This window comes from Flavobacterium sp. (genome assembly GCF_030146175.1).
In the GTDB taxonomy this organism is placed as follows: domain Bacteria; phylum Bacteroidota; class Bacteroidia; order Flavobacteriales; family Flavobacteriaceae; genus Flavobacterium.
Genome location: NZ_JASLCE010000010.1, coordinates 1 through 45,128, shown reverse-complemented (window position 1 = coordinate 45,128; position 45,128 = coordinate 1). Strand labels below are relative to the sequence as shown.

General features: G+C 39.7%; 47 protein-coding genes and 1 tRNA gene. 26 read left to right on the top strand and 22 right to left on the bottom strand.

Annotated elements, in window-relative coordinates; translation table 11 throughout:
• The 4 genes from Q1R07_RS01150 to Q1R07_RS01135 all read left to right on the top strand — a co-directional run.
• Nucleotides 1–1,139: S1 RNA-binding domain-containing protein (locus Q1R07_RS01150; RefSeq protein WP_300485119.1), on the top strand; the 1,139-nt coding region annotated here is incomplete at its 5' end.
• Between the two features lie 160 nt (nt 1,140–1,299).
• Nucleotides 1,300–1,866 carry a fasciclin domain-containing protein gene (locus Q1R07_RS01145; RefSeq protein WP_300485117.1) on the top strand — a complete coding sequence of 189 codons (567 nt, stop codon included), beginning with the start codon at nt 1,300–1,302 and terminating at the stop codon, nt 1,864–1,866.
• 246 nt (nt 1,867–2,112) lie between these two features.
• A complete protein-coding gene (locus Q1R07_RS01140; protein ID WP_300485115.1) occupies nt 2,113–2,499 on the top strand; it encodes a hypothetical protein in 387 nt (128 codons plus the stop codon).
• Nucleotides 2,500–2,508: 9 nt separating this feature from the next.
• Nucleotides 2,509–2,967, top strand: a complete 459-nt coding sequence (locus Q1R07_RS01135; RefSeq protein WP_300485114.1) for an HAD domain-containing protein — start codon at nt 2,509–2,511, stop codon at nt 2,965–2,967.
• Nucleotides 2,968–3,027: 60 nt separating this feature from the next.
• Here Q1R07_RS01135 and pheT read toward each other — a convergent pair whose 3' ends face one another.
• On the bottom strand, nt 3,028–5,454 hold the full coding sequence (gene pheT, locus Q1R07_RS01130; RefSeq protein WP_300485112.1) for a phenylalanine--tRNA ligase subunit beta: 2,427 nt from the start codon (nt 5,452–5,454) through the stop codon (nt 3,028–3,030).
• A 252-nt stretch (nt 5,455–5,706) separates the two neighbouring features.
• Here pheT and Q1R07_RS01125 point away from each other — a divergent pair, with 252 nt between their 5' ends.
• Nucleotides 5,707–7,212, top strand: coding sequence for an aldehyde dehydrogenase family protein (locus tag Q1R07_RS01125; protein WP_300485111.1), 1,506 nt, complete (start codon nt 5,707–5,709; stop codon nt 7,210–7,212).
• Nucleotides 7,213–7,295: 83 nt separating this feature from the next.
• Nucleotides 7,296–7,673 (top strand): DUF779 domain-containing protein, encoded by a 378-nt coding sequence (locus Q1R07_RS01120; protein WP_300485108.1) that lies wholly within the window; start codon nt 7,296–7,298, stop codon nt 7,671–7,673.
• Here the strand turns inward: Q1R07_RS01120 and Q1R07_RS01115 are convergent, their stop codons facing one another.
• The 3 genes from Q1R07_RS01115 to recG all read right to left on the bottom strand — a co-directional run bounded on the left by Q1R07_RS01115 (nt 7,674) and on the right by recG (nt 11,724).
• A complete protein-coding gene (locus Q1R07_RS01115; protein ID WP_300485105.1) occupies nt 7,674–8,591 on the bottom strand; it encodes an AraC family transcriptional regulator N-terminal domain-containing protein in 918 nt (305 codons plus the stop codon).
• Between the two features lie 107 nt (nt 8,592–8,698).
• On the bottom strand, nt 8,699–9,562 hold the full coding sequence (locus Q1R07_RS01110) for a bestrophin family ion channel (protein ID WP_300485104.1): 864 nt from the start codon (nt 9,560–9,562) through the stop codon (nt 8,699–8,701).
• A 59-nt stretch (nt 9,563–9,621) separates the two neighbouring features.
• Nucleotides 9,622–11,724 carry an ATP-dependent DNA helicase RecG gene (gene recG, locus Q1R07_RS01105; RefSeq protein ID WP_300485103.1) on the bottom strand — a complete coding sequence of 701 codons (2,103 nt, stop codon included), beginning with the start codon at nt 11,722–11,724 and terminating at the stop codon, nt 9,622–9,624.
• A gap of 289 nt (nt 11,725–12,013) precedes the next feature.
• Between recG and Q1R07_RS01100 the strand changes: the two genes are divergently transcribed.
• Genes Q1R07_RS01100 through Q1R07_RS01090 form a run of 3 tightly spaced genes read left to right on the top strand, consistent with a single transcriptional unit; the run spans nt 12,014 to nt 13,149 of the window.
• Nucleotides 12,014–12,361 (top strand): hypothetical protein, encoded by a 348-nt coding sequence (locus Q1R07_RS01100; RefSeq protein ID WP_300485101.1) that lies wholly within the window; start codon nt 12,014–12,016, stop codon nt 12,359–12,361.
• A gap of 20 nt (nt 12,362–12,381) precedes the next feature.
• A complete protein-coding gene (locus tag Q1R07_RS01095) occupies nt 12,382–12,822 on the top strand; it encodes a hypothetical protein (RefSeq protein ID WP_300485099.1) in 441 nt (146 codons plus the stop codon).
• A gap of 48 nt (nt 12,823–12,870) precedes the next feature.
• Nucleotides 12,871–13,149 (top strand): hypothetical protein, encoded by a 279-nt coding sequence (locus tag Q1R07_RS01090; protein WP_300485098.1) that lies wholly within the window; start codon nt 12,871–12,873, stop codon nt 13,147–13,149.
• 122 nt (nt 13,150–13,271) lie between these two features.
• On the opposite strand, the gene Q1R07_RS01085 is transcribed toward Q1R07_RS01090, so the two are convergent.
• From Q1R07_RS01085 to Q1R07_RS01075, 3 genes are read right to left on the bottom strand one after another with little or no spacing between them, the layout of a single operon-like run.
• Nucleotides 13,272–13,964: an aspartyl/asparaginyl beta-hydroxylase domain-containing protein gene (locus Q1R07_RS01085; protein WP_300485097.1), complete on the bottom strand. Its 693-nt coding sequence runs from the start codon at nt 13,962–13,964 to the stop codon at nt 13,272–13,274.
• 3 nt (nt 13,965–13,967) lie between these two features.
• Nucleotides 13,968–14,483 (bottom strand): hypothetical protein, encoded by a 516-nt coding sequence (locus tag Q1R07_RS01080; protein WP_300485095.1) that lies wholly within the window; start codon nt 14,481–14,483, stop codon nt 13,968–13,970.
• A 32-nt stretch (nt 14,484–14,515) separates the two neighbouring features.
• Nucleotides 14,516–15,262 carry a diphthine--ammonia ligase gene (locus Q1R07_RS01075; RefSeq protein WP_300485093.1) on the bottom strand — a complete coding sequence of 249 codons (747 nt, stop codon included), beginning with the start codon at nt 15,260–15,262 and terminating at the stop codon, nt 14,516–14,518.
• A 90-nt stretch (nt 15,263–15,352) separates the two neighbouring features.
• Here Q1R07_RS01075 and Q1R07_RS01070 point away from each other — a divergent pair, with 90 nt between their 5' ends.
• Nucleotides 15,353–17,422: a M1 family metallopeptidase gene (locus Q1R07_RS01070; protein WP_300485091.1), complete on the top strand. Its 2,070-nt coding sequence runs from the start codon at nt 15,353–15,355 to the stop codon at nt 17,420–17,422.
• Nucleotides 17,423–17,582: 160 nt separating this feature from the next.
• On the top strand, nt 17,583–19,337 hold the full coding sequence (locus tag Q1R07_RS01065; protein WP_300485089.1) for a carboxypeptidase-like regulatory domain-containing protein: 1,755 nt from the start codon (nt 17,583–17,585) through the stop codon (nt 19,335–19,337).
• 79 nt (nt 19,338–19,416) lie between these two features.
• Here the strand turns inward: Q1R07_RS01065 and Q1R07_RS01060 are convergent, their stop codons facing one another.
• The gene (locus tag Q1R07_RS01060; protein WP_300485087.1) at nt 19,417–19,932 is read right to left on the bottom strand and encodes a hypothetical protein; all 516 of its coding nucleotides are present in this window, start codon (nt 19,930–19,932) and stop codon (nt 19,417–19,419) included.
• Nucleotides 19,933–20,087: 155 nt separating this feature from the next.
• On the opposite strand from Q1R07_RS01060, the gene Q1R07_RS01055 reads away from it, so the two are divergent.
• The gene (locus tag Q1R07_RS01055) at nt 20,088–22,427 is read left to right on the top strand and encodes a UvrD-helicase domain-containing protein (protein WP_300485084.1); all 2,340 of its coding nucleotides are present in this window, start codon (nt 20,088–20,090) and stop codon (nt 22,425–22,427) included.
• Between the two features lie 29 nt (nt 22,428–22,456).
• Nucleotides 22,457–23,077, top strand: a complete 621-nt coding sequence (locus Q1R07_RS01050) for an L-threonylcarbamoyladenylate synthase (RefSeq protein WP_300485082.1) — start codon at nt 22,457–22,459, stop codon at nt 23,075–23,077.
• A 202-nt stretch (nt 23,078–23,279) separates the two neighbouring features.
• Here Q1R07_RS01050 and Q1R07_RS01045 read toward each other — a convergent pair whose 3' ends face one another.
• The 3 genes from Q1R07_RS01045 to Q1R07_RS01035 all read right to left on the bottom strand — a co-directional run bounded on the left by Q1R07_RS01045 (nt 23,280) and on the right by Q1R07_RS01035 (nt 25,655).
• Entirely contained in the window at nt 23,280–24,119 is an 840-nt protein-coding gene (locus Q1R07_RS01045; RefSeq protein ID WP_300485080.1) for an OmpA family protein, read from the bottom strand.
• A gap of 77 nt (nt 24,120–24,196) precedes the next feature.
• Nucleotides 24,197–25,192: a glycosyltransferase family 2 protein gene (locus tag Q1R07_RS01040; RefSeq protein WP_300485078.1), complete on the bottom strand. Its 996-nt coding sequence runs from the start codon at nt 25,190–25,192 to the stop codon at nt 24,197–24,199.
• A gap of 13 nt (nt 25,193–25,205) precedes the next feature.
• Nucleotides 25,206–25,655 (bottom strand): type I restriction enzyme HsdR N-terminal domain-containing protein, encoded by a 450-nt coding sequence (locus Q1R07_RS01035; protein WP_136401296.1) that lies wholly within the window; start codon nt 25,653–25,655, stop codon nt 25,206–25,208.
• A gap of 55 nt (nt 25,656–25,710) precedes the next feature.
• On the opposite strand from Q1R07_RS01035, the gene holA reads away from it, so the two are divergent.
• Nucleotides 25,711–26,715, top strand: coding sequence for a DNA polymerase III subunit delta (gene holA / locus Q1R07_RS01030; protein WP_300485076.1), 1,005 nt, complete (start codon nt 25,711–25,713; stop codon nt 26,713–26,715).
• A 61-nt stretch (nt 26,716–26,776) separates the two neighbouring features.
• A complete protein-coding gene (locus Q1R07_RS01025) occupies nt 26,777–26,959 on the top strand; it encodes a CAL67264 family membrane protein (RefSeq protein ID WP_136401298.1) in 183 nt (60 codons plus the stop codon).
• 145 nt (nt 26,960–27,104) lie between these two features.
• On the opposite strand, the gene Q1R07_RS01020 is transcribed toward Q1R07_RS01025, so the two are convergent.
• From Q1R07_RS01020 to Q1R07_RS01005, 4 genes are read right to left on the bottom strand one after another with little or no spacing between them, the layout of a single operon-like run.
• The gene (locus Q1R07_RS01020; protein ID WP_300485073.1) at nt 27,105–27,485 is read right to left on the bottom strand and encodes a VOC family protein; all 381 of its coding nucleotides are present in this window, start codon (nt 27,483–27,485) and stop codon (nt 27,105–27,107) included.
• 57 nt (nt 27,486–27,542) lie between these two features.
• A complete protein-coding gene (locus Q1R07_RS01015) occupies nt 27,543–29,225 on the bottom strand; it encodes a CocE/NonD family hydrolase (RefSeq protein WP_300485071.1) in 1,683 nt (560 codons plus the stop codon).
• A 33-nt stretch (nt 29,226–29,258) separates the two neighbouring features.
• The gene (locus tag Q1R07_RS01010) at nt 29,259–30,425 is read right to left on the bottom strand and encodes a hypothetical protein (protein ID WP_300485069.1); all 1,167 of its coding nucleotides are present in this window, start codon (nt 30,423–30,425) and stop codon (nt 29,259–29,261) included.
• A 7-nt stretch (nt 30,426–30,432) separates the two neighbouring features.
• The gene (locus Q1R07_RS01005) at nt 30,433–31,113 is read right to left on the bottom strand and encodes a GNAT family N-acetyltransferase (RefSeq protein WP_300485066.1); all 681 of its coding nucleotides are present in this window, start codon (nt 31,111–31,113) and stop codon (nt 30,433–30,435) included.
• 267 nt (nt 31,114–31,380) lie between these two features.
• Here Q1R07_RS01005 and Q1R07_RS01000 point away from each other — a divergent pair, with 267 nt between their 5' ends.
• On the top strand, nt 31,381–31,968 hold the full coding sequence (locus tag Q1R07_RS01000; protein WP_300485065.1) for a hypothetical protein: 588 nt from the start codon (nt 31,381–31,383) through the stop codon (nt 31,966–31,968).
• 44 nt (nt 31,969–32,012) lie between these two features.
• On the opposite strand, the gene Q1R07_RS00995 is transcribed toward Q1R07_RS01000, so the two are convergent.
• Nucleotides 32,013–33,461 (bottom strand): PLP-dependent aminotransferase family protein, encoded by a 1,449-nt coding sequence (locus tag Q1R07_RS00995; protein WP_300485063.1) that lies wholly within the window; start codon nt 33,459–33,461, stop codon nt 32,013–32,015.
• Between the two features lie 90 nt (nt 33,462–33,551).
• On the opposite strand from Q1R07_RS00995, the gene Q1R07_RS00990 reads away from it, so the two are divergent.
• The 3 genes from Q1R07_RS00990 (at nt 33,552) to Q1R07_RS00980 (ending at nt 34,878) form a co-directional block, all read left to right on the top strand.
• Entirely contained in the window at nt 33,552–33,998 is a 447-nt protein-coding gene (locus Q1R07_RS00990; protein WP_300485061.1) for a GNAT family N-acetyltransferase, read from the top strand.
• Between the two features lie 47 nt (nt 33,999–34,045).
• Nucleotides 34,046–34,116 (top strand) — tRNA-Cys (locus Q1R07_RS00985).
• A 30-nt stretch (nt 34,117–34,146) separates the two neighbouring features.
• The gene (locus Q1R07_RS00980; RefSeq protein WP_300485060.1) at nt 34,147–34,878 is read left to right on the top strand and encodes a YggS family pyridoxal phosphate-dependent enzyme; all 732 of its coding nucleotides are present in this window, start codon (nt 34,147–34,149) and stop codon (nt 34,876–34,878) included.
• A gap of 38 nt (nt 34,879–34,916) precedes the next feature.
• Here Q1R07_RS00980 and Q1R07_RS00975 read toward each other — a convergent pair whose 3' ends face one another.
• Entirely contained in the window at nt 34,917–35,393 is a 477-nt protein-coding gene (locus Q1R07_RS00975; protein WP_300485058.1) for a cupin domain-containing protein, read from the bottom strand.
• Nucleotides 35,394–35,479: 86 nt separating this feature from the next.
• On the opposite strand from Q1R07_RS00975, the gene Q1R07_RS00970 reads away from it, so the two are divergent.
• From Q1R07_RS00970 to Q1R07_RS00955, 4 genes are all read left to right on the top strand, one after another.
• Nucleotides 35,480–35,851, top strand: coding sequence for a helix-turn-helix domain-containing protein (locus Q1R07_RS00970; RefSeq protein ID WP_300485056.1), 372 nt, complete (start codon nt 35,480–35,482; stop codon nt 35,849–35,851).
• A 136-nt stretch (nt 35,852–35,987) separates the two neighbouring features.
• Nucleotides 35,988–36,479 (top strand): GNAT family N-acetyltransferase, encoded by a 492-nt coding sequence (locus Q1R07_RS00965; protein ID WP_300485054.1) that lies wholly within the window; start codon nt 35,988–35,990, stop codon nt 36,477–36,479.
• Nucleotides 36,480–36,481: 2 nt separating this feature from the next.
• Nucleotides 36,482–36,982, top strand: coding sequence for a MarR family transcriptional regulator (locus Q1R07_RS00960; RefSeq protein WP_300485052.1), 501 nt, complete (start codon nt 36,482–36,484; stop codon nt 36,980–36,982).
• Nucleotides 36,983–37,006: 24 nt separating this feature from the next.
• Complete coding sequence (locus Q1R07_RS00955; protein WP_366526326.1) at nt 37,007–37,399, top strand: DUF1398 family protein; 393 nt, start codon at nt 37,007–37,009, stop codon at nt 37,397–37,399.
• Here Q1R07_RS00955 and Q1R07_RS00950 read toward each other — a convergent pair.
• Nucleotides 37,396–38,148 (bottom strand): LuxR C-terminal-related transcriptional regulator, encoded by a 753-nt coding sequence (locus tag Q1R07_RS00950; RefSeq protein ID WP_300485050.1) that lies wholly within the window; start codon nt 38,146–38,148, stop codon nt 37,396–37,398. The two genes, Q1R07_RS00955 and Q1R07_RS00950, sit on opposite strands and share 4 nt — an antisense overlap.
• 289 nt (nt 38,149–38,437) lie before the next feature.
• Between Q1R07_RS00950 and Q1R07_RS00945 the strand changes: the two genes are divergently transcribed.
• The 3 genes from Q1R07_RS00945 to ettA all read left to right on the top strand — a co-directional run bounded on the left by Q1R07_RS00945 (nt 38,438) and on the right by ettA (nt 41,515).
• Nucleotides 38,438–38,800 (top strand): hypothetical protein, encoded by a 363-nt coding sequence (locus Q1R07_RS00945; protein WP_300485048.1) that lies wholly within the window; start codon nt 38,438–38,440, stop codon nt 38,798–38,800.
• A 72-nt stretch (nt 38,801–38,872) separates the two neighbouring features.
• Entirely contained in the window at nt 38,873–39,625 is a 753-nt protein-coding gene (locus Q1R07_RS00940; RefSeq protein WP_300485046.1) for an SDR family oxidoreductase, read from the top strand.
• A gap of 195 nt (nt 39,626–39,820) precedes the next feature.
• Complete coding sequence (gene ettA / locus Q1R07_RS00935; RefSeq protein ID WP_300485045.1) at nt 39,821–41,515, top strand: energy-dependent translational throttle protein EttA; 1,695 nt, start codon at nt 39,821–39,823, stop codon at nt 41,513–41,515.
• Nucleotides 41,516–41,530: 15 nt separating this feature from the next.
• On the opposite strand, the gene Q1R07_RS00930 is transcribed toward ettA, so the two are convergent.
• The 4 genes from Q1R07_RS00930 to Q1R07_RS00915 form a co-directional block, all read right to left on the bottom strand.
• Nucleotides 41,531–42,193 carry a methyltransferase domain-containing protein gene (locus Q1R07_RS00930; protein WP_300485043.1) on the bottom strand — a complete coding sequence of 221 codons (663 nt, stop codon included), beginning with the start codon at nt 42,191–42,193 and terminating at the stop codon, nt 41,531–41,533.
• Nucleotides 42,194–42,338: 145 nt separating this feature from the next.
• Complete coding sequence (locus Q1R07_RS00925) at nt 42,339–44,330, bottom strand: heavy metal translocating P-type ATPase (RefSeq protein ID WP_300485041.1); 1,992 nt, start codon at nt 44,328–44,330, stop codon at nt 42,339–42,341.
• A 37-nt stretch (nt 44,331–44,367) separates the two neighbouring features.
• Nucleotides 44,368–44,703, bottom strand: coding sequence for a cation transporter (locus Q1R07_RS00920; RefSeq protein WP_300485039.1), 336 nt, complete (start codon nt 44,701–44,703; stop codon nt 44,368–44,370).
• A 17-nt stretch (nt 44,704–44,720) separates the two neighbouring features.
• On the bottom strand, nt 44,721–45,128 hold a 408-nt coding region (locus Q1R07_RS00915), incomplete at its 5' end, for a methyltransferase (RefSeq protein ID WP_300485037.1).

The following is a 45,128-nucleotide window of genomic DNA, read 5'->3' as shown; positions in this document are numbered from 1 at the left end:
AAATTATCGGTCAGTTAGAAAAAGGACAGGTGTTAGAAGGAGTTGTGAAAAACATCACTTCTTACGGTGTATTCATTGACTTAGGAGGTGTAGATGGATTAATCCACATCACTGACTTATCTTGGAGCCGTATCAACCACCCAAGTGAAGTATTGGAATTAGACCAGAAATTAAACGTTGTAATCCTTGATTTCGATGATGAGAAAACAAGAATTCAATTAGGTTTAAAACAATTAAACGCACACCCATGGGACGCTTTAAATCCAAACTTACAAGTTGGAGATAAAGTAAAAGGTAAAGTAGTTGTAATCGCTGATTACGGTGCATTTATCGAAGTTGCAGAAGGTGTTGAAGGTTTAATCCACGTTTCTGAAATGTCTTGGTCTACACACTTACGTTCGGCTCAGGACTTCGTAAAAGTTGGAGATGAGGTAGAAGCTGTAATCCTTACATTAGACAGAGAAGACAGAAAAATGTCTTTAGGTATCAAACAATTATCGCAAGATCCTTGGACTGATATTACTTCTAAATACCCTGTAGGTTCTAAACACACAGGAATCGTTAGAAACTTCACTAACTTCGGTATTTTCGTAGAGTTAGAAGAAGGAATCGACGGATTAGTATATATCTCTGACCTTTCTTGGACTAAGAAAATCAAACACCCATCTGAATTTGTTAACGTAGGTGATAAATTAGATGTAGTAGTATTAGAATTGGATGTTGAAGGACGTAAATTATCTTTAGGTCACAAACAAACAACTGCTAATCCTTGGGATCAGTATGAGGATGCTTTCGCTGTTGGAACAATCCACAACGGAACAATCTCTGAAATCGTTGACAAAGGAGCTACTGTAGAATTCGGTGATGATATCGTTGCTTTCATTCCTACACGTCACTTAGAAAAAGAAGACGGAAAGAAATTGAAAAAAGGTGATGTAGCTGATTTCAAAGTAATTGAATTCAACAAAGAATTCAAAAGAGTAGTAGCCTCTCACACTGCTATCTTCCGTGAAGAAGAAGAGAAAAATGTGAAAACTGCTGAAGCGACTATGACATCAACTAATAATGCTGAAAAAACAACATTAGGAGATATCGATGCATTAGCTGAATTAAAAGCTAAAATGGAAAAAGGAGAGTAATCCCTTATCTAAATAATACTTTTAAAAGTCCCGAGTAATCGGGACTTTTTTTGTTTTACTGCATTTGAAAAAAAAGTAGTTTAAGTTTTTTTTATCTTTTTTAAAACCATAGTTATAAAAGTTCCGTAAATGAGAATATAAACAATTAAAAAAATCATTTATGAAAACTTCAAAAATTTTATCCGTAGCTTTTGTGGCTTGCGCATTATTCTTCGGAACAGCATCTTTTGCACAAAAAGAAAAAACCGTAACCGTAGGAGGTGCTCCGATGTATCCTTCTAAAAATATCATCGAAAATGCAGTAAACTCAAAAGATCATACCACTTTGGTAGCGGCTGTAAAAGCGGCCGGATTAGTGGAAACATTAGAATCAAAAGGCCCTTTTACGGTATTTGCTCCCACCAATGCGGCTTTTGCCAAATTACCGAAAGGAACCGTGGAAACACTTTTAAAACCTGAAAATAAAAAACAGCTGCAAACCATTCTAACGTATCACGTAGTGGCGGGAAAAATGAATGCAGTTGATATTGATAAAGCGATTAAAGCCGGAAAAGGAAAAGCCACACTTAAAACTGTTAGCGGCGGAAGCTTAACTGCCTGGATGAAAGGAAAAGATCTGTATATAACCGATGAAAATGGTAAAAGTGCGAAAGTAACTATTGCCGATGTAAATCAATCGAATGGAGTTATCCATGTTGTAGATGCGGTTTTATTACCGAAATCATAATAATTTCTGTTGCAAATTAATGTTGCCCTGATTCGCTTTTATATATAAAAGCATCCTCCAGAAATTGAAAGTCCCGATTTATTCGGGACTTTCTTATTTTGGATTGGAAATAAAAATAGCTGAATTGGGATTGAAATGTCTTGTTTTGGTGGTGATTGTTTAGTAGGTAATGGACTTGACTTCAATAATTTATTTGTAAATTAGTGTATCTGTGCCCATAAAATAAGTTTTCGCCAAAAGAGGAGTATGAATTGTCAGAAAAATGAAGAACTTGATATTTTTGCAGTAAAAGCGTTTATACAGAATTCATGTCATGAATATGTTACAACACATCAGGTCGTATGCTTTGCTATAATTAAGCGTATCTACCGAAGGGTTTTGGTAGGATATCGGTTTGGATCGATTAAAGTGAACAACGGAGCGTTGATAACCGATGGAAATCACCGTTATATTGCTTATAAATTAGCCGGTATTGGAATAGATACTATCAAATCCGGTTGTTCTTTTTCAGATATAAGGCGGTCATTTAAAGATATAAAAATCGATACAAAAGAAGATTGGGATTACAATTGTCCGTATAACAGGAAGTATTGTGATGATGATTTTCTTTCCGATTTTGAAAAAATAATATAGAATATTAAAATGAAAATTTTTCTAGACATCGACGGGGTAATGGTACATGCGAATCCGCAAAGAAAAGTGGATATGGCACAGGATGGTTTTTATCAATTCAATACAATAGCGGTTGCGATATTAAATGAGATTATCGGTAAAGTAAATAAAGTAGAATTGATTTTATCGACGTCGCATCGCTTTCGTTTTCCCGTTTTAGAATGGATAGAAATCTTTAAAAGAAGAAAGATATATGCCGATACGATTTCTATTTTAGATATTCCGCAGGAAGAAAGATTTTCAAGAAAAACCGAGATTGTGAATTGGATGAATAAATGTAAGTATAGTCCGGAAGAAGTTCTTATTATTGACGATGACAAATCGTTAAACGGATTACCTCAGAATTTAAAAGAAAGACTATTACTCACCAATCCTTATATCGGTTTAAATAGCGCCAGTTACAGTGATTTGGACAGAATTCTAAAATAAATACCAAGCTATAAATAAAAAGTCCCGAATAAATCGGGACTTTCATTGTATTGGTAGTTCTTATCGCAAAGTAGCACCCAATTCCTTTTCGAAATTGGCTTGCAATTTTTGCATAATCTTATCGATCTGAACATCGGTTAAGGTTTTGGAGTTATCCTGAATCGTAAAGCTCACGGCGTACGATTTTTTACCTTCCGGTAAGTTATTCCCTTCGTATACGTCAAATAAATTAACGTCTTTTAAAAGCGATTTTTCAGTCTGCTTGGCAATTGTCAGGATTTGATCAAAAGCAACGGACTGATCTAATAATAACGCTAAATCACGACGTACTTCCGGATATTTCGGGATTTCCACAAATTTGATTTTAGTGGAAAGTAATTTTAAAATAGCGCTCCAGTTAAAATCGGCAAATAAAACCTCCTGTTTGATGTCGAAATGCTTTAAAATCGATTTTTTAATGGTACCCAATTCCACGATAATATCTTTTCCAACCGATAGCGCGGTGCCTTCTGCAAAAATATCATTATCCAAAGGTTGTGTTGTGGTTTTCTCAATTCCTAAACGGGAAAGAATACCGGTTATATAGCCTTTAAATAAGAAGAAATCCGAAGGTTGTTGCGGGGTGATCCAGCTTTCCATTAATCGGTTTCCGGTAACAAACAGGGTTAAGTGTTTGTTTTCTTCATAACCGGACGGTAACTTATGATAACTTTTTCCGAATTCAAACAATTTAAGGTCGCTTCGTTTTCTGTTGATGTTAAACGAAATCGCTTCCAATCCGCTGAAAAGTAACGACTGGCGCATTGCCGACAAGTCATTACTCAAAGGATTCAACATTAATACATTAAATTCTTCTTTTAATTTTTCAGACAATTTCACATATTCCGGAGACGTTAGTGAATTGGCCATCATTTCATTAAAACCTTGCGAAACCAATTGGTTGGCAATAATATTCTGAACTTTATAATCTTCCGTACGGGACGAATTCGAAATTGAAGCGTTTAATTTTGGTGTAAAATTGATGTTGTTGTAACCGTAAACCCGTAGGATTTCCTCAATTACATCAATCTCACGTTGTACATCCACACGGTAGGCAGGAATCGTCAATCCCAAACCGGCATCCGATACGCTGTTTACTTTGATGTCAAGTGAAACCAGGATTTTTTTGATAGTCTCCTTGGATAATTCCTGTCCGATGATTTTGGTTACGTTGTTAAAGTTTAACAACACTGAAAAATCTTCGATCTTTTTCGGATACAGGTCAATGACATCGGAAGTGATTTCACCACCGGCAACTTCCTGAATCAATAAAGCAGCACGTTTTAAGGCGTATTCCGTAATCGTAGGATCGATACCTCTTTCAAAACGGAACGACGCGTCTGTGCTTAACGTATGACGTTTCGCCGTTTTACGTACCGATATCGGATTAAAATAGGCACTTTCCAGGAAAATAGCTGTTGTATTTTCACTTACACCGGAATTCTTACCGCCAAATACACCGGCAATACACATTGGACCGTTATCATCACAAATCATTAAATCTTCTTCGTGTAATGTACGTTCCACGTCGTCAAGTGTAACGAATTTAGTACCGGCTGCAACCGTTTTTACGGTTACTTTACCGCCTTTGATCTTCGCTGCGTCAAAAGCATGTAACGGCTGACCCAATTCGTGTAATACATAATTGGTAACGTCAACGATATTGTTTTTCGGAGTTAATCCGATTGCTTTTAAACGGTTTTGTAACCAAGACGGTGACGGTTTTACCGTGATACCGGAAATGGTTACCCCGCAATAACGCGGTGCGAGTTTATTGTCTTCGACTTTAATGTCGATTTTTAAGGTACGTTTTTCAACTTTAAATTTACTCACAGAAGGTGTGATCAATTCCGTATGAGTGATGTTTTTCTGAATCAACCCGGCTCTAAGGTCACGGGCAACACCCAAATGACTCATAGCATCGGCACGGTTTGGTGTTAATCCGATTTCGAAAACTTCATCCGTTTCAATATTAAAAACTTTAGAAGCCGGTGTACCCGGTTTTAACTCCTCAGCAAGGATCATGATTCCGTCGTGGCCTTCGCCTAAACCTAATTCATCCTCGGCACAAATCATACCGTGACTTTCCTCACCGCGAATTTTTCCTTTTTTAATTTCGAAAGCGACACCTTCTTTGTCGTATAATTTGGTTCCGATGGTCGCTACGGCAACTTTTTGTCCGGCAGCAACATTCGGCGCACCACATACAATCTGTACCGGAGTACCTTCACCCAGATCAACGGTAGTTACCCGTAATCGGTCGGCATTTGGATGCGGAATGCAAGTCAGTACATGACCCACAACAACACCTTCAAGTCCTCCTTTTAAACTTTCATACTTATCCACGCCTTCCACTTCCAGACCTAGGTCGGTTAGTAAAGCAGCAGTGTCTTCAGAATTCCAATCTAATTTTATGAATTGTTTTAACCAATTGTATGATATACGCATTGCAGTAAAATTTAAGGATGCAAATATAAGTATTGTCGGGCGTAGAATAAAGAAAAGTTGCGCTTTTTTAAACCGGATTACATCTTTTTTAGATTGAGGATTGTTTGTGAAATAGCAGGATTTACAAGGGAATGTTTAAAAAATTAAAATAAAAAAAATACAACTGAAAAAAATATGCTATTGATTGAAAGAATAATGCTATTTTACTGTTTGCAGAGCCCGTAAATTTGAATAAATACAAAAAACAATTTTATGAGCAATGTAATTCAAAGACCACAATTTAAAGAAAAATATGATAATTTCATCGGAGGTAAATTTGTTCCTCCGGTAAAAGGTGAATACTTCGACAATGTATCCCCGATTGACGGAAAAGTATTTGCTAAAGCGGCCCGATCGACCAAAGAAGATATCGATCTGGCACTTGATGCAGCCCACGAAGCTTTTAAAACCTGGGGAAAAGCATCGCCAGCCTATAGAAGTCTGGTGTTAAATAAAATCGCCGATGTTATGGAAGCCAATCTGGAATATCTGGCTACCGTAGAAACAATAGATAACGGTAAGGCGGTTCGCGAAACCCTGGCGGCCGATTTGCCTCTTTGTATTGATCACTTTCGCTATTTTGCCGGTGTAATCCGTGCGGAAGAAGGAACGATATCCGAACATGATGAAAATACCGTAAGTATTTGTCTGCACGAACCAATAGGAGTTGTTGGGCAAATCATTCCGTGGAATTTCCCATTGTTAATGGCCACCTGGAAAATCGCACCGGCTATTGCGGCGGGAAACTGTACCGTTGTTAAAGCAGCGGAGCAAACCCCGGTTTCGATTTTGGTGTTGATGGATCTGATTAAAGACGTCGTACCACCGGGAGTGATCAATATTGTAAACGGATTCGGAATTGAGGCCGGAAAACCATTGGCTACTTCGCCACGTATTGCTAAGGTGTCTTTTACCGGAGAAACGACGACAGGTCGATTGATCATGCAGTATGCGGCAGAAAACATCATTCCATCCACGATGGAGTTAGGTGGGAAATCACCGAATATTTTCTTTAAATCCGTAGCCGATGCTGATGATGCCTTTTTCGATAAAGCGGTTGAAGGTGCGGTGATGTTTGCATTAAATCAGGGTGAAATTTGTACGTGTCCGTCACGTATGTTAGTGCACGAAGATATCTATGATCGTTTTATGGCGAAAGTAGTTGAAAGAGTAAAAGCGATTAAAATCGGTCATCCATTGGATAAAACCGTGATGATGGGAGCGCAAGCCTCGAATGATCAGTATGAAAAAATCCAATCGTACCTAAAAATCGGAAAAGAAGAAGGTGCAGAAGTGTTGGTTGGTGGTAATATTAATCAGTTGGATGGCGAGCTTTCCGGAGGTTATTATATCGAACCAACCGTTTTTAAAGGAACCAATAAAATGCGAATCTTCCAGGAAGAAATTTTTGGTCCGGTAGTTTGTGTGACGACATTTAAAGATACGGAAGAAGCGATTGCTATTGCAAACGATACGTTATACGGATTGGGTGCTGGTGTTTGGACACGTGATGCGCACGAGTTGTATCAGGTTCCGAGAGCAATTCAGGCCGGAAGGGTTTGGGTAAATAACTATCATGCGTATCCGGCACATGCGCCGTTTGGCGGATATAAAAAATCCGGATTCGGAAGAGAAAACCATAAAATGATGCTGGAACATTACCGTCAGACTAAAAACATGTTGATTTCATATGACAAAAATAAACTAGGATTCTTTTAATATTTTTTCAAAAACAAATCCCCATTAGGTTTCCCCCAATGACCCGGCAGGAGTAATTCTGTCGGGTTTTTAAAAATAATAAAATGGTAGCACGAGTAGATATAACGGAAGCGGCAATAGCTTTGATAGACGAGTTAAAATCCCGTAACGGAGACCTGATGTTTCATCAGAGTGGTGGCTGTTGCGACGGATCACAACCAATGTGTTTTCCGGAAGGAGAATTTAAACTGGGCTATAGCGATGTTTGTCTTGGCGAAGTCGCCGGATGTCCGTTTTGGATGAGTAAAGACCAGTTTGAATACTGGCAGCATACGCATTTAACGCTGGATGTGGTCGTAGGACGAGGCGCGAGTTTTTCCTTGGAAATCCCGTATGGTAAGCGTTTTATTATTCATTCCCGATTGTTTACGGACGACGAACGAGCTAATCTGGAACCGTTGCGTTATAAAGAGGACGAATAGTTAGCTGATATAAAGCAATTGGTATTGTTTTGGAGTGATTCCTTCGTATTTTTTAAACAATCGGATAAAGTAATTGCAATCTTCGAACCCGGATTGGAAGCAAACTTCATTGATTTGTAATGATGGGTTTTTTAATAGTTGTTTGGCCTGTTTGATCTTTTCGGTCAGAATAAACTCGATCGGACTCATGCCTAGTTCGCGTTTAAAAAAGCGATAAAAAGAAGTCGTACTCATACAGGCTTTATCGCTTAAATCTTTTAAGTTGATATTACCCTGAAGGTTTTTTCGGATGTATTCCACTACAGGAACAATAGGACTGTTGTTGTTTAGAAAAGTGTTGGTGTCGATCGCTTTTGCTGTTTGTGTCTGAATAATACGAATGAGTAGTTCCTGTAACGTCAGATCGGCCAGGGCATCTTTGGTTATCGAAGTACTCATGCATTCTTTGATCAATTTGCTAATAGTCGTGGCCAGTTCGATATTATTATAAAAGAAATAATTTTCGTGATCCAGTTTCCAGAAATCACCGTCTTTGGGATAGCGTTCGTTTAGGAACTGCAACGTCTCGTTAATTTTTGCCTGATCAATAGCCAATGCCAGACATTGTGTCGGGTTGTTTGGAGACGCTTCGGGGAAATCAATTTTCATTTCCACATTGGAGGGAACCACCACGGTTTCGCCCGGCAGGTATACAAATCCGGGTTCGTCAAACAGATGCATTACTTTTTTACCGCGCAGCATACTGGTAACCACCAGGTCGTTAAACTTTAACGGAACCATCTCGGTTGTTTTATAGGTTTCGAAAATATTTAACTCGCAGTTGTTTAAGGAGTAAATGGTTCTATTCTCAACTAAAGTCTTAAGTGACTTTTCCTGAGTCAAACGCGGTGTTGGTAATAAGGATCTGGACAAACTCATCGGGATTCTTTTCAAAATAAACATTCCGTTTGCCTGATAAAACAAGCTATTAAATGTACTGAAAAATATCCCGACACGAAAAAATAGTTGTCGAAATTAACGTTCTTTTATAGAATTTCTTCCACGTGGATTTTAATATTGCTGGCGATTTTGGCCGTAGGTAAATCGTTGGCATCATCCCCAAACGGATCTTCAATTTCTTCGGCAATCAATTCCAGACTGGCCAATACGTAAAAAATAAAAACCACCACCGGAACAACATAATAACCAAGGCTAAATACATAGCCAAACGGAAGTGTCATCACGTAGAAAAAGATAAACTTTTTGATAAAAGCACTGTACGAATAGGGAATAGGCGTGTTTTTGATCCGTTCGCAGGCACCGCAGATTTCGGTAAACGATTGGATTTCGCTGTTTAGGATGATTAACTGGTCACCGGTGATCTTTTTGGAATCGTACAACTCGTTGATTTTATTAAAAAGCATACGGGCTACCTGATTCGGTTTGTGTTTGTTGTGATCGAGGCTGAGGTCGAAATCATCGGCTAGTTGTTTACCAGTATCGGCATTCTTTAAATGGCGGTTTAAAATAGAGGCATAACCCGGTATCATTGTACGAAAGTAGTTGCGGTCGCGTTCGTCTTTTAACATCGCAGCCAACTTTATAGACAAATTCCGACTATTGTTGACCAATCCGCCCCATAATTTTCGTCCTTCCCACCAACGATCGTAGGCAGTATTGGTACGATAGGCCAGTAATAAGGAAATTACAAAGCCCAACATATTATGCATTATGGTGACGTTCTTGACATGACTGCTCTCTGTGAGTTTCCAGTATTCCATTTCGAGGTAACCGACACCTGCGGAATAAAGTCCAATGGTGATCATCATGGGGATTAACTGGCGAAAGGTGTCCGCTTTATGAAAACGGAAAATAAATGTAATCCAGTCTTTAGGATTGTAGGCTACCATATGTTTATTTGTTTGTAATACACTGTTTTAATTTACTTTATATAAAGTTTTAAATAAGGCTAACTGATGTGATTCCAAATGTTTCTTTTTTTGGATAATTCAATAAAAACCTGCTTTAAAACCTGATGCTCCGGCTTGTTCATCGACGGATCGTCTTTTAAAAGTCGGATGGCTTCATGACGGGCCAATTGTAAAATATCCCGGTCTTTTACCAGATCGGCAATCTGTAAATTGAGTACGCCACTTTGTTGGGTTCCCATAATATCGCCCGGTCCGCGAAGCTTTAAGTCGACTTCTGAAATTTCAAAACCGTCGTTGGTACGACACATGGTTTCGATTCGTATTTTTGAATCATTGCTCAGTTTATGACTGGTCATCAGAATACAATAACTCTGTTCGGCACCTCGTCCCACACGACCGCGGAGCTGGTGTAGTTGGGAAAGACCAAAACGTTCGGCACTTTCAATGATCATTACACTGGCATTCGGAACGTTTACACCCACTTCAATAACCGTTGTGGCGACCATAATGTTGGTTTTTCCGGAAGCAAAGCGTTCCATTTCGGCATCTTTTTCGGCTGGTTTCATTTGGCCGTGTACGATGCTCACGCTGTATTGCGGTAGCGGAAAGTCTCGTGAAATCCCTTCATAACCGTCCATCAGGTCTTTGTAATCCATTTTTTCACTTTCCTGAATCAAAGGATATACGATATAAATCTGCCGGCCTTTGGCGATTTCATCTTTAAGAAATTTCCAAACCTTTAGTCGGTTACTATCGTAACGGTGTACGGTTTGTATGGGTTTCCGTCCCGGAGGAAGTTCGTCGATAACCGAGATGTCCAGATCGCCATAAAGACTCATGGCTAGCGTCCGCGGGATAGGCGTAGCGGTCATCACCAATACATGCGGCGGAATGGCATTTTTTTTCCATAATTTAGAACGTTGCTCGACACCAAAACGATGTTGCTCGTCAATAATAGCGAGTCCGAGATTGTGGAATTTTACTTTGTCTTCCAACAACGCATGGGTTCCGATGATGATATGCAGACTCCCGTTTTCCAGTTCTTCATGAATGATCTTCCGATCGGCTGTTTTGGTGGAACCGGTTAGAATTTTAATATTCAGATTGAGGTCTTTAGCCAGTTCGCGGATTCCTAAAAAATGCTGATTGGCTAAGATTTCCGTAGGCGCCATTAAACAGGCTTGAAAACCGTTATCCAAAGCCAAAAGCATCGTCATTAGTGCGACGATGGTTTTACCGGATCCTACATCACCTTGTAAAAGACGGTTCATTTGGGCGTTGCTTCCCAGATCGTTGCGAATTTCTTTTAAAACCTTTTTCTGAGCATTTGTCAGCTCAAACGGAAGGTAATGGTTGTAAAAAGTTGTAAAATAAGCACCAACGCTATCAAACGGATGGCCTTTAATTTTGTGTTTCCGGATGAGGTTTTTGGTGATGAGTTGTAATTGAATAAAAAACAACTCTTCAAATTTTAATCGGAATTGTGCTTTTGCCAACAGCTCCTGACTTTTCGGAAAATGGATATTGAACAAAGCGACATTTTTCGGAATTAGCTTTAATTCGTCGATCAGATTCGCCGGCAACGGTTCTTTAAATAAGGCCTGAGTTTCGATAAACAATTGCTGCATCAGGCGGTTTACCGTTTTATTGGTAATCCCTTTTTGCGTTAGTTTTTCGGTTGACGGATAAACGGATTGCATGGCCGAGCGCAAACTCTTTTCGTGATCGGCGAGTAATTCCATTTCCGGATGCGCCATATTAAACAGACCGTTAAAAGAGGTTACTTTTCCAAAAATAACATAAACGCTATTTAACTTCAGACTTTCACGAATCCATTTCTGACCCTGAAACCAAACCAGTTCCATTTCGCCGGTATCGTCTACAAAAGTAGCCACAAGCCGTTTTCCGCGTTTTTGTTCTACGGTTTTAATATGGATCACACGACCTATAATTTGCACTTCCGAATTACTGTTTTGTAATTCATTGATTTTATAATAGCGCGTACGGTCGATATAACGGTTCGGGAAGAGGTTAAGCAGATCGGCATAACGGTGAATGTTTAACTCTTTACGTAATAACTCCCCACGTTGCGGACCAACGCCTTTGAGGTATTCTATAGGAGTTTCGAGAAGGTTGTTCATTCAGGAATCACGATTAGTAAAAAATCACTTTACGAAGATAGATTTTAATTGGGAAATTAAAAAACACCCCGGATGAAAATACAGGATCAGAATCGATTTTTTATCGCGTATAACAGGGAGAAAGTCGTCTGAAAAATGGCAATTGCGGAAAAACAGGTAAAAACACGTATAAAAAATATAGTATGACTTTATAGTTTTATCCCATAAAATGCTGTAGCAAGATCATACTGTTAGCTAATAGGTTAAGTATTTTTTGACGACTAAACTGTAACCAAAAAAGATAGTAGAAATGAAGATTCCCCAAATTGCCGTAGTACTAATTGCATTCCTTTTAATTAGCTTCTGTCGGGAAACACCCGCGACAGCGACAGTTGTAGTAAAGGAAAAACAAAGCCGACAATTGGTTAAAGATTCGAATCCGACAGCGATTCAGAACCTGATTAAAGATACTTCTACCGAAGCATCTTTACTGGCGCTGAATGTATTGCATAGCAAACGTTCCGGAAATAACGGATCAACACCAGATAATTCTCTTGATCATTTTCCGGATGTACAGGATGCTGATGATGATTTTCAGCATTTACCGCCTGTTGACACCTATTGGTTGCAAAATCTTAAGATTAGTTTAAGACAGTAATAATCAAAATGTGACTCAGGATGGCTAAGCGAATATATCAATTCGTAACGGATTGGGACAGCGTTCCGGGGAAAAAGAAAAATACAGGTAGCGTAGTGGAACTACTTGGTTTTCTGGCATTATTTTATCCTAAAACCGGAATGTGCTGGACCGTATATATGAGTATGCTGGGAAGCTTCGGAATGGCAAAATTATCGCCAATGGTGTGGTTTTTCCCGGCACTCCTACTTTTTTTAATGCTCCATTTGTGGGCGTTGTTAAAAAACGTACGACAAAAAAAAATATACTTTCCCTTTTTACTCAGCCTGATTGGAACCTTATTTATATTGACAGGAAGGATGTTTTTACCTGTAGCGCAATGGCCTGTTATTGCAGGAATACTATTGTTGGTTTTAGGATCATTAGCGAACTGTCTTGTCGATTCCAAGAGGGTCGATACCGTAACGGTTCCGGTTGAGTAACTAAAAATAAGAACCCTAAATAAAATAATAACTCAAAAGCAAAAAAGTATGGATGGAATATATATAGTGTCGGCATTTGCGACGATTAACGGAAAAAAATATTACCTGGGAACAGAAACCGTTAGCAATAGGAGTTATGGTCATTCGGTGTCATCGGATGTCGTTTTAAAAGAAATCAAAGCCGATTACGGTTTACATGGTTTTACAGAAGAATCATTGGCAAAAGCCCGATTTGATTTTATTGTTCACGGAAAACAGGAACACCTGCCGGTATTGGAAAAACCGGTAATTGTATCTAAAAAATTTAGCAGAATAGGAATATCATAACTTTTTATAAATGTCATAGTGTAGGCATAGTTTAGAGTTCCATAAATAAATTGTGTTTATAGACAGGAGAGGGTAGGTTTGGTTAAGCCTACCTTCTTTGTTTTTATACATTTCGGATTGGATCAAGACTTGTTGTTTTCCATGTTTTGAAGAATGGTAGCAGTGAGCACCGGATTCATACGATTCAATTCTTCGGAGATACGTTGTTTTTCGGCCTCACTCATTTCGGGCAATGGTTTTCGGAATTGCTCCGGATCTGCTTCTTTATAGAAAAGTTCGTTGGTCCATTCGTTCTGTAATCCGTCGATAACCAGATGAATACGATCCTGAGTGCCATTATTCACAACCGAATGCGTAAAATTAGCATTGATATACCAACATTCGCCTTCATTCATAATCAAACGTTTATCGTCCAATAAAAACACTACATCCGGATTGGTAATAATGGGAATATGCAAGCGGAAACAACCGTCTTCATAGCCCAGACAATAATCACGATGCGGTTTGATTTCGGTTCCGGCGGTGAGATTAAGCAAACGAACGGCTGTTTTTTCAAACGGAAAGTCGTCAAGTAGGATTTTAAAATAGGGACATTGTTGTAAAATAGCCGTGTCTTTTAATCCGTTTTGGTTTAAGGCGAAAATGGAATCGTGTTTGCCGTCTTCCGACATCAGGGCGATCGAAGTCCATTTGCCGTTATAATCCTTACGGTTGTAATGATCGGTCCATTCCAGAGAAAGTACTTTTTGAACATCGGCTTGTAAACGGTCGATATCAAATGCAATTGGGAATTTTATAGCGCGAACGAGTTCCATAGTCTATTGTCTTAACCAGTGTAACATAAAAGGGAAAGGTTTTTTGCCTTCTTGCTCGGCATGCGTTTCACTCAGACATAAACCTGCCCATTCCAAAAAGGGTAATCCGATATAATTTCCTTTTTCGAAATTTGAAATCAGCATTTCCGAACCGTTTTTATAGCCGTTATTGTGAAAAACAAAATCAAGCGGTAAATTCAGGTGAACCGCCGCGGCATACGACCATAAAATCGCACCGATTTCTTCACCACCCGAAGGCCAGTCGGCACTTTGAGCATCCGTACCGGCAAGTTTGCGTTCGTCCGGTGTGGTTACAGCAAGATGACCGGCTTCATGCAGTAAATCGCCGGGATATAATAGTTGATCAAAATCTACGTAAATACAGTTAGGTCCCAGAGCTAAACCGGGTAAAAAAGTGTCCGTTAGTGTTTTTTCAAAAACCGGTATTCCGATTTCCCGTAGAAAGTCGAGTACTTTGGTAAGTGCTGTTGTTATTTGAAGCGTAGAGGTGTTCTGCATATCCCAAAAATACAAAATACGGTCCGAATCTTTTAGGTGATTTTACCTGATTTGGCAGCTGTCGGAATAAGGTCGCAATACCAGAATCCATACTCGGTTTCGCGTGGTGTGGTATAACAATCGTCATCGTTTTTCGGAGCTTCGTATTTACGGAGCACAATGTCACCTTTTGTAAAAGCAATCGGGTTTTTAAAAAGCGGCCCGTCAAAGGTAAATGTATGAAATTCGCCATTTTCACCACACGGATCTACATTTTCAGGGAGCTCCCGGATAAAATCGGCGTCGATAATACGGCCGGCAAAACTTTTGTCCAGCAATCGGGCATCGACGCAGGTAACGATGGTTTTAAATCCCAAATCAATAAACTCGTGAATTAAAGTTTTGGTGTCGCGCTTCCATAACGGGAAAATGGCTTTTAGGTCCATTTCGGCCAGTTTCTTTTCCCGGTATTCCCGTAGGTCTTCGAGGAAAATATCACCAAAAGCAGCATGCGTAATACCTTTTGCCTGTAAGTCGGTTAGGGTTTCCCGCATTAGGGTTTCATAGATTTCCATTGAAGGCATTTCGGGAATTTCCATTTTGACCAATGGTAAACCGATGCTTTCGGCTTGTTGTTCTAGTAAACTACTTCGTACGCCGTGCATCGAAATACGATCGTATTGTTTACTAACGCTCGTTAATAAACACGCGATTTCAAATTGATCCTTCTGTATTAATTCATATAACGCCAGAGCAGAGTCTTTTCCGCTACTCCAGTTAAAAACCGTTTTTGCCTTCAAAATAGAAAATTTAAGGTGTAAACTTACAAAAAAGCCGCTTTAATGTTGTGCTAAACTTTGTAACTTTGAGCTTTCCATTATATCCTAAATATGAAGCGACTCACATTTCTCTGCTGTTTTATATATACCTTTTCAAACGCGCAACAAAGCGAAAAAGTTGATTTTATCACACTCGATGCAGCGGTTTCATTTACCACTGAAACCCGTAAAATCGCAGGTGATGTAACGTATACCTTTCAGGTGAATAGTGCTATGGATACGATTAGTATCGATGCGCAACGGATGGATATTTCCGGTGTGACGATCAACAACAAACCAGTAAAGTTTAAAAATACCGGTAAAAAAATACAATTGTTCCAAGGGTATAAAAAAGGATCTAATACACTGAAACTACATTATGAAGCCCAACCGCGGCAAACGCTTTATTTTATCGGAAAAGACGAAGATTTTCAGATATGGACACAAGGACAGGGGAAATATACCAGTCATTGGTTACCCAGTTTTGACGATGTGAATGAAAAGGTGATTTTTTCGTTTTCCATAACCTTTGATAATGCATTTGAAGTCCTTTCCAACGGTGTTTTAAAACACAAAGTCACGAAAGACAATCTGACCACCTGGCAGTATGCTATGGAAAAACCGATGAGTTCCTACTTGGCGATGCTGGCTATCGGAAAATTTGATAAAAAGACCGTAACGACCGCATCGGGTACACCTTTGGAATTATACCTTCGCAAAGCGGATGCGGCAAAATTTGAATCGACGTATCGTTATTCGAAAGAAATTTTTGATTTTTTCGAACGGGAAATCGGAGTAGCCTATCCCTGGAAGGTCTACCGACAAGTTCCGGTATTCGACTTTTTATATCTCGGAATGGAAAATACTACGGCGACCATCTTTTCACAGGATTTTGTGGTCGATGCCATCGGATTTAACGATCGGACGTATACCAACGTAAATGCTCACGAACTGGCACACCAATGGTTTGGCGATCTGGTTACGGCGCAATCCGGAAAACACCATTGGCTACAGGAAGGCTTTGCAACGTATTATGCCTTGCTGGCCGAAAAACAACTTTTTGGAGAGGATCATTTTAACTGGGAACTGTACGAATCGGCCGAAAACCTCATTCGGGCTTCCAAAACCGATACCAAGCCGATACTCCATGAAAAAGCAAGCTCACTGACTTTCTATCAAAAAGGAGCCTGGGCTTTACATTATCTGCGTACACAAATAGGGGAAGATAAATTTCGTCTGGCGGTACAAAACTACCTGCGAAAATATGCGTTTAAAAATGTCGACACCGATGCATTTCTGGCTGAGGTTCGAAATGTTGTCGACTATGATACGGCGGCTTTTAAAACCTTATGGCTCGAAAATCCGGCATTTCCAACCGAAGAAGCTTTGGCTATCGTAAAACAAAATCCGTTTGTTAAAACCTATCTCGGTGTTGTTGAATTACAGGACAAATTATTAGTCGACAAACAAAAGCAGTTCGAAACACTTTTAAAATCGGATGTTTTCTATCCGGTTAAGGAAGAAATTATCTACCAATTGGAAAATACGCCATTCGAACAGAATAAACCTTTACTGGAATTAGCGATGCAATCGACCGATTTAAAAGTCAGACAGGCGATAAGTAAATCGTTGCGCAGTATTCCGGAATCGTTTAAACCGCAATACGAAACCTTATTGGAAGATCGGTCGTATATCACACAGGAAATCGCGTTAAAAGCACTTTGGGCCCAATTTCCAAACCAGCGCTTTCCGTTATTGGATCAAACAAAAGACTGGCAGGGATTTAACGATAAAAACCTGCGAATCAGTTGGCTGACATTGGCTTTGGCGACACCGGACTATCAGAATGCCGAAAAATTAAAATACTATGAAGAACTGCTACATTATGCTTCGCCTCAGTATGAAAGTAATGTAAGGTTAAATGCTTTGGTGAATCTGTTGTATCTGAACAAAAGTGATATGAATACCCTGCGTTATCTGGTAAACGGAACCTTACACCACAAATGGCAGTTTGTTAAGTTCTCAAAGGATTCGATTCGTGCCTTATTGAAAAACGAAAAACATCGGGAGTATTTTCAGGAACTTTTGCCGACTTTACCGGAAAATGAAAAAACACAATTGGAAATATTACTGAAAGAGTAGTTTTTTAGTGTTTGTATTTTATATTATTCTTTTTGTTTGTTTTTGTGTTGATGAATATGTTTCTATTTTATTAAATTATTGTAAAAATAATAACATTTGATACGCAACTAAAAGGTTTGTGTTGTATCTAAAGAATACGAACAACACAAAACCAAAACATATGAATAAAATCAAACTTTTTTTAGTACTCATCACATCTCTGCTGTTTTTGGCGGGATGTGAATCCGAAAGTACCGTAGAAGGAGGAGGAAGCAATACCGGAGGCGGTACTATGTCATCCAGTTTCGGAAATCAGGTTTCAAGAGATTTTATCGGACAGGTGGTGGATACGAACGGAAATCCCGTTTCGAATGCGACTATCAAAATAGGAACTACAACAGGACAAACCGATTCCAATGGTGTTTTTATCATTAAAAATGCGACGGTTTACGAGCGATTTGCCTATATCACAGCTAAAAAAGCAGGTTATATCGACGGTTCCCGTACGATGGTACCGACATCCGGCGATAATAACGTTCGTATTATGTTGTTGCCATTACAACCAACTCAGGTGATCAATTCGGGTGTGAGTAGCGAAGTCACTTTATTATCCGGAACCAAAGTTGTTTTTGATGGCGCTTTTCAGGACGAAAACGGCGCGGCCTATAGCGGTAGTGTTGCGGTGGCAATGTATCATTTATTGCCATCCGACAGTAAGTTAAGTAGTCTAATGCCGGGTGCTTTATTCGCTCAGGATGAAAACGGAAATGCCAAAGCACTGGAAACTTTAGGGATGCTTAATGTTGAACTACGCGGATCAGGCGGACAAAAACTACAGATTGCTTCCGGACATACGGCTCAGGTGGTGATGAAAATTGATAACAGTCAGTTGGGAAGTGCGCCAAGCGAAATCCCGTTATGGCATTTTGACAACGACAAAGGGTATTGGATTCGGGAAGGTAGTGCCACCCGTCAGGGGAATACCTACGTAGGCAACGTATCTCATTTTTCATGGTGGAATTGCGATGCGCAGTTTCCGGTTGTATCGATGTGTGTAAATCTGGAAGATGCCAATGGCAATGCGTTGGCTAATATTCAGGTGGGAATCATCCGAAGCGGAAATACCTATCCGGTTATGGGAACTACCAATGCCAACGGTCAGGTTTGCGGATTGGTTCCATCCAACGAAAATCTGACGCTGGTGGTTTTGGATAATTGTGGCAATACGATTTATAGCAATACCATAGGTCCGCTAACAGCAAATACAACTTTACCAACGATTACGGTAACCAATCCTTCGGTTACATCAACAACGGTACAGGGAAATCTGGTAACCTGTAGCAATGCTCCGGTAACCAATGGTTATGTAATTTTGCATACCGGATATACAACACAGGTGACAACTGTTACTAACGGAAGTTTTAGCTTTAATACACTGGTTTGTGGTGGTCCGAATGCAACGTTTACTTTAGAAGGAGCCGATTATGATAATTTACAGGTAACGGGTGATGTGAACTATACGTTTGCCACGCCGACAACGAATATTGGGAATCTGGTGGCCTGTAATTCTATCACGGAATTTATAACCTATCAGATCGACAACAACCCGACAACCTACCATCTTACAAGCTTTAACGCCGGATATACGCCAAACGGACTTAGCATTAGCGCACAAAGTGCTACCGGAGCCGGGATTTACTTCTGGGGTAACACCAATGTTCCGGGAACCTATACAACTTCCAGCTTTACAATTGAAGGTGGAGCTGTTGGCTACATTTCGTCACAATTGCCCAATACAATGGTATTTAATCTGAATGCTTTTGGAGCAGTAGGGCAGTATATTGATATGACTTTTAGCGGAACCTATCAGGATAATAATAATCCAAGTGTCACACATACGATTACAGGAGTCATCCATGTAATTCGCGATAATTAATTGTTTTGTTTGTTATTTAAATTAAAAAGACTTTTCATTGATTTGAAAAGTCTTTTTTATGTTTTGATTAAAAAAATCTTTAAAATAAGTCGCTTACTTCGTTTTTCAGATAGGAAAGTGCTACCGAACTAGGCGATTGTTTTTCCATCATATCACTTAAAATGATCTCGCGTAGTTTATTTGCATTTTCGGCACCCATTGATGCCTTTCTGATTATCTGAATTGTCGTGTTTTTAGCCGTAAGGATAATATTCCAGCTTTCTTCCGAAATATAAATCTGTTGTGTCAGGTTATGTTCGAATTCCTGTTCGATATGTTGGATCAGTAAATTTTCATAATCGTTTTTATCCGAGGAATGCGGGGCGATACGAACCAGTAATTTGGCCGGACTAATACGCTCCAGAAACAACGTCATACGCTCAAAAGCCTGTAAACGTATCGGAAGCGCACTTTTTTGTGCTTCTTTATGCAACAGGAAACGACGGCGCCCTTCTTCATTTTTTGTATGTAGGTTAAAAAAGTAATAAGCCACTCCACCGGTAATGATAGCCGGAACGGTATAGGCCAGTAATTCTACTATTTTGGTAGTATCCATGATTGAATCGGGATAATTGATTAATGAATTTAAAATCGGTTCAAAGTGCTACAAATAAACGAATAAAGAAATAAACTAACAAAATAAAAAACTCTGCTGATTTTAATTGTAATAAAGCATAATGAGTAGTATTTTTGAGGTTTGATATCATGACCATGCAAAATTATATTGACCAGTTAAATGAAGCCCAGCGGGCGCCTGTATTACAAAAAGACGGGCCAATGATAGTGATTGCCGGAGCCGGTTCCGGAAAAACAAGGGTACTGACCATTCGTATTGCTTATCTGATGCATCAGGGCGTGGATGCGTTTAATATCTTGTCGTTAACCTTTACCAACAAAGCCGCCAGAGAGATGAAAACCCGTATTGCGAGTATTGTAGGTAACAGTGAAGCCAAAAACCTGTGGATGGGAACCTTTCACTCGGTTTTTGCTAAAATATTGCGAAATGAAGCCGATAAACTGGGCTATCCGTCGAATTTTACGATTTATGATTCCCAGGATAGCGTACGATTAATCGGGCAGATTATCAAAGAAATGCAATTGGATAAGGATGTGTACAAACCCAAACAGGTTTTGGGGCGTATTTCCTCCTATAAAAATAGCCTGATTACGGTAAAAGCCTATTTCAATAACCCGGAATTACAGGAAGCCGATGCGATGAGTAAAAAGCCGCGTTTGGGTGAAATTTATCAGAATTATGTAGAGCGCTGTTTTAAATCGGGTGCAATGGATTTCGATGATTTGTTATTGAAAACCAATGAATTGCTAACCCGTTTCCCGGATGTTTTAATGAAATACCAGGATCGTTTTCGCTATATTCTGGTGGATGAGTATCAGGATACGAACCATTCCCAGTATCTTATTGTTCGGGCGCTATCCGACCGTTTTCAGAATATTTGCGTGGTAGGTGACGATGCGCAGAGTATTTACGCATTCCGTGGCGCGAATATCAACAATATCCTGAATTTCCAGAAAGATTACGAAGGCGTAAACACCTATCGTTTGGAACAAAATTACCGTTCAACGCGAAACATCGTGGAAGCGGCGAATACCATTATCGATAAAAATAAAACCAAACTGGATAAAGTCGTTTGGACGGCCAACGAATTCGGACCTAAAATCAAAATTCACCGTAGTCTTACCGATGGTGAAGAAGGACGTTTTGTGGCCAGTACCATTTTCGAACAGAAAATGCAACACCAGATGAACAACAATCAGTTTGCGATTCTATACCGTACCAATGCGCAGTCGCGTGCAATGGAGGATGCGTTGCGTAAAAAAGACATTCCGTATCGTATTTATGGCGGACTATCGTTTTACCAACGTAAAGAAATCAAAGACGTATTGTCCTACTTGCGACTGGTAATCAATCCGAAAGATGAAGAGGCATTGATACGTGTGATCAACTATCCGGCAAGGGGAATTGGCGGTACGACCGTAGAAAAACTAACGATTGCTGCGAATCATTACAGACGTTCCATTTTTGAAATCATGGAACATATCGATAAAATTGATCTGAAATTAAATTCCACCACAAAAAACAAGTTACAGGATTTTGTGACCATGATCAAAAGTTTTCAGGTGATTAATGAGACACAGGATGCGTTGTATCTGACGGATCACGTATCCAAAAAAACCGGATTGATTCAGGAATTGAAAAAAGACGCCACACCGGAAGGTATCGCTCGTATCGAGAATATCGAGGTGTTGATGGGCGGTATCAAAGACTTTATCGAAGGGCAAAAGGAAGTGGATGGCGCGCGTGGTGCTTTATCGGAGTTTATGGAAGATGTGGCTTTGGCGACCGATTTGGATAACGATACCGGCGATGACGATCGTGTGGCTTTAATGACCATTCACCTGGCAAAAGGACTGGAGTTTCCAACCGTATTTATTGTCGGAATGGAAGAAGATCTGTTTCCAAGTGCGATGAGTATGAATACGCGAAGCGAACTGGAAGAGGAGCGTCGTTTGTTCTATGTGGCCTTAACACGAGCCGAGCATCAGGCTTATCTGACGTATGCGCAGTCGCGCTACCGTTGGGGAAAACTGGTCGATAGTGAGCCGTCGCGTTTTATCGAGGAAATCGATGGACAATATCTGGAATATTTAACACCGGTAGAAACGAATTACCGTTATAAGCCGACTATTAATGCCGATATTTTTGGTGATGTGGACAAATCGAAATTGCGATTGAGCAAACCGGTTGCCGGAACACCGCCAAAGTATATTACCGACAACGAAGAGCCTAAAATGGATCGTAATATCCGTAAATTAAAACCGGTTTCGGGTGGTATTCCGGCAGCAGCTGGGCCAAGTCCGTACGACAATGGATTGAGTGTAGGGAATATTGTGATGCACGAGCGTTTCGGAAAAGGGCAAATCCTGAATCTGGAAGGAGCCGGAGCCGATAAAAAAGCCGAAATCAAATTTGAAGTAGGCGGTATTAAAAAATTACTGTTGCGTTTTGCGAAACTACAGGTAATTGGCTAAGAAGATAGAAACCTTTAAAATATAAAATCATGGCAGAATTCATTAAAATTTACCCTGAAAACCCCAATCCGGCAGCCATTGCAAAAGTGGTTAAATGCCTAAAAGAGGGCGGACTGGTTATTTATCCGACGGATACCGTTTATGGTTTGGGTTGCGATATCACCAATTCGAGAGCGTTGGAAAAAATCGCAAAAATCAAAGGCGTAAAACTCGAAAAAGCAAATTTTTCGTTTGTATGCTGTGATTTGAGTAATTTATCGGATTATGTACGACAAATCGATACGGCGACTTTTAAAATTTTGAAAAGAGCTTTACCGGGACCGTATACGTTTATTCTTCCGGGAAACAATAACCTTCCAAAAGAATTTAAAAAGAAAAATACGGTCGGGATTCGTGTACCGGATAATACTATCGCATTGGAAATTGTAAGACAGTTGGGAAATCCGATTGTTTCCACTTCCATACATGACGATGATGAGGTAATTGAATATACAACCGATCCGGAATTGATTTTTGAAAAATGGCAAAATCTGGTCGATATGGTTATCGATGGCGGTTATGGCGACAATCACGCTTCGACGGTTATCGATCTTTCCGGGTTCGAACCGGTAGTGGTTCGGGAAGGAAAAGGCGACCCGGATATTCTGTAGTACTTTATTGATTTATCGGAAAAACTTTGGTTATACGATAATATATCAATAACTTAGCGTAACAAAATGACTAAAAATATAACAATATAGAAGAGGTGTCATTCTTAATTAAATATTTAATTGGTTATTAAAAAAAAAATTAGGAATACATAAAAAGCAGGTCTTTTGGACCTGCTTTTTCATTTGTAGTATATATAACGGTTTAGTTTTTACCGGTCATATTTTTCATTTCTTTTTCGATCATATCGTAGAACTGATCAATTTTAGGTAAAACCACGATACGGGTTCTTCTGTTTTTAGCTCTGTTCTCCGGCGTATCATTGTCGGCCAACGGAACATAGAAACTTCTTCCTGCTGCGATTAATTGTTTTGGATTTACACCCAAATCATCCTGTAAAACACGAACGATTGAAGTTGCTCTTTTTGCAGAAAGATCCCAGTTGTCAACCAATACGGCATTTTTAATCGGCACATTATCCGTGTGACCTTCTACCATACATTCGAAGTCCGGTTTGCTGTTTACTACTTTAGCTACTTTAGCCAATACTTCTTTAGCACGGTCGCTCACAACATAACTTCCACTTTTGAAAAGTAGTTTGTCAGCAATGGAAATAAAAACCACACCTTTTTCTACATTTACCTGAATATCCGGATCGTTGATACCAACCGAACTTTTTAAACTGGTAACCAAAGCAAGAGTTACACTGTCTTTTTTCGTAAGAGCATCTTGTAAACGGGTAATTTTAAGGTCTTTTTCCTTAAGACTTTCCAATGATTTTTCAAGATTTTCAGCACCTTTTGAAGAAAGGGTAGTTAAATTACCCATATTATTGATTAAATCGGAGTTGTTCTTCTTCAAAAAGTCCATCTGACTTGCCATATGGTCTTTTTCAGTTAAACACGTATTCAGTTTTACCGTACAAGTGTTTAATAGGTCCTGAATTTTTTTGTTCTCTTCTTCTAGAGCTGCAATTTTTTTCTTCGATCCGCAGGATGTTAGTGTAATTGCAAGTACCGAAAGGGCGATAACGACTTTTTTCATACAATGTTGAATTTATAAGGAATAACGAATTTACTAAGATTTTACTGCTTGTTAAAGTTTAAAACGATAAACAAATGTTAAATCTTAGTATCAAAAAACCTGCCATTTTTAATGAAATACCTGTAAACAATGGAGTTCACAAGAAAATAATTTTCTTTTTGGTGATGGCTTCTTTTTGTTAAAAACTTGGAAATGAAACGATAAAGGGCAAAATGAGCACGAATAACAGCCCCGGTATGTTTGGGTTTTCCCTGGAAAAAAAAGTGGATACCGGCAATTCCATCCAGACAAAGCCGCTGGAAAATCACAGGAAATAATTGTTTTTTGGGCAAATTTTTTACCATCATCCATAACGAATTCCTAAAATTAAGGAATGTTTTATGCGGATTTCCGGTGTTTAAGGTAGCACCACCAACGTGATATACGGTCGACAAGCCACAGTATTTAATGGTATAACCCTGGTTAAAAGCACGCCAGCAAAGGTCAATTTCCTCCTGATGGGCAAAAAAATCGGAATCAAAACCATTCAGTTCGTGGAAAACATTTTTTCGGATAAACATACAGGCGCCCGATGCCCAGAAAATTTCCTTTATGTCGTTATATTGTCCTTTATCTTCTTCCACGGTTTCGAAAATACGTCCGCGGCAAAACGGAAAACCATATTTGTCGATATAACCGCCGGCAGCACCGGCATATTCAAAATGGGTTTTGCGTTTGTAATCCAGAATTTTTGGTTGCACAATTGCCGTTTCCGGTTCGTTATCAAAAAGAGCAATAACCGGTTGCAACCAGTTTGGCGTCACCTCAATATCGGAATTAACCAATACATAGATCGGTTCCGCGACCGATTGTAAAGCTTCGTTATAGCCGCCGGCAAATCCGAAATTGGCGCGGTTTATAATAATGGAAACCGTAGGAAAATGTTCTTTTACAAAGGCAACCGACGCGTCGGTCGAGGCATTATCGGCTACGTATACCGTAGCTTCCGGAGAATTTTCGACAACAGAAGGTAAAAACTGTTCCAACAATTTTACACCATTCCAGTTGAGTATGACAATCGCTATTTTTTTCAAAATTTCAGGGGTATTATACGGATGGAAAATCCGGTAACGTTCTAAGGAACTGGTATTCCTTTTTTTCATAATCCATACGGCAAAAATAATGATTTAAGCCATTGGTGACCATTAAATAATCGGCTTCCAAAACCATGTTATATCGGGCGATCTGATCGAAAACCTGTTGAGTGATCGCAACTTCGGGTGCTTTGCATTCGACCAGCAGGAAAATTTTTCCGTCGGGTTTAAAAACCACCGCATCATAGCGCTTTGTCAGTCCGTTGATTTTGATGACTTTCTCAACATTGATATAGGATCCGGAGTATTTTTTGTCCTGTAATAAAAACTGAATCACATGTTGACGCACCCATTCTTCGGGAGTTAACTGGATAAATTTTTTCCGGATGGCATCAAAAATAGCCACTTTATTTTCACTATTTTTGAACCGAAAGGAATAAGGCGGAAAATTCAGATTTTGCATAGTGCAAATATAAATTGAAGTTTTTGATTTCCGGGTAATTGCTAAAGAAACTGTTTTGGAGGAAGTACTAAAGATTATAAAAGATATTAAAGCCGGCGACATTAAACCGATTTATTTTTTAATGGGAGAAGAACCCTATTATATTGATAAACTGGCCGACTATATCGAGGATAATATTTTATCGGAAGAGGAAAAAGGCTTTAACCAGATGGTTTTATATGGTCGTGATGTTACGGTAGACGATATCGTATCGAATGCAAAACGCTATCCGATGATGGCCGACCGTCAGGTGGTGATTGTGAAAGAAGCGCAGGAATTGTCGCGAACGATTGACAAGCTGGAAAGTTATGCCGAAAATCCACAGCCTACAACGGTTTTGGTGGTGTGTTATAAATACAAAACGCTGGACAAACGTAAAAAAGTGACCAAAGTACTGGAAAAAGCCGGAGTGGTTTTCGAAAGTAAAAAGCTGTATGAAAACCAGGTCGGTGACTGGCTTAAACGGGTGTTATCCGGTAAAGGATATCAGATCGAGCCGAAAGCCGCTGCAATGTTGGTGGAATTTCTGGGAACCGATTTAAGCAAGATTGCCAACGAACTCGATAAACTCGCGATTATTCTACCAAAAGGAAGTACGATTAGTCCAAAGATCATTGAAGATAACATTGGATTTAGTAAAGATTATAACAACTTTGAGTTGCGCAAAGCGATAGGCGAGAAGAACCAGTTAAAAGCCTATCAGATTGCGGATTATTTTGCTCAGAACCCAAAAGACAATCCATTGGTCGTGACAACCGGACTTATTTTCGGTTTCTTTTCCCAATTATTACAATACCACGGATTAAAAGACAAAAGTCCGGGTAATGCCGCTAAGGTCTTAAAAGTGAATCCGTATTTTCTAAAGGATTACGATGTGGCTTTGCGAAACTACCCGATGAAAAAGGTAAGTCAGATTGTAGCCGTTTTGCGGGACATCGACGTAAAAAGCAAAGGAGTAGGTGCCAATGCTTTACCACAACAGGATTTGCTAAAAGAAATGCTGGTTAAGATATTCAATTAGATTAATATTTTTACAGCTATGATATTATTACGATATTTGCCATTCAAAAAAACTAAAGAATATGGGCATGAATAAAAATACCATTTTAGGGTGGGCCACTCTGATAATGGTTTTAATGGGATTATTATTAATCGGACTGGCAGTTTACCGATATGCCGATGTAGCCGGATGGGGATTTGGAGCGGTAGGAATCGGATTTTTTGCCATTGCATGGGTATTTAATGCTTTAAAGGGAAGAGTATAATATTCTTTTCACGATACAACAAAACCCGAAACATACGTTTCGGGTTTTGTTTTTTATATACTTCAGCCACACCTGACAGGTTTTTAAAACCTGTCAGGTGTAAAAAGATGATAAAAGATCAGAATAAAAATAATTCCAGATGGAATTAATCTGCAGGTTGGTGTAAGGCAATACGATTCCCTTCCGAATCTTTAAACTCGGCCACAAAACCCAATTCGCCATTAGACGTTTTCGGATATAATGCTGCTCCGCCATTGGCGATTGCTTTTTCAAGTGTCTTTTCGATCGCATCGGAATGAAAATAAAGCACCACACCATCCAACGTTGGGTTATAAATTTCTCCTTTTGCCAATGCTCCGGAAATGCCGGGTAACGCATCCGATAAGGGAAAAAGCGCCATTTCATTATGATCAATAATTGTTTTTTCAAAAGTAAAACCGAAAACAGCGGTATAAAACCGTATCGCCCGATCCAGATCGGTAACGGGAATTTCGAAATAAACGACAGGATTTTGTTTGGATATCATAGATGATTTTGGGGTTAGACACCTGACCGGTTTTTAAAACCGGTCAGGTGTGTTTGTTTATTCTTTTGCAACCGGAATCCGAATATAACTATCGTTGTGCCATTCGATTTGCAATGGCTTGCCGGCATCGTGCAGGGTTTCGGAGGCAACTGCTTTTCCGGAACCGTAATTGATTATCTCAAACGGGTGTTTGTTGCTATTTAGGAAAAGTACCAATCGGCTGCCGGCATTTATTTTTTTACTGACAAACCGGGTATTTTCAAATGGGATAAGCTCTTTTTTTCCGGGTTGTAAAAGCTGTCGTTTCGAAGGGTTTTTAGCATAACTGGCACGACCAACATAACGGGTCAGGAAAAAATAATTTCCATCCGGTAGTAGTTCATATAATGCAGCCGAAATATCCATATCTTTTTTGGAAATTGTAGCCGATAATTTTCCGATAAAAGAGCCGTTAATCGTAAAGCTCTGCTCAAAAGCCGGTGTTGTATAAAGCAATCCGCCACTAACATCCAGATTTTTAAACAGGATCTCCGGAGTATAATAATTGTTTTGTTGTTCCCGATTCTTAAAATCGAGGATTTGTTTTTCAGATTTTCGGATTTTCGGCCGAACGGAAGTCAGTGTTTTACCATTCAGGTAAAAGGTAAGCGTATCGGTATTGATCTTTTCCAGCGATGGTGCATGTCGCCACGTATTGGTACCCATAACCTGATAATTGATTTTGTCTTTTAGTAATTCCGGTTTGGGTTTTCCTTTCAGGATATAATCCAACCATTGATAGGCGAGTTCCATCATACTGACATCGGCAACCGGATCGATGTCGTAGCCCATTAATTTTTTGGCGGCTTTGCGTTGTCCGCCCCAATGATCATACGGACCGATTACAAAATAGTGGTTTGCATTTTTATTGTATTTATGATGCAGTTTAAAATACTGAAGGGCTCCGATTTGCGCTCCGTCGTAATAACCGGTGGTCGATAGTATCGGAATGGCAATTCGGGCGTATTCTTCGGGTGTGGGAACCATCGATTGCCAGTAATTATCATAATCCGGATGGGTAAGCCATTTTTGAAATATCGGATTTTTATAGCCTGCCAGACTATCCATTTCCTTAAAAGCGATACCTTTTTCAAACCATTCAAACGGCAAACTTCGTGGTAGCGGTTCTTTTTTATAAATATTGTCGTGCGACCAGTACAAACCGGAATTCAGCTGTACATTGTTTTCCATCGGCATATCATAACCGGGCATAACGGCCACTTGCGGAACGATGGTTTTTAAAGCCGGATGACAGTTTTTAACCGTTGCCCATTGGGAATACCCGGTATAACTGCCGCCGTACATTCCTACAGTTCCATCGCACCACGATTGTTTACTAATCCAGTCGATGATATCGTAAACATCGGTACCTTCGTGTTCATAGGGCGCATACTGCTTCAGATTGGTTTTAATTCCCCGTGCATAGGCTACAATACCGACATAATCGCGATCGGCTGATTTTTTGCCGAAAGTCGCATCATTGGCATTCTGATAATAGGTCGTATAAAAAAGAACAGCCGGTAATGGTACCGTATTCGTTTTTTTTCGGACAATAATAGCCGAAATCGAAACACCACTTCGGGTCGGAATCTGTACGCTATCCTGGATGGTATAAGCGCTTTCGGAAGCTATCGCAGGTTGTGAAAATACAGCGAAAGAGCCTGTTAGCAGTAATCCGATTATCCAAAAAAGGTGTTTCATAACAAATACTGTTTATCCGGGTATTAAAAATACTTATTTTAAAGTAATCGTATAGCGCTCGGTGATTGTATAGTTTTTGTCTTTAAGGATGATGTCATAAGTCCCCGGTTTCAGATATAGCGGCGGTATTTCTTTTCCGTTAATTTCGACAATATCGGCCGGGATACCTTTCTGATCGTATTCTTTAGCGCGATAGGCGGTAACCAATACCGGTGTATTTTTGATCTTTTTCTTCGGAACGGTGTACAAAATGCTACCGTCTTGAAGCCAATCCGGTCGGTTGTTCGGATAGTTTGTTTCGGGATGTAGTACGACAATATCGGTTTGTTTCGGATTGGATAAGCCATTAAAGATAGCTCCGGATTCCAGTTGCAATACGACTGTTTCTTTTTTGGGGATGCCTTTTACAAAAGGATGGTTGAGCTCTGGATTTCCTTTTTCCGGGAAAAGTGCCTGATTAATCGTAAACGGATCGATTCCCATATATTCTTTTAACCGACCAGTCATGGCTTTTTCCCAGGGTTTATATTCGTTTTCAAAAACATGATCGTGTCCGCAGTGAATCAGTACTTTTCCTTTGGGATGACTGTCGATGAATCGTTTGATGTTTTGTGCCTGTTCGATTTCGCGCTCTTTTCCGTTTTTGCCATCGGATGCCTCGTACCCAAATACCGTAAAACCGATTTTTAAGGCTTCGGATAGCAGGTTTCCGAATTCCGGTTCCCGGGTATAAAAACCACTGTCCAGTATCGGGAATTCCCGTTTGTTGATAAGCGTATCGTGCAACGCTTCCAATCCAAGGTAACGGTAACCGTTATCATACAATCCTTTTAACAAAGACTGCGTAAATGTCCGGTGCCGGGCATTGGTATGCGCTTCATTGATCACAATGAGCGATTCGTTTTTAGAACGGTTAAGAATATAATCCCGGGCATTTAACGGTTTGGATTTTGCAAACAGCAGACTATCAGAAGCTGTTAATGGCGCGGGTTTCCGAAAACCGTTTTTGTCCCATATTTCCAACGCTTTTTTATAGTAACCGCTTATCGAAAAATAGGTGGCATTCATTTGGTATTTCCAGGCGGTGGTGTCTTTTTCGAGATTGTGATACAAATCGGTCGAAAATTTATAATAATCATTTTCCGATTGCGCCTGAGCGACAATGGTGAATAAGGAGCATAGTAGTAATTGAAATTTCATATTTGATTTATTGAGAAGTAAGATTCCAAAAACTGATTTTGCGACGTGTGGTAAAACCCAGTTTCTGATAAACGTTAATCGCTCTGGTATTGGATGAAGCGACATGCAGATACGGTATTTTATTTTCCTGAAAAATACGATCTGCAGCATATGCTACCAGTTGAGAAGCATACCCTTTTCCGGTATGCACCGGATGTGTTACCACAGCACTTATTTCGGTATACTGATCCATTTTCATGCGTTCGCCGGTAACGGCTACTAAAATACCGTCTTTAAAAATACCATAATAGTTTCCCATTTCAGGTGTTCTGGTTTTAAAATAGCCGGGTTGTACCAAATTTACGAGTTGTAGTAGTGCTTCTTTATGCGTTGTATCCAAAGTAATGATTTCATCCTCAGAAACTACAGAAATTGGTTGCAACAATACCATCTGATCACAAACCAATTCATTTACCAGTTGTATCGTATCGTCATAAGATGGTCTTTCGCCCACAATAAAAAAGTTGTCGGTTAACCGGGCATAGTGTGCGACACCTTTTTCGGTCGATAATGGCTGTATAAAACCACCAAATGGACAAAAATCGGGATGATAATAGTGAATACCGTCCAATTCAAGGGCAAATGGCTGGTGTATTTCGGTTAAGGAGTAATAAACCGGATTGTCTAATTTATAAGTTGTTTCGGGCATATAATACGTGTTATTTCAGAAAAACGGAACTACTCAAATTAACTCAAATAAAAAATATCTTACAACAAAAAAAGTGAAATTAACAGAACGGAAGCGTGTTCCCGTTGTCCAGATTCACCGAAGGGATTAAAAATTTGATCATCTATTTAAAACACCTGACAGGTTTCCAAAACCTGTCAGGTGTTAATTATGGTTATCCGTAAGAAAATAAGAAAATTATTGGTGTGTTTTGTGAAAAATAATTTATCATAAAACATATTAGATACCATGAGAAAAATTGCGTTATTTCAAATCATAGTTATGATGACTTTGACAGGTTGTGATCATCACAATGAAAAAAATGTAGAAAAGGAAATAATAAAAAAGCCGGAATATAAGGAGGGTGAAAATCTTGAAACTTTAAAACTAGAAGCTTCAAGATTGAGAGCAGGAGGATCTGTAAAAGAAGTAGTATTAACTAAAAGCAAGGCGCATATAACTTATGTTCAAAATTATATTGAGTATAAAGAATTGAATCCTCAATCAACATTAACGGAAGCGGATTTGGCAGCGTATTGGGAAACGGGAAATGCAATTGAAAAAGCACTTGTAGAAGGAAGTGTTATGTTAATGAAAAAGCTAAATTTTATAGATAGTGTAACTATTACATTACCTTATAAAAGAGAACTGTACGAAGTTAATGTAACAAAGTCAGAAATTGAAAGCTTCATCGGAACCGATTTTTCAAGTATTGTCGCTGAATGGGATCAGAAATTTATTGATCGATATGTATATGATAAGAAAAACAGAGAAAAATTTCTGAAAAAATTCGGAACAATAAAAAAAATAGAGCCACCAATATGTGGAGGATATTGAAAATTTGATCATCAGTTTCACCCCTGACAGATTTCCAAAACCTGTCAGGTGTGATTCAATATTGACTTTAAATATAAAACCGCTTCGGTTAATTCGGTTTCGTTTAAAGAGGCAAATCCAAAACGGAAAGCATTTTGTGTAGCATCCATTCTTGCGATATGGAAATGATCGGTTGTTTGTAAACGGGATAAAGAATAACCCTCGCGTAACCGGATCCAGATAGCCATACCACCGGATGGTAAGGTATAGGAAATATACGGACTAAGGTGCTCCTGTAACAAAGCATCCAGAAAATCCCTGCGTTGATGGTAGCATTTTTTTGCTTTTTTAAGATGTCGTTTGAGTTCTCCGTCCTGTATCAGTGTTGCCAGTGCATTCTGCATATAACCATCACCGCCAACATCAATTAACTTTCGGAGTGCGGTACACTGAACAATAAAATTTTGCGGAGCGATCATAAATCCCATTCGGAGCGATGGATCCAATATTTTTGAAAAAGAACCGATATAAATTACATTCCCGTTATGTCCGCTGCTTGCCAATGGAAGGTAAGGGGATGAGGTATAATGATAGTCGTAGTCGTAATCGTCCTCAATAATCACAAAAGAATACTGTTTGGATAGTTCCAGTAATTTTATGCGTCTTTCTACGCTAAGGGTAACTGTTGTCGGATAATGATGATGTGGCACCACATAAACGGCATTAATTTTTTCCTTCTGACAAATCAACTCGATGGCATCGGTATCGATACCGTTGGTATCAACATTTACTTTTAGCAGTTGCGCTCCGGTTTGCTGAAAAACCTGATCGGCTACGGGATAATTGGGCTGACCCACAATAATAAGCGCATTGGAATCTAACAACAACTGAGCGGACAGATAAATACTCATCTGTGCTCCGTGTGTGATCAGTATGTTGTCGGCAGTACAATTTAAACCGCGGGTTTCCGATAAATACGAAACCAATGTTTCCCGAAGTTTAGGAGTTCCCTGCGCCGTACCGGTATTGGCGGTTTTAATGGCATATTTGCGGGCGGTATTCGAACGATAGGTTTTTAGTAAAGCGGCAATAGGCGATAACCGTACATCGGGATGTCCGTCGTCTATAGTGATATCGGGGATTTTAGAGGTCGAATAATGATCCGTATTTTCAATGATGTGACGAAACGGAAGCTCCAGATTATTGGTATATCCGGTCCGAGAAGTGGTGTTTTCCCAGGATTGTGGCCGGAGTGACGGAATTCGTTCCGAAACGCTAACCTGTTTTCGCGGAACAACATTAATCCAGTCCTGTGCCTGTAACTCGTCGTAAGCCGCGATAACCGTTTTGCGGTGTACCTGTAAGGTTTTTGCCAGTTCCCGACTACCCGGAAGCAGCATTCCCGCTTTTAAAGCACCATTTCGGATAGCGGTACTGATACCCATGGCAATTTGCCGGTAGACTGGGATTTTACTCGTTTTATCAATGGAGATAATATGTTCGAACGGAATCATCTGGACTACTTTGTGTGTTTAAACTGGATTACAAAGGTAGTCCTATTTAGAAATACTTTTGTCCTGTAAAATCAAAATAATTATAGAACTATGAATTACAAAATTAAAAAAGCGAGCCTGGAAGATCTGGACGAAACGGCTGCCTTATTTGACCTTTACCGTGTTTTTTACCGACAGGAATCGGATGTCGAAAAAGGGAAAGCATTTCTAAAGGAACGTTTTTTAAACAGTGAATCGGATATTTTTCTGGCAGTGGTTAACGAAAAAGCCGTCGGATTTGTACAGCTTTATAAGTTATTCCATTACACAAAATTGCAAAAACAATGGTTATTAAGCGATTTGTTTGTGCATCCGGATTATAGAGGACAAGGCTTGTCGGTCGCTTTAATTGATCGCAGTAAGCAATGGTGTGCCGAAACCGGTGCCTGTGGGTTGATGCTGGAAACTGAAAAAACCAATGCTATCGGAAACAAACTCTATCCACGATGTGGTTTTGAATACGATGGACTGCATAATTACTACCATTGGTGGCACTAAAATTCAAAACGGCAAATTACAATGGTTTGCCGTTTTTATAAAACAAAGGCCGGATAGCCGAGTGGTTAGGCGAAGGTGCGCAAAACCTTATACAATGGTTCGAATCCATTTCCGGCCTCAATAGATACTACGTAATGTAAATCAGAATATGGAAAAACAAATCCTGACCAATCTGGAAGAAATAATCGATCGGATAAAAAAAGCAGCGATTCAAAGCAAACGGGATCCGGCCGAAATCCGTTTGTTATTGGCAACAAAAACAGTACCGGCCAATCGGATTAAAGTGGCATTAGAAGCCGGCCAATCGGTAATAGGGGAGAATAAAGTACAGGAAATCAAAGAAAAATACCTGGATTTAAAAGCCATTCCGCATACAAACCATTTTATCGGACACTTACAGACCAATAAAATTAAAGACATTTTAAAATACGATATTTCCTGTATTCAATCGTTGGATCGTTTGGATTTAGCGGTAAAATTACACCAGCGTTTGTTGTTTGAAAAGAAAACAATGGAAGTACTGATTCAGGTCAATACTTCCATGGAAGAGAGCAAATTTGGTGTTTCTCCGGACAAAGCAATAGACTTGGTACAAGAAGTAGCACAATTCGAAACCTTACAAATAAAAGGATTAATGACTATAGGATTGTTTAGTGCCGAAACCGAAAAAGTCCGACAGTGTTTCCGTATACTCAAACAAGTGCAGGAACAAATTAAGGCTCTAAAACTTCCTAATGTCGAAATGAAAGAACTTTCGATGGGAATGAGTGGTGATCTGGAAACGGCAATCGAAGAAGGCGCGACCATCGTTAGAGTAGGCACAGCCATCTTCGGACAACGGATTTATCCTGACAGTTATTATTGGAACGAAAATAGTTAGTTGATACCTGACAGGTTTCTAAAACCGGTCAGGTATGATTATGAATCAGTTTTCGCATCAATCAGGATCGCCAATTGAATACAAGGCTGATCCGAACGGTTGCTCCACGCATGATTCGTTCCTTTCTGAATTACGATATCACCGGGTTTTAATACCGTTTCGCCTTCTTCCATAATCAGATACAATTCTCCGGAAAGAATAATAATATAATCCAAGGTATCGGTTTGATGCATCAGCGGATGCGGTTCTCCCGGTTGAACGGTAAGCCCCAGAGCACTATCGGGCGGAATGGTAACATAACGGAAATAGGTTCCGTTTTTTGGTGTTTGTGGGAACGCGGTATTTGGAATAAGAGCTTCGTTGTCCAGATGGGCAGGCATTTCCTGCGTATTCCAGATATCCGAAATAATAAGTCCTTTAAAATGTTCAACGGCATTCTGTACCGTTTGATCTTCAATAATCGTGGATTTTCCGTCTTTTATTCCGGTAACCACGCGTCGGGGTATGGTTTGCATAGAATGATTTTTTGGTAAAAATAAAACGGAAATACTATAAATTTGTTACTAGTTAACTTTACGTAACTAGTTACCCGGAAGAAACTATGACACAAATAAAAGATCAGGGGATAATTCGCGAAACCAGCTGTAGCGAAGAGCTTTTTGCCATTCGGGACAGCCTGGAAATCCTCGGTGGAAAATGGAAATTGTTGATTTTGATTTACCTGAAAAACCGACAGGATAAGTTGGTTCATTTTAAAATGATGGAACGCGGAATACAAGGGATATCAGCTAAAATGTTGAGCAAAGAATTAAAAGAACTCGAAATAAACGAACTGGTTACCCGAACGATTCAGGATACGCGTCCGATTACCGTAACCTATGCGCTGACAGACTATGGAAAATCGGTTATTCCGGTTATTGAAGCCTTGGTACAATGGGGTTTTGATCATAGAATGATGATTAAAAAAACGTGATAAATTTTATCAGCTTATACGTTTTACACCTGACAGGTCTCAAATACCTGTCAGGTTTTGTGATATTTTGAAGTGTTAAAGTTTTTGTATTTATGTATTCAACTACGTAGTTTTGTCTTGTAAATATAAAACAACTATGAAAATTAGCATTCAACCCATCGGAAATGAATACTCGACTGAGGCAATAGACCTGATTTTAAGTATTCAGCAAAAAGAGTTTAACGTCCCGATTACAATAGAAGATCAACCGGATCTGCTACAAATAGAAGCCTTTTATTATCAGGGCGGAGGTGCTTTTTGGGGCGCTTTTCACAACGGCGAACTCGTAGGGACTATTGCTTTGATCAAGTATGCCGATCAGGAAGGAGCGATTCGGAAAATGTTTGTCAAAAAAGAATTTCGCGGAAAAGAATACGGTATCGCCCAACAATTACTCGATATTTTAATAGCCTATTGTCGTAAAAACGGAATACAACACCTGTATCTGGGAACGATTACGATTTTGGAAGCCGCACTGCGTTTCTACGAAAAGAATAACTTTGTACGGATTGAAAAAAAGGACTTACCGGATGCTTTTCCGTTAATGAGTGCCGATAATGTATTTTGCCATTTAAATCTTGACAAATAGCCATGAATATAATTGATGAATCCGGAATATTAGCCATTTCGACAAGGTTACAACGCCTTAGTGAACAACTCCGTAAAGATGGAGCACAGGTTTATAAGGCCTATGGCATCGCATTTGAACCGAAATGGTTTCCTGTGATTTATACTTTGTACCATAAAGAAATGCTCAGTGTCGTAGAAATCGCAAATGAGATTGGATATACACATCCGTCTACGATTAGTTTGCTAAAAGAACTCGAAAAACAAAAACTGATCCGTTCCGTAAAAGATAAAGATGACGAACGCAAACGTCGTATACTTTTAACATCCAAAGGAATGGAGCTAATCGAACAGATGAAACCCGTATGGGAGGTTATTCGTATCGCTTTAAACGAAATCGCAGATAATCAGAATGCTTTGTTGGCAGCGATTACCGAAGCCGAAAATAAAATTGCGACCCAAAGTTTCCTGCAGCGCGCCTTACAATTAAAACAGGAACAGGATGCCAAAACTATCGGAAAATAGTATATTTGAGTATCTAAAAATAGTATGATGTTTACACTGGAACAGATTAAAACGGCACATGCAAAAGTAAAATCAGGTGCCGATTTCCCGAATTATATTCAAGACTTGATTGGTTTGGGTGTGGTTTTTTATGAAACCTATGTTTCCGATGGACACACTACTTATTACGGTACCAATGATTACCAAATAAGCGCGGCTCCGGTGTATGAAACGCTTATAATTGCTCCGGAGACTAATCTTCTCGTCTTTAAAAAAGAGTTAAAAGCACATCAACAGGGACAAACCGACTACCTGACTTTTTGTGCGGATTGTGCCCGTTCGGGTATAGCAAAATGGACTATGGATATGAAAAAAAAGACCTGTACGTATTACGATCGGTCTGGCAATGAAATACTGGTCGAAAAAATACCGGGTTAAATCCAGCCTTCACGAATCGCTTTTGAACCGAGCTCGACCAGACTTTTACAAGCCGATTTTGCCATAATATTTTTGCGGTGCGTATTGACCGTATGTATCGAAATGTTGAGTAAATCGGCAATTTCACAAGTATTTTTTCCAGTGATGATCAATTCTAAAATCTGCCGTTCCCGTTTGGTAAAAAGAGCGTTGGAAAACGGTTGTTTGATTTGTTGGCCGACAGCATTAAAATAGGAGGGTTCTCCGTCCAATCCGATAAAAGAAAGTCCCGAAGGAATTGCATCGGTTTTTATATGGGAAATATCCGTTTGTATTCCCAATACGCGAATGACCGATCCTTTTTCATCACTTTGAATGGTGATCGTTTGCATCAGTATCCATTTGTACGAACCATCGGCACATCGCAAACGGTAATCATAACTCACCTTGTATTTTAAAACCTTACCCGGTGGTAAAGCATTAAAAAATGCAGTGACTTGTTGTTCGTACCTCATAAAACGATTCTGATCGTCCGGATGAATATTCGTTAGAATATAATCGACATTAAAATCAGCTGTACAAGCAATTCCCAACACCTTTTTTACAGTATCGCTAACGAATTCAATTTCTACATGGGGCAGGTTTACAATATAATAGTAAAAATCGCCTATATGGAAGATGTTTAATAACTTTTTATAGACTTCCAATTCAAAAGAAGGCGGTGTATTGCCGTCGTGATACCGGGCAATCTGATGCCAGGTCTTTTTCATCGTATTGAATTTGAGCAACTCCATAATCAGGAAAATAGTATGTAAATATAAATAAAATTCTCAATTTGAGAACTTAAAAATCACTACTAGTAGCGATTTTATGGTTACGTTATTTGAGATATATTAGAGATTAAATTCAGTGTAACGGTTTGTTTTACTGATTTTTGCCCTAAATAGGATTACGGTCATAGGATATGATTCAGAACCGAAGACAGTGCTGTACTCGTAGAAAATCAATTATTGGGGCGTTTTGCGTATAAAATTATAGTAACCATAAAACCATTAGACTATGAAACCATTACTACTAAAAACCGTGTGTTTACTTTTCTTCACATTGGTTCCATTTAAAATGCAGTCTCAAACGTACAACCAGTACTATGCTACAGTTGATGTATTAAATTCAGCCGGAGGAAATCCGCATGATTTTATTTTTTCGTATGATGTTGTTAACGGAGTACATACGTGTGCCAACAATTTTGAGATCGTCAATAATCTAAACGTACCGACGAGTTTTAATTTCAGGATTTATATTAATAAAGCGCTTATTTATACCGGAAACGTAGCTTTAGTGGCCTACGGACGGGTATTTTTTAATGATGCCTATGTCAACTGCTATTCGTCGACCTTTCCGGTAGAGGTACAGGTATTTTAATAAACCGCAAGATTCGGGTTTTAAAAAGGAGGCGGATTATCAATTTTTGCAGGGTAATTAAAAATAAAAACCATGCAGCGATTTCAAAACAAATTTGCATTGATAACCGGCGGAACCAATGGTATGGGACTAGCCACCGCGCGTCAGTTTATAGCCGAAGGCGGACAGGTGATCATTACCGGGCGTAGTGCCGAAACGGTAAATAAAGCCGTCGCATTATTAGGACAGAACTGCCACGGTATTATATCCAATGCGGGCAATATGCAGGATCTGATGCAATTGCAACAACAGGTATATACTTATACTGATACTCTTGATCTGGTCTTTTTAAATGCCGGTTACGGTCGGTTTGCGACTATCGAACAGGCCGATGAGGTTCATTTTGACGAGTTGTTTGATATGCTGGTAAAAGGGCCTTTTTTTACCGTACAACAACTCTTGCCGTTATTGCAACCGGGAAGTAGTATTGTTTTTAATACTTCTTTTGTGACGGAAGTAGGAATGGCTAATTTTTCGGTGTATTCCGCGGCAAAATCGGCGGTACAATCGTTTATCAAAACCTTTGCAGCCGAATTAACCGTCAAAGGGATTCGCGTAAACGGGATCAGTCCCGGTCATATTAAAACCAATATTTACAGTAATACAGGACTCACAGCCGAGCAGATTGAAAGTGCTGTTACGGCCTTAATCCCGACGATTCCGTTTCAACGACAGGGTGAACCTTCGGAAATTGCCAAGGCGGTACTATTTCTCGCTTCAGAAGAAGCCTCCTATATTCATGGAACAGAACTAAAAGTGGATGCCGGTATTTCGGTAATCCGTTAAAAAAAGGTGACTATTTGGTCATCTTTTTTTCTGTTGGCGTATATAAGCTGTTATTATTCCTGAAGCTTTTAAAGCGTTTTGATCATTTTCTTTTGTTTGTTTTTCGTTGTTAAAACCATAAATCTCCCAGTAATTTTTATTCTATCGTATTTCACTTATATTTGCTGTCTGAACAGACACTAAACACATTTTGATATGTCAGACGATAAGAAAGTAATATTTTCGATGTCCCGGGTAAGTAAAACCTACTCGAGCACGAACAAACAGGTTTTAAAAGACATTTACCTGAGCTTTTTCTACGGAGCCAAAATTGGTATCCTGGGATTAAACGGTTCTGGTAAATCATCCTTATTAAAAATTATTGCCGGAGTAGATAAAAACTACCAGGGTGATGTTGTATTTGCACCGGGTTATACGGTTGGATATTTGGAGCAGGAACCGCAACTGGACGAAACCAAAACTGTTATTGAAATCGTACGCGAAGGAGTAGCCGAAACGGTTGCGATTCTGGACGAGTTTAACAAAATCAACGATATGTTCGGGTTACCGGAAGTATACGAAGATGCCGACAAGATGCAGAAGTTGATGGACCGTCAGGCCGAACTTCAGGACAAAATCGATGCGGTAGGCGCGTGGGAACTGGATACCAAACTGGAAATCGCGATGGATGCCTTACGTACGCCGGAACCGGATACCCCAATTAAAGTATTGTCCGGAGGAGAGCGTCGTCGTGTAGCTTTATGTCGTTTGTTATTGCAACAGCCGGATGTATTGTTACTGGATGAGCCTACCAACCACCTGGATGCGGAAAGCGTACTGTGGTTGGAGCAACACTTACAACAATATGCCGGAACGGTAATTGCCGTAACCCACGACCGTTATTTCCTTGATAACGTAGCCGGATGGATTTTGGAGTTAGACCGCGGTGAAGGTATTCCGTGGAAAGGAAACTATTCGTCTTGGTTGGATCAGAAATCAAAACGTATGGAACAGGAAGAAAAAGTAGCTTCCAAACGTAGAAAAACATTAGAGCGCGAGTTAGACTGGGTACGTCAGGGAGCCAAAGGGCGTCAGACAAAACAAAAAGCCCGTTTACAGAACTACGATAAATTATTAAACGAAGACCAAAAAGAACTGGATGAGAAACTGGAAATCTACATCCCGAATGGTCCGCGTTTGGGAACCAATGTAATCGAAGCGAAAAACGTTTCGAAAGCTTTTGGTGACAAACTATTATATGAAAACCTAAACTTTACCTTGCCACAAGCGGGAATCGTAGGGATTATCGGTCCGAATGGTGCCGGTAAATCAACGATTTTCCGAATGATCATGGGAGAAGAAGCACCGGATAATGGGGAATTTGTTATCGGAGATACGGCTAAAATCGCTTATGTGGATCAGTCACACTCGAATATCGATCCAAATAAATCCATCTGGGAAAACTTTTGCGATGGTCAGGAATTGGTAATGATGGGCGGTCGTCAGGTAAATTCAAGAGCGTATTTGTCACGATTTAACTTTGGTGGAAGTGATCAAAACAAAAAGGTTTCGACGCTTTCCGGAGGAGAACGTAACCGTTTGCATTTGGCGATGACTTTAAAAGAAGAAGGAAACGTATTGCTACTGGATGAGCCTACGAACGACTTGGATATCAACACGCTTCGTGCGTTGGAAGAAGGTTTGGAAAACTTCGCCGGATGTGCGGTAGTAATTTCCCACGACCGTTGGTTCCTGGACAGGATTTGTACGCATATCCTGGCTTTTGAAGGTGATTCGCAGGTCTATTTCTTCGAAGGAAGTTTCTCCGATTATGAAGAAAACAAAAAGAAACGTCTTGGTGGCGATTTAACACCAACCCGTATCAAATACAAAAAACTGATCCGAGGATAATTAAAAGAGGCTTTTCTAAGCCTCTTTTTTTATACAAACGGTTACCAGATCGGTACTTTCAAGCGGCTGACCGTTAACCGTCATTTTGGAATAATTATGCTGGTGTTCCTGTACAATTTCAAAACCGGCTTTTTCAAGTTGATCATTTAAAAAAGCGGCATCGTATAACGCAAAGCCTTCCTGGACAAAATCGAGCTGATGTAGGACGTGTTTCGGGCGATAACCGATATATAATTTTCCACCGGGTTTTAAAATGCGGAAAAGTACGTTCAGATAATTTTCCAATGGTTCCCAAAAATAAACCGTGTTTAAAGCTATAATATGATCAAATTTATTATCGGGATAGGAACAGTTTATAATATCACCGTATTCCGGGATTAGAGATCCTACAGCAACGAACGAAGCGTTATTTTGCAAAGCTTCCTGATGCATTACTTCCGAATAGTCCATTCCGTAAAGAGTAATGGCTTTTCCGGGCACGAAATAAGCGGGAAAATGCATACCGTTTCCGTAACCGATTTCTAATACGGTGTCGAGGTCGTTAAGGGTGAGTAACGTAAAAAGGTCGGTATACATCAGACGGTTGGAACGGTTCATATCGCGACCGATCGCAATTCCGTTTTCGCCATCCGGTTTTCGCAATTGTTTACCGGTTTCAATAGGAGATAAGGGTGTCATATAAATTCATTTAAAATGCGAAGGTATCGATCGGAATGTATACAACTGTTGTAGTATTTCGAGAAAGAGTTATACTATTTTACGATTGTTGCTAAAAAGTAACACCTGACAGGTTTTCAAAACCTGTCAGGTGTACTCTAAGAAGTTAAAACTTCATTTTTTGTATCCGAACGGCATTCAGGATCGCCAAAAGTGCGACACCAACATCGGCAAATACGGCTTCCCACATGGTTGCGAGTCCGCCGGCACCAAGAATCAATACGACAGCTTTTACAATAAAGGCCATACCGATATTTTGCCATACGATTTGTTTGGTTTTTTTACCAATCGCAATTGCTGTATGAATTTTCGATGGTTGATCATTCTGAATGACGATATCGGCCGTTTCAATAGTCGCATCGCTACCCAGTCCGCCCATAGCAATACCGGCATCGGCCAACGCAATTACCGGAGCATCGTTAACACCATCGCCCACAAAAGCCAGTTTTAGGTTCCGATCTTTTAATTGTTGTACCTGACGTACTTTATCTTCCGGTAACAAATCGCCATAGGCCGTATCAATACGCAATTCGTTGGCTACAGCTGATACAACAGCTTGTTTATCACCCGATAGCATCACGGTTTGAATTCCCAGTTGGTGAAGATTAGCAATCGCCTGAGGCGCATCTTCCTTAATTTCATCCGAAATCAGAAAATAGCCGACATATTGTCCGTCTATGGCAACGGTAATAATAGTATAAGATGTATTTTCAATAGCCGTATCGTAGGGAATCTTAAATTTTTGAAGCAATTTGACATTTCCGGCCAGAATGGTTTTACCATTTATACGACCTTTTAGTCCGTGTCCTGCAATTTCTTCCACTTCGGTTACCGGAATACCTTTTTCTCCACCATTTGCATACGCAATAATTGCCGTTCCTACCGGATGCGTAGAATGTGTTTCCAAAGCAGCGGTATAGTGTACCAGTTCTTGTTCCGTATAGCCCGAAGCAACTACCTCTTGTACCTTAAAAACACCTTTGGTTAATGTTCCGGTTTTGTCCATCACTACGGCCTGAATAGAAGCCATAGTGTCTAAAAACGTAGAGCCTTTAAACAATATTCCATTTTTACTGGCGGCACCAATTCCGCCGAAATAGCCCAATGGAATAGAGATAACCAAGGCACACGGACAGGAAACTACCAGAAATACGAGTGCGCGGTATAGCCAGTCGTTAAAATTATAATCGGAAACAAAGAGCATCGGTAACAGGCAAATTCCGATAGCCAGAAACACTACAATAGGGGTGTAGATATTCGCAAATTTACGGATAAACAATTCTGTTGGGGCTTTTTTGGCTGTTGCTTCCTGAACCATCTCCAAAATTTTGGACAATTTACTGTCGGTATATGCAGTTGTTACTTCGACCAAACCGGAAGTGTTGAGGTTGATCATTCCGGCTAGTACCGTGTCACCTTTGCGTTTGGTATCGGGTTTACTTTCGCCGGTTAAGGCGGCTGTATTAAAAGTAGCCGAATCTGATAGTAAAATACCGTCCAAGGCTACTTTTTCGCCCGGTTTTAGTTGGATAATTTCACCAATGGTTATGGTTGCTGCTTTTTTTGTTACCGGATTACCATCGACCATAACCGTTGCGGTGTCCGGTCTTTGATCCAATAAGGCTTTAATATTCGATTTAGCACGGGTTACGGCTAGTGTCTGGAACAGTTCACCGATTGCATAAAACAGCATTACGGCCACACCTTCGGGATATTCCCCGATATAGAAAGCCCCCAGTGTTGCGATCGACATCAGGAAAAATTCGGTAAAAAAGGCTCCGTTACGCATGTTTTGAATTGCTTCTTTTAATACTGGCCAACCCACGGGTAAATAGGCCAGTAGGTACCAGCCAACGCGAACCCACCCGGTGAATATTGCGATAGGGAAATAGTTGTCTATTCCAATTGCGATCATTAGCAATACGAACGACAGGATTGCCGGTAGGAACATTTTCCACCCGGCAACCTCGTCGTGATTGTGATCGTGCCCATGATCATGGTCGTGATCATGGGTTTGTTTTTTTTGATTGTTTATTTTAGCATCAGCAGAACAGCAATCTGCGCCGTTGGTAGCGTGTTTGTGTGTTTCATTTTTCATAATACTTTCGGATTAGGAATAAATGATCATCCGTTTTTTATACTTTGCAGCAACCGTCTAAGGCTTCATAAGCTTTTGGATCGGCTTTAACATCGTCGGCATCATAACCCAGCTGACTAATAGCAGTTCGTATAGCGGAAAGATCTGTTTTTTTGGCGTTAAAAAATACGGTAATGGTCATTTCTTTTTCATTAAGTGCTACCATTTGTACCCCTTTCTGACGGATTAGTTTTTTTTCAAACAATTGTCCGCAGGTTTCACATTCTTTACAGTGATCACAGGTAATAGTCGTTTTGATAACGGCTTTTTGCGCTTGTGCATTGACTGTGAATGAAGTAAGCATCATAAAGGTAATTAAAAATAAAATTCTCATTTTCTTGAGGTTAGTGGTTATAAAAAACGTTTTACTTTTTGCGTGTATTTTGGATAATCTACCGGATGTTGTTTTGTCAGAAAGGCTTCTTCCAGTCGTACCTGTACTTGAATAATAAAATAAGTCGCCAATGTTGTGAAAAATGTCAAGGCATTGGGAACTATCATAAAAAGCCCCAAAACACTAATGATCATTCCTAAAAAGATAGGATTTCGGCTTATTCCGAAAATACCGTTGGTACGCAATTCGGTTTTATGTGTTTCATCTATACCGATTCTCCATGAATTTTGCATCTGATATTGTGCGATCATCACCCATAACAAGGCGATATGAATCAGGAATAGTCCGATAATTTTTAGATATTCGTTTTCAAGATAGGGTACCGGAACGGAATAATGATACAGTTTGCCACCAAAGGAAAAGAG

Excerpts from the sequence above, each read along its gene's own strand:
- Q1R07_RS01145 (WP_300485117.1), top strand. The coding sequence starts at position 1,300 with ATGAAAACTTCAAAAATTTTATCCGTAGCTTTTGTGGCTTGCGCATTA.
- Q1R07_RS01140 (WP_300485115.1), top strand. The coding sequence starts at position 2,113 with ATGAATTGTCAGAAAAATGAAGAACTTGATATTTTTGCAGTAAAAGCG.
- Q1R07_RS01135 (WP_300485114.1), top strand. The coding sequence starts at position 2,509 with ATGAAAATTTTTCTAGACATCGACGGGGTAATGGTACATGCGAATCCG.
- pheT (WP_300485112.1), bottom strand. The coding sequence starts at position 5,454 with ATGCGTATATCATACAATTGGTTAAAACAATTCATAAAATTAGATTGG.
- Q1R07_RS01125 (WP_300485111.1), top strand. The coding sequence starts at position 5,707 with ATGAGCAATGTAATTCAAAGACCACAATTTAAAGAAAAATATGATAAT.
- Q1R07_RS01120 (WP_300485108.1), top strand. The coding sequence starts at position 7,296 with ATGGTAGCACGAGTAGATATAACGGAAGCGGCAATAGCTTTGATAGAC.
- Q1R07_RS01115 (WP_300485105.1), bottom strand. The coding sequence starts at position 8,591 with ATGAGTTTGTCCAGATCCTTATTACCAACACCGCGTTTGACTCAGGAA.
- Q1R07_RS01110 (WP_300485104.1), bottom strand. The coding sequence starts at position 9,562 with ATGGTAGCCTACAATCCTAAAGACTGGATTACATTTATTTTCCGTTTT.
- recG (WP_300485103.1), bottom strand. The coding sequence starts at position 11,724 with ATGAACAACCTTCTCGAAACTCCTATAGAATACCTCAAAGGCGTTGGT.
- Q1R07_RS01100 (WP_300485101.1), top strand. The coding sequence starts at position 12,014 with ATGAAGATTCCCCAAATTGCCGTAGTACTAATTGCATTCCTTTTAATT.
- Q1R07_RS01095 (WP_300485099.1), top strand. The coding sequence starts at position 12,382 with ATGGCTAAGCGAATATATCAATTCGTAACGGATTGGGACAGCGTTCCG.
- Q1R07_RS01090 (WP_300485098.1), top strand. The coding sequence starts at position 12,871 with ATGGATGGAATATATATAGTGTCGGCATTTGCGACGATTAACGGAAAA.
- Q1R07_RS01085 (WP_300485097.1), bottom strand. The coding sequence starts at position 13,964 with ATGGAACTCGTTCGCGCTATAAAATTCCCAATTGCATTTGATATCGAC.
- Q1R07_RS01080 (WP_300485095.1), bottom strand. The coding sequence starts at position 14,483 with ATGCAGAACACCTCTACGCTTCAAATAACAACAGCACTTACCAAAGTA.
- Q1R07_RS01070 (WP_300485091.1), top strand. The coding sequence starts at position 15,353 with ATGAAGCGACTCACATTTCTCTGCTGTTTTATATATACCTTTTCAAAC.
- Q1R07_RS01065 (WP_300485089.1), top strand. The coding sequence starts at position 17,583 with ATGAATAAAATCAAACTTTTTTTAGTACTCATCACATCTCTGCTGTTT.
- Q1R07_RS01060 (WP_300485087.1), bottom strand. The coding sequence starts at position 19,932 with ATGGATACTACCAAAATAGTAGAATTACTGGCCTATACCGTTCCGGCT.
- Q1R07_RS01055 (WP_300485084.1), top strand. The coding sequence starts at position 20,088 with ATGCAAAATTATATTGACCAGTTAAATGAAGCCCAGCGGGCGCCTGTA.
- Q1R07_RS01050 (WP_300485082.1), top strand. The coding sequence starts at position 22,457 with ATGGCAGAATTCATTAAAATTTACCCTGAAAACCCCAATCCGGCAGCC.
- Q1R07_RS01045 (WP_300485080.1), bottom strand. The coding sequence starts at position 24,119 with ATGAAAAAAGTCGTTATCGCCCTTTCGGTACTTGCAATTACACTAACA.
- Q1R07_RS01035 (WP_136401296.1), bottom strand. The coding sequence starts at position 25,655 with ATGCAAAATCTGAATTTTCCGCCTTATTCCTTTCGGTTCAAAAATAGT.
- Q1R07_RS01025 (WP_136401298.1), top strand. The coding sequence starts at position 26,777 with ATGGGCATGAATAAAAATACCATTTTAGGGTGGGCCACTCTGATAATG.
- Q1R07_RS01020 (WP_300485073.1), bottom strand. The coding sequence starts at position 27,485 with ATGATATCCAAACAAAATCCTGTCGTTTATTTCGAAATTCCCGTTACC.
- Q1R07_RS01015 (WP_300485071.1), bottom strand. The coding sequence starts at position 29,225 with ATGAAACACCTTTTTTGGATAATCGGATTACTGCTAACAGGCTCTTTC.
- Q1R07_RS01010 (WP_300485069.1), bottom strand. The coding sequence starts at position 30,425 with ATGAAATTTCAATTACTACTATGCTCCTTATTCACCATTGTCGCTCAG.
- Q1R07_RS01005 (WP_300485066.1), bottom strand. The coding sequence starts at position 31,113 with ATGCCCGAAACAACTTATAAATTAGACAATCCGGTTTATTACTCCTTA.
- Q1R07_RS01000 (WP_300485065.1), top strand. The coding sequence starts at position 31,381 with ATGAGAAAAATTGCGTTATTTCAAATCATAGTTATGATGACTTTGACA.
- Q1R07_RS00995 (WP_300485063.1), bottom strand. The coding sequence starts at position 33,461 with ATGATTCCGTTCGAACATATTATCTCCATTGATAAAACGAGTAAAATC.
- Q1R07_RS00990 (WP_300485061.1), top strand. The coding sequence starts at position 33,552 with ATGAATTACAAAATTAAAAAAGCGAGCCTGGAAGATCTGGACGAAACG.
- Q1R07_RS00980 (WP_300485060.1), top strand. The coding sequence starts at position 34,147 with ATGGAAAAACAAATCCTGACCAATCTGGAAGAAATAATCGATCGGATA.
- Q1R07_RS00975 (WP_300485058.1), bottom strand. The coding sequence starts at position 35,393 with ATGCAAACCATACCCCGACGCGTGGTTACCGGAATAAAAGACGGAAAA.
- Q1R07_RS00970 (WP_300485056.1), top strand. The coding sequence starts at position 35,480 with ATGACACAAATAAAAGATCAGGGGATAATTCGCGAAACCAGCTGTAGC.
- Q1R07_RS00965 (WP_300485054.1), top strand. The coding sequence starts at position 35,988 with ATGAAAATTAGCATTCAACCCATCGGAAATGAATACTCGACTGAGGCA.
- Q1R07_RS00960 (WP_300485052.1), top strand. The coding sequence starts at position 36,482 with ATGAATATAATTGATGAATCCGGAATATTAGCCATTTCGACAAGGTTA.
- Q1R07_RS00955 (WP_366526326.1), top strand. The coding sequence starts at position 37,007 with ATGATGTTTACACTGGAACAGATTAAAACGGCACATGCAAAAGTAAAA.
- Q1R07_RS00950 (WP_300485050.1), bottom strand. The coding sequence starts at position 38,148 with ATGAAAAAGACCTGGCATCAGATTGCCCGGTATCACGACGGCAATACA.
- Q1R07_RS00945 (WP_300485048.1), top strand. The coding sequence starts at position 38,438 with ATGAAACCATTACTACTAAAAACCGTGTGTTTACTTTTCTTCACATTG.
- Q1R07_RS00940 (WP_300485046.1), top strand. The coding sequence starts at position 38,873 with ATGCAGCGATTTCAAAACAAATTTGCATTGATAACCGGCGGAACCAAT.
- ettA (WP_300485045.1), top strand. The coding sequence starts at position 39,821 with ATGTCAGACGATAAGAAAGTAATATTTTCGATGTCCCGGGTAAGTAAA.
- Q1R07_RS00930 (WP_300485043.1), bottom strand. The coding sequence starts at position 42,193 with ATGACACCCTTATCTCCTATTGAAACCGGTAAACAATTGCGAAAACCG.
- Q1R07_RS00925 (WP_300485041.1), bottom strand. The coding sequence starts at position 44,330 with ATGAAAAATGAAACACACAAACACGCTACCAACGGCGCAGATTGCTGT.
- Q1R07_RS00920 (WP_300485039.1), bottom strand. The coding sequence starts at position 44,703 with ATGAGAATTTTATTTTTAATTACCTTTATGATGCTTACTTCATTCACA.